The sequence below is a fragment of the Streptomyces sp. NRRL S-1813 genome (assembly GCF_000719605.1).
Lineage (GTDB): Bacteria > Actinomycetota > Actinomycetes > Streptomycetales > Streptomycetaceae > Streptomyces > Streptomyces decoyicus.
On sequence record NZ_JOHB01000009.1, the window covers coordinates 226,955 to 283,854 of the forward strand.

Below are 56,900 nucleotides of genomic sequence, written 5' to 3' on the forward strand. Positions count from 1 at the left end.
GCGGTCGAGGAGGGCATCGTCTCCGGTGGTGGCTCCGCTCTGGTCCACGCCGCCAAGGTGCTGGAAGGCTCCCTGGGCAAGGAGGGCGACGAGGCCACCGGTGTCGCCGTCGTCCGCCGCGCCGTCGTCGAGCCGCTGCGCTGGATCGCGGAGAACGCCGGCCTCGAGGGCTACGTCATCACCGCGAAGGTCGCCGAGCAGGACAAGGGCAACGGCTTCAACGCCGCCACCGGCGAGTACGGCGACCTGGTCAAGGCCGGCGTCATCGACCCGGTGAAGGTCACCCGCTCCGCCCTGGAGAACGCCGCGTCGATCGCCTCGCTGCTCCTGACGACCGAGACCCTGGTCGTCGAGAAGCCCGCGGAGGACGAGCAGGCCGAGGCCGGTCACGGCCACGGGCACTCGCACTGACCTCGCGCATCGCGCGTAGCGCATAGCGTCGGGCAGCTCGCTGCCTGATGTACGAGACCCGGTTCCCGCTGTGTGCGGGGGCCGGGTCTTGTGTTCGGGCGGGGGAGGGCGCTGTGGGTGGGTTGTGTCGGGGCGGGGGCTTCCGCGGGCCTGGGGTTCCGTTTGTGCGGAGGGGGCGGGTGTGGTGGGCAGGAACCGCAAGTGTGACGGGCCCCAATTGCGGCGGGCCCCAAGTGCGGTGGGCCCCAAGTGCGGTGGGCCTTCAAGCGCGGTGGCCCCCGGAAGTGGTGGGCCTCCCGGGGGTGCTGGGCCCCCGGAAGCGATGGACCCCCAGGTGCGTCGGGCAAGCCCAGCGGGCGTGGCCGGTGCCCTCCGGGCGGGCCCGGTCAAGCCGAGTGGGGCAGATGCTCCGGGCGTACGGGGCCGGTGAACGGGCGGCCCTGGGCGTAGCGTTCGAGTTCGTTGAGGGCGTGGTCGGCGAGGCGGTGGAGTTCGGTGCCCAGCGACCCCGCCACGTGGGGCGTCAGCAGGACGTTCGGCAGCTCGTACAACGGCGAACCGGCAGGCGGGAGCTCGGGCTCGGTGACGTCGAGGACGGCGTGCAGGCGGCCGGTGACCAGCTCGGGGAGCAGGGCCGTCTCGTCGACCAGGGAGCCGCGGGCGGTGTTGATCAGGGTCGCGCCGTCGGGCAGCAGGGCCAGTTCGCGGCGGCCGAGCAGATGGCGGGTGGCGGGCAGCTGCGGGGCGTGCACGGTGACGACGTCGCTGTCGGCACAGAGGGCGTCGAGGGGGACCTGACGCACACCGAGCCGGGCGGCGTCGGCGGCGGCCACATACGGGTCGTGCAGCAGGACGCGCAGGTCGAACGGGCGCAGCAGCTCGATGACGCGGCGGCCGATGCGGGAGGCGCCGATGACGCCGACGGTGCGGCGGTAGTTGCCGGCGTCGGCGAGTTCGTGGTGCCAGTCGTGACGCGTGCGCAGGCCGCGGTAGCGGTGGGCGGAGTGCAGCACGCGTTTGTTGGCGAAGAGGATCGCGGCGAGGGTGTATTCGGCGACCGGGAGCGCGTTGGCGTCGGCGGCCGAGCTGACCGCGATACCGCGCTCCCAGCAGGCGTCGGTGAGGTGGTGTTTGACCGATCCGGCGGCGTGGACGACGGCGCGCAGCCGGGGGGCCGCGTCCAGCACCGGGCCGGTGAGCGGCGGGGCGCCCCAGCAAGTGAGGAGCACCTCGGCGTCGGCGAGCGCGGCGGCGACCTCGGGAGAAGGGTCGGTCAGATCGTGGGCGACGAGGTGTGGGTCGGTACGGGCGAGGGCCGCGAGGCGGGTGTGGTGGCGGGCGTCGAGGAGGCGGTCGGCGATGCCGGGGCCCATCGACAGCAGCAAGGTGGGCCGGGGAGGCGGCATTTCCGCAGGTCCGGGGGCATTGTCAGTGGTGGGTTGCATAGTGAGGAACGTGCTCCTTCGCGGTCGCCCGTCGTTGTTCGTCACTTGCCGCTGCCGGCGGTGAGACCGGCTCCGATCCCATTCTCCGTCCCTTCGACTGACCTGCTGCCGGCCTCGGTTGACGGAATCCGCCGCCCGGCCGCCACCCACCGCCTCAGGGGAAGCCATGACCGAGCCCCGGCCCCAGCCCGAGACCTCACCCGAGCGTCACCGGCGCTTTCCACACCACCCGCCCCACCACTCCTTATCCCTCCCCTTCCCCCTCCCGCCCGAGGACCGCCGCCGCAGCCCGTACACCGGCTGGACCCGCGCCCACTGGGAAGCGACGGCCGACGGACTGCTGCACGCCACCGCCCGCTACGCCTCCCCGCGCCACGGCCTGATCACCTTCCCCGGCGCCCGCCCCAGCTCCTCGGGCCCCCGCTCGGACGGCCTCGAAGGCTTCGCCCGTACGTTCCTGCTCGCCGCCCTCAGAGTCGCCGGCAGCAACGGCCACGACCCGCACGACCACCTCCCCCGCTACGCCGAAGGCCTGGCCGCGGGCACCCGAAAGCCCAGCGCGGCCGGCGCGATGACGCCCGCCGACCCCGACTCCTGGCCCCGCATCGACACCATCCGCCAGGCGCGGGTCGAAGCCGCCTCGCTCGCCCTCGGCCTGCGTCTGACCCGCCCCTGGCTGTGGGACACCCTCGATGACGGCGTCCGCGCCCGCGTCGTCGACTGGCTGCTGCCCGCCCTCGGCCCGTCCCCCGTCGACAACAACTGGTGGCTCTTCGGCCTCACCGTCGGCGGCTTCTTCCGCGACGCGGGCATCGAGACCGTAGGCGCCCAGGCCGCCATCGACCGCGCGCTGACCCGAATCGAGGACTGGTACCTCGGCGACGGCTGGTACTCGGACGGCGACAACCGCGCATTCGACCACTACAACGCCTGGGCGATGCACTTCTACCCGGTCCTGCACGCCCACCTCGCCGGCGACCGGACACTCCTGGCCGACTACGGCGCACGTCTGCACGCCCAACTGGACGGCTACACCCGCCTCTTCGACGCCAACGGTGCGCCGCTGCCGTTCGGCCGCTCCCTCACCTACCGCTTCGCCGCCACCGCCGCCCCGTGGCTGGGCGCCCTCACCGGCCACACCCCGCTCACCCCCGGCGCCACCCGCCGCCTCGCCTCCGGGGCCCTGCGCCACTTCCTCGACCGCGGCGCCGTCACGGAGGGCGGCCTGCTACCGCTCGGCTGGTACGGGCCGTACGCCCCGATGCTCCAGAGTTACTCGGGCCCGGCCTCGCCGTACTGGGCGGCCAAGGGCTTCCTCGGCCTCCTGCTCCCCGCCGACGATCCGGCCTGGACCGCCCCCGAGGCACCCCTGCCCGCCGAAACCGCGGACGCCGCCCACCCCCTCGGCCCCACGGGGCTGCTGCTGCAATCCACCGCCTCCGACGGCCTGGTACGCCTCCACAACCACGGCAGCAACTCCACCCTCGCCGCCCCCGACCCCTACTACGCCCGCTTCGCCTACTCGACCCGTACGGGCCCGACAGCGCCCACCGCCGCAGACCAGTCTCTTCCCGACAACCACTTCGCCCTGCTCATCGACGGCCACCCCACCACCCGTGGCCCCGCCATCCCCCAGGCCACCGGCCCCGGCCGGGCCTCCTCCCTGCACACACCCCGTCACGCCGACGGCAGCGAACTCCCCGGCATCCGGATCCTGTCCGTCACCCTCGTCCACGGCCGCGCCGAACTCCGCGCCCATCTGGTCACCGGCGCCGCCCCCGGCACCCCCGTACGCCAGACGGGCTGGGCCACCACACCCGACGGCCCCACCGCTCAACTCCACCCCGTCCACGGCTACGACACCCTGGCCCGCCGGACCCCGACGGGGAGCACCCTCATCGGCCCCGGCACCGGCACCGAAACCGCCGTCCTGGAGGGCACCCTCACCTCCGGCCCCCGGGGCACCCTCTTCGTCGCCCTGGCTTCCCTGACAGGGGACCCGGACCCCGCCCCCGTACACACCCTGGCGACCACACACCTCACGGGCCACGACATCCATGTCACCTGGCAGGACGGGACAAGCGCCCACCTGGCCCTGCCTCACCCGCCCAGAGGAGGTGACGGGCCGGATGGGCCCGAGGGGCCGGAGGGGCCGGACGGGCCGGGGCCGTGATGCGGCAGTCCTGCTCCCGGAGGCGCCGCCCGGCCCCGGCCCCCGCCCCTCCGCCCCGTGAAGTGGGAAGCCCCCCACGTCACCGCCCCCGGCAACGCAGCAAGCAACGCCGCGTCCGCAAGCAACGCCCGCGTCCGCAAGCAACGCCGTGTCAGCGAGGCCCGTACTTACGGCCGGTACGCGACGTAAGACCCCCGAGCACCCCACGCGGTGCCAACTTCGCGGCGCCCATGAGCGCCTTGTACCGCGGGTCCGGAATGGAGAGCGACTTCCCCCGCGTCAGGTCCTTCATCGCGGCGTTCACCAGCTTGTCCGCGTCCAGCCACATCCAGCCGGGGATGTTGTCCGTCCCCATGCCCGCCCGCTGGTGGAACTCGGTCCGCACGAACCCCGGGCACAGCGCCATCAGCCGCACCCCGCTGCCCGCGAGATCCCGCGCGGCACCCTGCGTGAACTGCACGACCCACGCCTTGCTCGCGCCATAGGTGCCGCGCGGCACGAACGCCGCCACCGACGCCACATTGACCACCGCGCCCCGCCGCCGGTCCCGCATCCCGCGCACCCCGGCCGTGGTCAGCCGCAGCACCGCCTCGCAGTGCACCTTCAGCATCGTCAGCTCGTCGGCCATCGAGACCTCGAGGTACTCGCCCTTGTTGCCGAAGCCGGCGTTGTTCACCAGCAGGTCCACCGGGTGCTTGGTGTCCGAGAGCCGTGCCTCGACGGCCGCGATGCCCTCCTCGGTGGCCAGATCGGCGCTCAGCACCTCCGCCTCGATGCCGTGCCGGTCGTGCAACTCGGTGGCCTGCTCGTGCAGTCGCTTCTCGTCGCGCGCGACCAGCACCACGCTGTGGCCGTCGCTCGCGAGCCGCCGGGCGAACGCCGCCCCGATGCCCGCCGTCGCTCCCGTGATCAATGCAGTCGTCATACGGGCACGCTATCCGTCCGCGGGCGCGACGCCCGAGCCCCTCCCCCCGGCGGCGCGGCCGCCCGCGCACACCGCGCGACACACCCTCCGCCAACCGCTTCCGAGGCCCCGCCGCCCGGGCCCGCAGGGCCGCTGCCTACCTGGGCCGCCCGCCCGGCGCCCCTGCCCCTGAGCCACCCCACCCGCCCCCGCGGCTCAATCCCCCTCCTGCCCCGCATACTTCAGAGCCTTCCGCCGCGCCTCCTCCGGGAGCGCGCCGCCCGCCTCCAGCAGCCGCGGCAGCAGCTCCCGCCGGCTGGTCAGGGCCCGGAACATCAGCTCGATCGTCACCTCGTGATCCGGGCGGTGCACCACCTCGACGGCGTCCCCCGCGCGGATCTCGCCCGCCTCGATCACCCGGAGATACGCGCCGGGCACCGCGGCCTGGGTGAACCGCTTGAGCCAGCCGCGCTCGCCGAGCCACCCGTGGAAGGTGCGGCAGGGGATACGCGGTGAGGTGACCTCCAGCAGCAGCTGCGGGCCGACCCGCCAGTGTTCGCCGATGCGGGCGCCGGTGACCTCGACGCCCGACGTGGTGAGGTTCTCGCCGAAGAAGCCGTTGGCCAGCTCGCGGCCCAGCTCCCGCTGCCAGTCGTCCAGGTCCTCGCGCGCGTAGGCGTAGACGGCCTGGTCGTCGCCGCCGTGATGGCGCAGATCGACCACCGCGTCACCGGCCAGCCCGCTGCCTCCGGTGCCCTTGGGGCCGGGGGCGGTGACCGCCACGGGGCCGTCCACGGGCCGCTTGTCGATGCCCGTGCCGCCCTCGGCGTCGGTGAATTCGGACGGGATGGGCTGCCCCAGGTTCACGGTCAGCAGCTTCATACGGCGCTCCGTTACTCGATCGGCGTGATCCGCGGCAGGCCCGTCGAGGCACCCCCGACTCATGCACGCCATGGATCTCGGTCCACGCTAGCTAGTTCCCCAAAAGCACCGACCCAATTTTTCCCGATCAACCCAAGACCGGCTTATGCTCGAATCATGATCGAGGCCCGTCATCTCCGCGTGCTGCGCGCCGTCGCCAGGACGGGCTCGTTCTCCGCCGCCGCCCGTGAGCTGGGCTGCACCCAGCCGGCCGTCAGCCAGCAGATGAAGGCCCTGGAGCAGTCGGCCGGCACCCCGCTGCTGGTCCGTGCGGGCCGTGAGATGCGGCTGACCCAGGCGGGCGAGGCGCTCGTACGGCATGCCGTCGGCATCCTGGCCGGGCTCACCGCCGCCGAGGAGGAGATCGCGGCCATCGCGGGCCTGCGTGCGGGCCGGGTGCGGCTGGTGTCCTTTCCCTCCGGCAGCTCGACGCTGGTGCCGACCGCCCTGGCGAAGATGCGCGCCGCACACCCGGGGACCCGGGTCTCGCTGGTCGAGGCCGAGCCGCCGCGCTCGATCGAGATGCTGCGCAACGGCGACTGCGAGATCGCGCTGGCCTTCCGCTATCCGGAGGTGCGCGGCGCGGACCCGGCGGCCGGGGCGGAGTGGGACGACCTGGTGGCACGGCCGATCCTGGCGGACCGGCTGATCGGCCTGGTGCCGGACGGTCACCGGCTGGCGAAGGCGGGTACCGCCCGGTTCGCCGACCTGGCCGACGAGGCCTGGATCGCGGGCTGCCCCCGCTGCCGCAGGCATCTCGTCGAGGTCTGTGAGAGTGCGGGCTTCACCCCGCGCATCGACTTCGCGACGGATGACTACCCGGCCGTGATCGGCCTGGTCGGCGCGGGCCTGGGGGTCGCCGCGCTGCCGGAGCTCACCCTGGAGTCCGTACGTCCCAAGGGGGCCACGGCGATACGGATGGAGCCTGCCGTGCACCGCGAGATCGTCGCGCTCACGCTGCCGGATCTGGCACATGTCCCCGCCGTCGCGGCGACGCTCGACCGGCTGGCGGATGCCGCGGGGCGCTGAGGGGTCCGCGCCCGCCCGCGCCCGCCCGTAGCTGCCGAACGGCACCGTTCCGGCGGAAAACCCCTGGCCGTACGGTCCGCCGGACCCGTCGCACGGCCTGGTCGCACCGAACCCGTCCCTCATGGCAGCACTCTCCCGCCACAGCCCTGTCGGCGTGCAGCCATGCAGGAACGTTTCTTCAGGAGTGATGCGCTCCTGAAGTTCAGGCTCCGGGGACGCCCGTGGGACCGGTCATGGAGGACGCGGGGATCAGCCGGTGGCGGGCCCGTCCCATGAGTTCCTCGCGTTCGTCCTCCGTCAGGCCGCCCCACACCCCGTAGGGCTCACGGACGGCCAGGGCATGCGCCGCGCACTCGGCCCGTACCGGGCAGCGCATGCAGACCTCCTTCGCCGATGTCTCACGCGCGCTGCGGGCCGCTCCGCGCTCGCCCTCGGGATGGAAGAAGAGCGAGCTGTCCACACCGCGGCAGGCGGCGAGCAGCTGCCAGTCCCAGAGGTCTGCGTTCGGGCCCGGGAGGCGGGAGAAATCTGCCATTGCTTGTCCCCTCGAAGCGATGCTGATTCGGGCTCGGTGCTCACGACGGTACATCTACTGTCGAAGTAGATGTAAATATGACTCATTGCGAATCTAGTCATAGTCACCATGAAAATGGAAGAAAGAGAGCCAAATAGGGCATAGGGTGCACGCGCGGATGCCGGGCGCCCGATGAGTCGTCTGCGTATCCGGCTCCTCACGGAGCGTGTTGAACTCGGTCGCCGAACCCGTAACTCTTTCGGGTGACCGTCGTTGAGAGTGCGGAGGCGATTGGCAGAGGTAGTCGTCGGGCAGATGTCCGAGGCCGCCAATCGCACAGGTGACGATACGTACCAGCCTGGAGGCTCAAGGTGACGCGCATCAGCTGCGGAGGGCGGTCATGACATCCGTCCTCGTCTGCGACGACTCCCCGCTTGCCCGAGAGGCGCTCCGTCGGGCGGTTGCGACCGTGCCCGGCGTCGAGCGTGTGACGACCGCGGCCAACGGCGAGGAAGTCCTCCGCCGCTGGGGTGCCGATCGTTCGGATCTGATTTTGATGGACGTACGGATGCCCGGTCTCGGCGGTGTCGAGACCGTGCGCCGGCTGCTGTCCGCCGACCCCGGCGCCCGGATCATCATGCTCACGGTGGCCGAGGACCTGGACGGTGTCGCGCTCGCGGTCGCCGCCGGTGCCCGCGGCTATCTGCACAAGGACGCCTCGCGCGCCGAGCTGCGGGCGACGGTGACCCAGGCGCTCGCCGACCCGACGTGGCGGCTCGCCCCGCGCCGGCTGCGGTCCGCCGAGATGGGTGCAGCGCCGACGCTGACCGCGCGCGAGATCCAAGTACTGGAGGGCATGAGTCACGGCCGTTCGAACGCCGAGATCGGCCGTGAGCTGTTCCTGTCGGAGGACACGGTCAAGACCCACGCCCGGCGCCTTTTCAAGAAACTCGGCGCCTCCGACCGGGCGCATGCGGTGGCCCTGGGCTTCCGCTGGGGACTGGTCCGCTAAGGCGTTGTGACGTGCAGCGATGCGGGGGAGTGAAGATCCCCGCCCGCCCTGCGGCGGGCGGGGCGGCAGGGTGCCCCGCCCGCCGCCGCGTTCGCCGGCGGTCCGTTTCACCGCGCGGTGCCGCATCCTTGAGGCATGGAGTTCCTCGGGGACGGGTCGGTCGGGCACGAGGGGAGGGCGCAGGACATGACAGCCGGCGCACCTGCCGCGCATAACGCTTCAGTGCACAAGTACGGACCTGATGCCGCGGATCGAGCGGCACCAAGGCACCATGGTCCGATGCGTGATGACGGGAAGCAGGAAATCGGCGCTCTCGTCGCACGTGCCGTCGAGGGGGACCAGCGGGCCACGCACGATCTGCTGGCCCATGTGCACCCCCTCGCCCTGCGCTACTGCCGCACCCGGCTGTCGAGGCTGCCGGGTGACGCGCGGCACTTCGTCGAGGATCTGGCGCAGGAGGTGTGTGTCGCGGTGCTGTGCGCGCTGCCGCGCTACCGCGATACCGGCAAGCCCTTCGAGGCGTTCGTCTTCGCCATCGCCGGCCACAAGGTCGCCGATCTTCAGCGGGCCGCGATGCGGCATGGCAGCACGGCCGTGCCGTCCGACGAGATGCCCGAGCAGCCGGACGACTCGCTCGGCCCCGAGGAGCGGGCGCTGCTGAGCAGCGACGCCGAGTGGGCCAAGAAGCTGCTGGCGAACCTTCCGGAGAACCAGCGTGAGCTGGTCCTGCTGCGGGTCGCCGTCGGGCTGACGGCCGAGGAGACCGGGCAGATGCTGGGGATGTCGCCCGGTGCGGTGCGGGTCGCCCAGCACCGTGCGCTCAGCAGGCTGCGGGCGCTCGCGGAGCAGTAGCAGATCCGCACCATGGATGGCGGAATATCGCCGTAGAAATACACAAGTGACGAGGCCCTCATCGCTCGTGGGTTGGGACACTTCCTTAGGCCGTTAGCATGGGAGTCCGCGCTGAGGCAAGAGCATTGGGGAAGGTGTCATGAGTGACAACGTCGACGGTATGCCCGCCAAATTCGCCATGCTCGGGCTGACATACGACGACGTGCTGCTGCTGCCCGGTGCGTCGGAGGTGCTGCCCAACGCGGTGAGCACCGCGTCCCGGGTCTCGCGCAACGTCGCGGTGAACATCCCGCTGCTGTCCGCGGCGATGGACAAGGTCACCGAGGCGCGGATGGCCATCGCCATGGCGCGGCAGGGCGGCGCGGGCGTACTGCACCGCAATCTGTCCATCGAGGACCAGGCCAACCAGGTCGACCTGGTCAAGCGCTCCGAGTCCGGCATGGTCACCGACCCGATCACGGTCCGTCCCGACGCCTCGCTCGCCGACGCCGATGCGCTGTGTGCCAAGTTCCGCATCAGCGGGGTGCCGGTCACCGACGCTGCGGGCAAGCTGCTGGGCATCGTGACCAACCGCGACATGGCCTTCGAGATGGACCGCAGCCGTCAGGTCCGCGAGGTCATGACGCCGATGCCGCTGGTCACCGGCAAGGTCGGCATCTCCGGCGAGGACGCCATCGAGCTGCTGCGCCGCCACAAGATCGAGAAGCTGCCGCTGGTCGACGACGCGGGCGTGCTCAAGGGCCTGATCACCGTCAAGGACTTCGTCAAGGCGGAGAAGTACCCGAACGCCGCCAAGGACGCCGAGGGCCGGCTGGTCGTCGGTGCGGCGGTGGGTGTCGGCGACGCGGCGTACGACCGGGCGCAGGCGCTGGTCGAGGCCGGTGCCGACTTCCTCGTCATCGACAGCGCGCACGGCCACAGCCGCGGCATCCTCGACATGATCGCCAAGGTCAAGTCCAACATCAACGTCGATGTCGTCGGCGGCAATGTCGCCACCCGTGACGGCGCCCAGGCGCTGATCGACGCGGGTGCCGACGGCATCAAGGTCGGCGTGGGCCCCGGCTCCATCTGCACCACCCGCGTCGTCGCCGGTGTCGGCGTCCCGCAGGTCACCGCGATCTACGAAGCGGCGAAGGCCGCGAACGCCGCGGGTGTGCCGCTGATCGGTGACGGCGGTCTCCAGTTCTCCGGCGACATCGCCAAGGCCATCGCGGCCGGCGCGGACACAGTCATGCTGGGCTCGCTGCTGGCCGGCTGCGAGGAGACGCCCGGCGAGATGGTCTTCATCAACGGCAAGCAGTTCAAGTCGTACCGCGGCATGGGCTCGCTCGGCGCGATGCAGTCCCGTGGCCAGGGCCGGTCCTTCTCCAAGGACCGCTACTTCCAGGACAACGTCCTCTCCGAGGACAAGCTGGTCCCCGAGGGCATCGAGGGCCAGGTGCCCTACCGCGGCCCGCTCTCCTCGGTCGCGCACCAGCTCGTCGGCGGTCTGCGCGCCTCCATGGGTTACGTCGGCTCCGCCGACATCCCCGAGCTCAAGGAGAAGGGCCACTTCGTCCGCATCACCTCCGCGGGCCTCAAGGAGAGCCACCCGCACGACATCCAGATGACGACCGAGGCGCCGAACTACTCGCGTCGCTGAGTGGGGCGCGGCTCCGGCCGGGGGGCCGGGGGTTGTCCCCCGGGGCATGGGGCCAGATGACGACCGAGGCGCCGAACTACAGCCGGCGCTGAACCTGCGCGTACGGTCGTGCCGTACGCCACGCGGAAGCCCGCGGCCGCACCCCGGCCGCGGGCTTCGCCGTGTCGGGGATACTGGGACAGCAGACGTAGAGGGAAAGGCCACACACGTGACTGAGATCGAGATCGGGCGCGGCAAGCGCGGCCGCCGGGCATACGCATTCGACGACATCGCCGTCGTACCCAGTCGCCGCACCCGCGACCCGAAGGAGGTCTCGATCGCCTGGCAGATCGACGCCTACCGCTTCGAGCTGCCGTTCCTGGCCGCTCCCATGGACTCGGTGGTCTCGCCGCAGACCGCGATCCGCATCGGTGAGCTGGGCGGCCTGGGCGTCCTCAACCTGGAAGGCCTGTGGACCCGGTACGAGGACCCGGAGCCGCTGCTCGCCGAGATCGCGGAGCTGGACGGCGCCGCCGCCACCAAGCGGCTCCAGGAGATCTACGCCGCGCCGATCAAGGAAGAGCTGATCGGGCAGCGGATCAAGGAGGTGCGGGACGCCGGTGTGGTGACCGCCGCCGCGCTGTCGCCGCAGCGTACGGCGCAGTTCTCCAAGGCCGTCGTGGACGCCGGCGTGGACATCTTCGTGATCCGCGGGACGACGGTCTCCGCCGAGCACGTCTCCTCCGCGGCCGAGCCGCTGAACCTCAAGCAGTTCATCTACGAGCTGGACGTCCCGGTCATCGTCGGCGGCTGCGCCACGTACACCGCGGCGCTGCACCTGATGCGTACGGGCGCGGCCGGTGTGCTGGTCGGCTTCGGCGGCGGCGCCGCGCACACCACGCGTAACGTCCTCGGCATCCAGGTCCCGATGGCGACCGCGGTCGCCGATGTCGCGGCCGCGCGCCGCGATTACATGGACGAGTCCGGCGGCCGCTACGTCCACGTCATCGCCGACGGCGGTGTGGGCTGGTCCGGTGACCTCCCGAAGGCGATCGCCTGCGGCGCCGACGCCGTGATGATGGGCTCCCCGCTGGCCCGCGCCACGGACGCGCCGGGCCGCGGCCACCACTGGGGCATGGAAGCGGTGCACGAGGACGTGCCGCGCGGCAAGCGGATGGACCTCGGTGCGGTCGGCACGACGGAGGAGGTGCTGCTGGGTCCGTCCACGGTCCCCGACGGCTCCATGAACTTCTTCGGTGCGCTGCGCCGGGCGATGGCGACGACCGGGTACTCGGAGCTGAAGGAGTTCCAGCGGGTCGAGGTGACGGTGTCGCCGTCGCAGCACGACAACGGCTGACGCACCACGCACGACGAAGGGCCCTGACCATGCCCCATGGTCAGGGCCCTTGCGCGTAGAGGATTTTGGTCCGCTCCGGCTGGGCGTCGATGTCGTGGTCGACGAGCTGCGGTTCGAGACGAACGACGAGATCGACGATCTGGTGCTGGTGGGTCCTGCGCTGCGGGTCTTCGTGCAGGCGAAGCATGCGCTGAGTGTTTCGAGTTCCGCCGGATCGGAGTTCTCGTCGGTGCTCCGGCCGTTCGTCCACCAGTACCTTGGCGACAATGCGCCCGAGGATGTCTATCTGCTGGCCACATCCCCCGTCGCGTCGTCGCGGGTGACCCGTGAGCTGCGCAAGCTGACGGAGGCGGCGCGCCTCAACGAGGCGAATGCTGGCGAGCCGCTGCACCGTCGCGCCGCATCTCGTGTGGGGCGATCTCGTCTCGATGGGTGTCTCGCTCGCGAAGGACCGGGCGTCGATCGACCGGGCCGGACTGTCCGCGCGCATGGGCCGGTATTTCGGGCGGAGTGCGCGGGAGCCGGCGGGCGAGGCGGGGGACGGCGGCATCCTCTCGCAGGTCGAGTTCAGGTCCGCGATGGCCGCCGGGCGCGAGGTGGTGCTCGCCGAGCTGCCGGACGAAGGCGCCGACTATGTGATCGCGGATTTCCGGCGGTTCGACGAACGCGGTGACAAGCGGCTGACCTTCCGCGACGACCGTGTCGAGATGCCCAACGGGATCAGCTGGCGGGTCGTCGGACGCTGGTCGACGTGGTCCGGGCTCGAGCGTTACATGGAGCTGCACGCGGAGCGGTTCGCGGGGCGCGAGGTGGTGCTGATCCCGATGGACTCCGACGTGGACTGCGAATCCCTGCCCCATGCCCAGGCCTACGGCGAACATTGCCGGCAGGCGCTGGCGGCAGTGCCGGACGTCCTGTGCTGCCGGCACTGCGGCGAGACGATCTCGGAAGACCGTGCGCCGTTGGTCGAGGTGGACGAGGAGGGCCGGGAGCAGGACCTGGGTCTGGTCCACGAGAGCTGCCGCCGGGCTCCGGACCGCGTGCTGGGGTTCATGGACTGTCAGCTGTTCCAGGGCAATCCGCAGCTCAGGAATTTCGACTACCGCGGCTGGGCCGGAAGCCTCCCCAGCGGCCAGTGGCTCTTCGGCGGACTGCGCAACTCCGGCCCCAAGGCGGCGCCGGTCGCCTGGAAGTCGCAGTACGACGACTTCTCGAAGGGCACCTGGTGCGTCCGGGCCGATCTGGAGGACGGAAGCGCCCGGTACATCACGGACCGCGGCCGGGTGGCACGCCGTTCACAGCAGCGTGCCCTCCAGGACGCCCAGGAGATGAACCGGTCCATGGAGGAGGCACGGAAGAAGGGCGACCCGTGGTGCTATTCGCCGGACGGCGATGCCTTTGGCCCCTATTCGGTGCTGCTGGCGGGCGGTGTGGACCCGGTGGAGTGCGAGAAGGCGGTCGCGTGCCGTTATACCCGGCCCATCGGTGAGGCCTATTCGCAGTGTGAGAACTACTATGCGCCGCTCGCCTACCTCACCGACGCGGCGTCCGGCGACCCCGTGGTCGTCGACGGGGTGATCACGATGCTGACCGACCCGCTTCAGCTGCCCTCCTACCTGGCGAACTGGCGGAAATGCGGGATCGAGCTGCCGGATTTCACGGTGTCCACGGTGCTGTCCGATGAACGGTTCGACCGCTTCGTGGGGCTCGCCATGGCGCAGGGGATCCGCGTCATCGTCGACCCGAAGCTGAAGATCAATGGAGATCTGGCCAGCGGGTACGTCATCGAGCACTACGAGTCGTTGGTGGCCGGCCCGGCATGACGGCCGCGTCACAACCGGTGTGCCGCGCCGGTGGGTGTCGCCCCGCGGGTGTCCAGGAGCAGCTGCGCCTTCACCGACAGGCCCTGTAGGTCGTACGTCCGGTGCGCCTGGAGCAGCACTGTCAGATCCGCCGCGGCGGCGGCCTCGTAGAGCGAGTCGGCCCGTGGGACCGGCCGGTCCAGAACGTTCCACTGGGGCACATAGGGGTCGTGGTAGGTGAGGTGGGCCCCCAGCTCCATCAGGCGGGAGGCGATCTCGCGGGACGGTGAGCCCGCCTGGTCGCCGATGTCCGGCTTGTAGGTGACGCCGAGCAGCAGGATGCGGGCGCCGCGGGCGGACTTGCCGTGTTCGTTGAGGAGGGTGGCGCAGCGCTGGATGACGTAGCGCGGCATACGGCCGTTCACCTCCTGGGCGAGTTCCACCATGCGCAGCGGGTGGCCGAGTGAGCGGCCTTTGTAGGAGAGGTAGTTGGGGTCGATGGGGGCGGCGTGACCTCCCACTCCGGGGCCGGGGCGGAAGGACTGGAAGCCGAACGGTTTGGTTTCGGCGCAGCGGATGACGTCCCACAGGTCGACGCCGATGTCATGGCAGAAGACCGCCATCTCGTTCATCAGGGCGATGTTGATGTGGCGGTAGTTGGTCTCCAGGAGCTTGGCGGTCTCGGCCTCGCGGGGGCCCCGGGCGCGTACGACCTTGTCGGTGAGGCGGCTGTAGAAGGCGGCGGCGGCCTCCGTGCAGGCGGGGGTGAGGCCGCCGATGACCTTGGGGGTGTTGGCGTAGCGGTGGGTGCGGTTGCCGGGGTCGTGGCGGCCGGGGGAGCAGGCGAGGTGGAAGTCGCGGCCGGCGGTGAGGCCCGAGCCCTCCTCCAGGAGGGGGCGCAGGAATTCCTCGGTGGTGCCCGGGTAGGCGGTGGATTCGAGGATCACCGTGGTGTGCGGGCGCAGCTGTGCGGCCAGTGTGCGGGCGGCGTCGGCGAGCGCGGTGAGGTCCAGCGCGCGGTCCTCGCCGAGTGGTGTGGGCGGGCAGAGGACGGCGGTACGGACCCGGCCGAGGATGGTGGGGTCGGTGGTGGTGCGGAAGCCGGCGGAGAGCAGGCGGCGGAGTTCGGTGGCGGTCAGTGGCCCGTCGGCGCCGGAGAGGGCGGCGGTGTGCGGGTCGGGGTCGTAGCCGATGGTGCCGATACCGGCGGTGGTGGCGGCCTGGGCGAGGGGGAGGCCGAGGTGACCGAGTCCGATGACGGCGAGGTCTGCGGGCATGCTGCGGCCGTCCTTCCCGAGCGACTGCGAATGACGTGTGCGCACGACGTATGCGGATGGCGCATAAATACACTAAGCGGATATTTGACACAGAATAGGGATTGATGGATCAAGGCGGCGGGGTGTTGCCGTCGTGAGCGAAGGGTGGATACCGGCACGCAGCGCGGACAGAATCGACGGACGGCGGGTGTGGCGCCGATCACAGCGGGAGGCAGCGGTGAAGACAGCGATACTGGGACCGGCGCAGCGGGCCGAGGCGCTCGCCCGAATGGCGGAGCGGGAGCTGGACATTCTCGTGGTCGGCGGCGGAGTCGTCGGCGCGGGGACAGCCCTGGACGCGGCGACCCGCGGTCTGGCCACCGGGCTGGTCGAGGCGCGCGACTGGGCCTCGGGCACGTCCAGCCGGTCGAGCAAGCTCATCCACGGCGGTCTGCGGTATCTGGAGATGCTGGACTTCACGCTGGTCAGAGAGGCGCTGAAGGAGCGCGGGCTGCTGCTGGAGCGGCTGGCGCCGCATCTGGTCAAGCCGGTGCCCTTTCTGTATCCGTTGCAGCACAAGGGCTGGGAGCGCTGGTACGCGGGCTCGGGTGTGGCGCTGTACGACGCGATGTCCGTCTCGTCGGGGCACGGGCGCGGGCTGCCCCTGCACCGGCATCTGTCGCACAAGCGGGCCCTGCGGGTGGCGCCCTGTCTGAAGAAGGACGCGCTGGTCGGCGCGCTTCAGTACTACGACGCGCAGATGGACGACGCGCGCTATGTGGCGACGATGGTGCGGACCGCGGCCGCCTATGACGCGCATGTCGCCAACGGCGCGCGGGTGGTGGGTTTTCTGCGCGAGGGCGAGCGGGTGGTCGGCGCGCGGGTGCAGGACGTCGAGGGCGGCGGCGAGTACGAGATCCGGGCGCAGCAGATCGTCAATGCCACCGGGGTGTGGACGGATGACACCCAGGCGCTGATCGGCGAGCGCGGGCAGTTCCATGTCCGTGCGTCGAAGGGGATTCACCTGGTGGTCCCCAAGGACCGGATCCATTCGACGACCGGGCTGATCCTGCGGACGGAGAAGAGCGTTCTGTTCGTCATCCCGTGGGGGCGGCACTGGGTAGTGGGGACGACGGATACGGAATGGGATCTGGACAAGGCGCATCCGGCGGCCTCCAGCGCGGATATCGACTATCTGCTGGAGCATGTGAATGAGGTGCTGGCGACTCCGCTGACCAGGGACGATGTGGAGGGCGTGTACGCGGGGCTGCGTCCGCTGCTGGCCGGGGAGTCGGATGCCACCAGCAAGCTGTCCCGGGAGCACACCGTCGCGCACCCGGTGCCGGGGCTGGTCGTGGTCGCGGGCGGCAAGTACACGACGTACCGGGTGATGGCGAAGGACGCGGTGGACGAGGCGGTGCACGCCCTCGACCAGCGGGTCGCGGAGTGCGTCACCGAGGACATTCCGCTGGTCGGGGCCGAGGGCTACAAGGCGCTGTGGAACGCGCGGGCCCGGATCGCGGCGCGCACCGGACTCCATGTGGCGCGCATCGAGCATCTGTTGAACCGGTACGGCTCGCTGGCCGAGGAGCTGCTGGAGCTGGTGGTGGCCGATCCTTCACTGGGCGAACCGCTGGCGGCCGCGGACGACTATCTGCGGGCCGAGGCGGTCTACGCCTGCACGCACGAGGGCGCCCGCCATCTCGACGATGTACTGACCCGGCGCACCCGCATCTCCATCGAGACCTTCGACCGGGGCACCCGCAGCGCCCGGGAGGTGGCCGAGCTGATCGCACCCGCGCTGGGCTGGGACAGCGACCAGATCGAGAAGGAGATCACGCACTACCGGAAGCGGGTCGAGGCGGAGCGCGAATCCCAGCGGCAGCCGGACGATCTGACGGCGGATGCGGCGCGGCTGGGGGCTCCGGACATCGTGCCGCTGTAGGCCTGTAGGCCTGTAGGCCTGTAGGCCTGTAGGCCTGTAGGCCTGTGGGCTGCACGCGCCGGGGCGCGTCCTCCGGACCAGCGCGACCGCGTGGATGATCGGAGGCACGCCCTACGGACGCCGTGACGTGCAGAACTCCGCGGTCAGCACAGCCGTGCCGTGCGCCGGGTCGGGCAGGGTGTCGGTGTTGGCGCGGTAACTGACGATGTGGCGGCCGTCGGCGGTGCCCGCGGTGCGGGCGTAGGAGCCGTTGATGTCGCCGTTGTGGCCCCAGACCGTGACCCCGCAGGGCAGCCTGGTCGCGTAGAGGCCGAGTCCGTACGAGCCGTCGGTGCCCTTCTCGTTGCGTATCTGGGCCATCTGGCGCGGCGCCAGGAACCGTCCGCCGAGCAGCGCCGCGAAGAAGCGGTTGAGGTCGCCGAGGGTGGTGACCATCTCGCCGGCCGCGCCCGCCCGGCTGGGGTCCAGGGATGTGGCGTCCACCCGCCGGGCACCGGCCCGGGAGTACGCGCGGCCGTGCGGCTCGGGCAGTACCGGGTCGGTGCCGGGGAAGGAGGTGTGGTCGAGCCGGGCGGGGGCGAGGATGCGGCGGCGGATCTCCGTGGCGTACGGGTTGCCGGTGACCGCCTCGATGACCAGGCCCAGGGCGAGGTAGTTGGTGTTGGAGTAGGCGTACCGGGTGCCCGGTGCGGACACCGGAGGGTGGCTGAGGGCGATCCGCAGCAGCTCGGCCGGGGTGTGGCTGTCGTAGCGGTGGGCGCCGAAGCCCTTGCCGTAGAGCTGCTTCGAGAGCCGGGGGTCCTGGGTGTAGTTGAACAATCCACTCGTATGGTCCAGCAGCTGGCGGATCGTCACCCTCCGCAGCTCGCTGCGGTCGCCGTCGCCGGTGGCCGGTACGCCGGGCGGGAGGTGGGCGGTGGCGTGGTCGTGCAGGGCCAGCCGGCCCTCGGCGACGAGCTGCAGGACGACCGTGGCGACCAGGGTCTTGGTGAGGCTGCCGGCCCGGAAGTGGTCCTGCGGGGCCATCCTGCGGCCGCTGCGCAGATCGGCCACGCCGGCCGTGGAGTAGCGTGCGGCGGCGAACCCTTCGCGGGTGATGAGGGAGGCCGCACCCGGCGCCCCGTCCTCCACCAGGCGGTGCAGCGCATGTGCCGTCGTCGCGGGCGGCCGTTCGGGTGTCCCGTGCGCGAGGGGGACCGAGCGGATCTGGCCGGCACAGGCCGCCAGGGCCAGAGCGGCCAGCGTGGCCAGGCCACCCGAACGGAGCAGGGCGCCCGAATGCGCCACGGCACGGTGGCGGGCGGCCGGCGGCGGCGGGCCGGGCGCGGCGGTTGTGGCCGGGCGAGGCGAGCGCTTCGGCATCGGGACTCCCGTTCGTCGGGGCCATCATGACGGGTACGCGGTGTCGTCCGGCACCGACCCGGGCCTTCCGCATCGCTGCGGATGAGGGAGAATGAAGGCTCTGCCAGGGTGGGTTGTCCGAGTTGGGCCAGTTTGGTGATCGATGGGACGTCGAAGCTGCCAACTCGGCTGGATTGCAGAGGGGATTCAGTGGGCGACGAGGTCGAGATGGACGGCAAGGGGGGCAGGCTGCTCGCCGGGCGGTACCGGCTCGCCGATGTTCTCGGCCGGGGCGGCATGGGCACCGTGTGGCGGGCACGCGACGAGGTCCTGGGCCGCACGGTCGCGGTCAAGGAACTGCGCTTTCCGGGCGGGGTCGAGGAGGACGAGAAGCGTCGTCTGATCACCCGCACGCTGCGTGAGGCCAAGGCGATCGCCCGGATCCGGAACAACGGCGCGGTGACGGTCTACGACGTGGTCGACGAGGACGACCGCCCGTGGATCGTGATGGAGCTGGTCGAGGGCCGTTCGCTGGCCGAGGTCGTACGCGACGACGGCCCGCTCACCCCGCGCCGGGCCGCCGAGGTCGGCCTGGTGGTGCTCGATGTGCTGCGCGCCGCGCACGCCGAGGGCATCCTGCACCGCGATGTGAAGCCGTCCAACGTCCTGATGTCCGACGACGGCCGGGTCGTGCTGACCGACTTCGGTATCGCCCAGGTCGAGGGCGACCCCTCCGTGACCTCCACCGGCATGCTCGTCGGCGCCCCGTCCTACATCTCCCCGGAGCGCGCCCGCGGCCACAAGCCGGGCCCGCCGGCCGACATGTGGTCGCTGGGCGGTCTGCTGTACGCCTGTGTCGAGGGCGTGCCGCCGTACGACAAGGGCTCGGCGATCGCCACACTGACGGCGGTGATGACCGAGCCGGTCGAGCCGCCGAAGAGCGCCGGTGAACTGGAAGAGGTCATCTACGGCCTGCTGGTGAAGGACCCGGCGGCCCGGCTGGACGACGCCGGTGCGCGGGTGCTGCTGGAGGACGTGGTCCACGCCCCCGAGGCGCAGACGCCGGAGCCCCCGATGGACGCGACCCGGGCGATGGCGCTGCCGACGGTGCCCCGGGAGCGGGCGGAGCCGAAGTCCAGGGCCACGCCGAAGCCCAAGGCCGCCCCGAAGCCGAAGCCGAAGCCCGCCGCGAAGTCGCGGGTGACGCGCGGGGCGAAGCCGGCGGCCGCCCCGGCGGCGGAGCCTGCCGCAGGGAACGCGCACACGTCCGACGGCGGCACGGCGGAGGCAGGCAAATCCGCGGGCGTCGCCCCGGGCAAGAGCAAGGCCGGTGCCGCCCGGGCCGCCGCGGCGAGCACGCCGGTGCGCACCGAGCGCCCGCAGAAGAAGGCCGCCGACACGGCGGCGGAGAAGACCACCGGGCCGGACCGGGCGGATGCGGACCGTACGGGTGCGGCCGGTTCGGGCGCGGACCGTCCGGCGGGGGCCCGCCCCGGATTCGACGCCGAGGCCGCCAGGGCGCGGCTGCGCGCCGTCCTCCAGTCCGTACGCAGCGCCGCCGCCGCGGTGACGGCCCGTATGGACTCCGGATCCGGTGACGGGAACCGTTCGCCCGCGCGCGCGTCGGTGACCGATGTCGTCCCGCGCCGCACCCTGATCATCGTGGCCGTGGTCGTCGTCCTGGCGGTGCTGGGCACGGTGCTGGCCGTCACGCTGGGCGGCGACGACTCGGCGAAGAAGAGCGGCAAGGCGTCCGGCAAGCAGGACGCGTCATCGTCCGCGAGCCGGGCGAAGCCCTCGACGGACGCGGCCGACACGAGCGGGGACAAGGCGAAGGGCCAGGCCCCGTCGAGCCCGCAGCCGCCGTCGAACGTCACCCCGGCCGAGGACAACGGCGGCAAGGAAGACGGGGGCGGCAAGGGCGGCAAGGCCCTGCCGGACGGCTTCTCCGAGCTCACCAACGGCAAGTTCCACTTCCGTATGGCGATGCCCAAGGGCTTCCACCAGACCGACACCGCGGGGGCGGGGTCCGGCGCCATATACAGCGCCTCGGGCGGCTTCCCGCGCATCCAGATCGACTACAACGCCAAGCCCGGCACGGATGCGGCGGCGTCCTGGCGCAGCCTGGAGCCGGCTGTGCGCTCCTCCAGCGAGGACTACCACCTCATCGGCATCAAGTCCGTGAAGTGGCGGGGCTATCCGACTGTCGCCGACTGGTCGTTCACCCGTCGGCAGAGCGGCGAGAAGGTACGGGTGCTCAACCGTGGCTTCAAGGCCGATGACGACCACGGCTACGCCATCATGATCACCTGCAAGGCGGACGCCTGGTCGGACAAGGCCTGCCAGCAGATGATCACGACCGCGTTCAAGACCTTCGCGCTGAAGGACTGAGCGGAGCGCGGGGCGCGGCGAAGGACGGAGAGGTCGCGCGTCGTTGCGCCGAGCGGGCCGCACGCGTCGATGCGGGCACGTATCGTGAGACGTCGAAGACCGTACGCATCCGCATTCGGCGGGAAGACGACCGGAAGTGACCGGAGGCGCCAGCGCCGACGGGCGGCTCCGGCGCGACGGTAGACACAGCGCGCGCTGCGGGGAGGCGTCGTGGACGAGTACGCGGGAAGGGTGCTCGCCGAGCGATACCGCCTGCCGTTGCGGCCCCTCGGCGACGACGAATTCAGCGAGACCCGGGCGTTCGACACCTTCAGCGGGCAGGAGGTCCTGGTCCGTCAGGTGCCGCTGCCGGAGGTCGTCGAGGCGGAGGTCGTGGGGGCGGAGGCGGCCGGGCCCGACGGGCGGAGTTCCGGCGGCGGCCGTCCCGGCGCCGCGCGGGTGACGGCGGGGGCGGCCGACCGCAGCCTCCGCGACCCCGCCGTACGGCGCGCGCTGGAGGCCGCGACGACGGCGGCCCAGCTGGCCGACCACCCCCGGCTGGAGCAGGTCTTCGATGTCTTCGCGCAGGACGGCAGCCTGTGGATCGTCGCCGAACTCCTCACCGCCCGCCCGCTGTCCGCGCTGCTCGCCGGGCGGCCGCTGTCCCCGCACCGCGCGGCGGAGATCGCCGCGGATCTGCTCACCGCGCTGCGGGTGCTGCATGCGAACGGCTGGCTGCACCGCAATATCACCGCCCGTACGGTCCTGGTCTGTGAGGACGGCCGGGCCATCCTGACCGGGCTGGCGGCGGGCGCCGCCCAGGAGGCGCTGTGCGGAGACGAGACGCTCGGCGGGGCCGGGTCTCCGCAAGCTGACGGCCCCGCACCTGAGGGGACCGCACCTGGCGGGCCCGCGCCGGAAGAGACCTCCTCCGCCAAGACCTCGCTGACCAAGCCCGCACCGGACGGCGGTGCCCCGGAGACCACCGCGTACGGCCGGCCCACCGCCGGGCTCGCCGCCGAGCGGGCGCGGCAGGCGCGGCTGACCGTCATCGGCCCGGTCACCGAGCGCTGGGCGCCGGAGCAGGCCGGACCGGTGCACGAGAACTGGCAGTTGGCGCCGCCGGTCGGCCCGGCCACCGATCTGTGGGCGCTCGGTGCCCTGCTGTACCGGAGCGTGCAGGGGCAGCCGCCGTTCCCGGAGGAGAGCGCCGTCGAGCTGGCACAGCTGGTCTGTTCGCAGCCGCCCGCGGTCGCCGAGGAGTGCGGGGCGCTGCGACCCGTCATCGAGTCCCTGCTGCGTCAGGACCCCGCCGACCGCCCGGATGTCGAGGAGCTGGCCGGCTGGCTGCGGTCGTTGATCCGTACGGCACCGGAGCCGGAGGCCGGCAGCCGGCTGGTGACGATGCCGGCGGCCGGGGACGGCGATCCGCGGCGGCTGCCGATCGTGCGGCGCCGCGGTGAACTCGTCCGGAAGGGGCGGCACAAGAAGACCCGGACGCCCCGGCGCGCCCGGACCCGGCCGGCACCGGCCGCCGTGGGCGCATCCGCCGCCGCGGCCGCACCTCCCGTCCCGCCGGCGCCGGAACCGGAGCGGTCCGCCGCGCCCGCGCCCCGTCCGCCCCGGCCCCCGAAGCAGCCCAAGCCGCTCCGGCAGCCCAGGACGGCCCGGACGGACCGGCCCGCCGAGCCCGCCACGCCTGCGGGGCGGAGCGGGTCCGCGGACCGGGATCCGTACGAGCAGCAGGTGTCGGACCAGGCGGGCCGGGAGGGTGCGCCGCGCCCGGCGGGTGCGCCGCGCCGGTTCGGCCGGCTGCTGCTCACGGCGATCCTGCTGCTCCTGGTCGGTGCGGTCATCTACGCGATGGCGTTCCTGCCCGAGTCCGGCCAGGACTCCAAGGCCGGCGGGCGCGGCGCGGACCGTACGGGCACCTCGGGCGAGGCGCCCGGCCCCGGCCCCACGCCGTCCGGGGACCAGGGAAGCGAGGGGGACGGCGGCTCCGCCGGCACCGGCGCGCCGCAGACCACCAGGCCGACGGAGCTCGCCAAGGGCTATGAGGTGCGCTCCGACCCCGAGGGCTTCCAGGTCGCGGTCCGCAAGGGCTGGCAGCGGCGCGGGGCGAACGACCGGGGCCAGGTGCGCTATGTCGGCGGGGACTTCGAGCTGGTGGTGGTGCCCGGCCGCGACGCGACGGCGCACTCCGGCACCGACCCCATGGCGTACATGCAGAACAAGGAACCCGAGCTGGCCCCGTACCGCTCCTCCGGCTGGGCCTCGGCCTCCGGTCTCCAGCGGATCGACGTCGGGAAGACGGCGATGGCCGAGGGCACCTTCTCCTGGCGCGACGGCAGCGGCCGCGAGGTGTATGTGCGCAACCTCGCGATGATCCACAACGGCCGTTACCACCTCGTCCTCCTCATCGGACCGGACAGCGGCCGGCACGAGGTGGACGAGCTCTACGAGCAGGCGACGAGCTCCTACCGCCCGGGCTGAGCGGGTGACGGCCGGGCGGTGGTCCGGCCGCCGGCGGTCACCTGCTCAACTCCCGCTCCAGCGGGCTCCGGAAGCGCGGGGTGACACGGACGTCCCCGATCCAGGCCGCCAGCCGGGCCGCCTCGGCCGTCACCGCCGCGGCGGCCTCGCTGCCTCCCCCAGGCCCTCGGCTTCGCTCGGGCAGGGAGATGCCCCCACCGTCCGTCAGCAGCCGCCAGACGATCTCGCCGTCCGCGCGCTGGGCCCAGCCGCCGATGATCCGGCCGCACCACCACACCGTCGGTCCGATGTTGCCGGTGCGGTCGAAGAGCTGCGGTACGTGCTCCGGGTCGAGGTACCAGTCGCGGGCCTTCCAGCCCATCGCGGTGGGGTCCAGCGCGGGCAGCAGGGCGGCCCAGGGTTCGGGCGCGGCGACCGGTTCGAGGTCGTCGGGCAGCGCGACGCCGCAGGTGCCGTCGTCCAGGTCCACCTCGACGGCGCCGGTCGCGGCCAGCGCCTGCCGGGCCGCGGTGAGGGTCCAGCCCGTCCACCACTTGAGGTCCTCGACGGTCGCCGGGCCGTACGAGGCGAGCCAGCGGCGGGCGAGGTCGGCGCGCGCCTCGGGGGCCGGCGGCGCGGCCAGGTCGGCGAACGCGGTGCCCGGCCGCCAGCGGAAGGTGCTGCTGGTCCAGCCGCCGCGCGGCCGCCCGCGGCGGATGCGGCCCTCGGCGGCCAGGGTCCGCAGGATCCGGCTGGAGACGGCGACCGTGGCCTGGTACGGCTTGCCGGGGGAGTTCACGATGGTGTCGCGCAGGTCGGGGACCTCGGCGGCGAGCTCGGCCGCGGTCGCCTCGCCGTGTGCGCGCAGCGCGGCCAGCGTCCTCGCCTCGACATCGGCCAGCCGTCGCTCGTCCCACCCCGGGGCGCCCTCGGTGATCCACTTGACCGTCCCCGCCCGTTCCTTGGCGGCGATGGCCTGTGCGGTGGAGGAGGCGACGACCGGTGCCAGCGCGGCGCCGACCGCGAAGAGCGTGCGGCGCATGCACAGCATCCGGACCAGTGACCCCTCGTCGTACAGCGCGCGCTCCACCTCGGCCGGGTCCGGGGCGGCCAGCCGGGCGCAGGCCGCCAGATGGACGGTCGCCGGATCGCTGGCGTGCAGCCCCACGAGTGCGTCGGCGACCTCCTCGGTACGAGCTGCCCGGTATGCGGGCGCCAGCAACTGCCGCCGCCCGAGGCGGGCACGGCGCCCGGCGGTGTCGATACGGGGTCGGGAGTGACTCATGGGGCGACGGTACGGGGCGGGTAGGACAGGAGGTGTCCTACCCGGGCAGGTCCCCGCCGGGTGCCCCGCCCCTCCCCGGCGCGCCCCGCCCGCCCCCGTGCCGCGCCCGCAGCTCCTGCTTGAGGACCTTGCGCAGGGTCGCGCCGCGCGGCAGGGCGGCCGGCAGTTCCAGTTGTTCGGGGAGCTTGTGCGGGGCGAGGCGCTGGGCGAGGAGGTGCGCGCAGACGTCGAGCAGTGTCAACTTCTGTGCTCCCGGGGGCTGTTCGATGACGGCGCAGACCCTTTCTCCGCGCTCGGCGTCCGGCAGTCCGATGAACCGCGGCGTCGGCCACGCCCGGATGCCCGTGGAGGAGCTGTTCGATCTCCTGGGCGGAGATGTTCTCGCCTTTGCGGATGATGATGTCCTTGAGGCGACCGGTGATGACGAGGTGGCCGGTGGGGGTGAGGTGACCGAGGTCGCCGGTGGGCAGGAAGCCGTCGGGGGAGAGGGGGCACCTCCCGTGTCGTCGAGGTACGGGCGGCGCGCCAGGTCACCAGCTCCCAGAGGGTGGTGCCGGTCATCCGCCCCTGCCGCGACTGACGACTCGTCAGGTTTTGGGCCGAGAGCAGAGGCCGGCGCCTTGTCGGTCCAGAGGGCCCGGGGCTAGCCTCTTTCTGACGGGTCATCAGAAAACGGGGCGAGGGGACAACGATGGGGAACCCGATGGAGCTGCCGCGCATCGTCAGCGTCGACGACCATGTGATCGAGCCCGCGCACCTCTTCGAGACCTGGCTGCCGAGGAAATACCAGGACCGGGGGCCCAAACCGCTGACCACGGGCATCGGCGAGCTGGCGTACATCGGGGGCAAGTACCGGATCACCATGGACCCGGACGGGCCGCCGGCCGACTGGTGGATCTACGAGGACCTGAAGTTCCCGTACAAGCGCAATATCGCCGCCGTCGGGTTCGACCGCGACGACATGACGCTGGAGGGCATCACCCGCGAGGAGATGCGGCCGGGCTGCTGGGACCCGGCCGAGCGGCTCAAGGACATGGACCTCAACCATGTCGAGGCCTCCCTGTGCTTCCCCACCTTCCCGCGCTTCTGCGGCCAGACCTTCGCCGAGGCGCAGGACAAGGACGTGGCGCTGGCCTGCGTCCGCGCCTACAACGACTGGATGGTGGAGGAGTGGTGCGGCGGCAGCGGCGGCCGGCTGATCCCGCTGTGCATCATCCCGCTGTGGGACATCGGCCTCGCGGTCGCCGAGATCCGGCGCAACGCGGCCCGCGGGGTGCGGGCCGTGACCTTCTCCGAGATTCCCACGTATCTCGGCCTGCCGTCGATCCACTCCGGCTACTGGGACCCGTTCTTCGCGGTCTGCCAGGAGACCGGCACGGTCGTCAACATGCACATCGGCTCGTCCTCGCAGATGCCCGCCGCCTCGCCCGACGCCCCGCCCGCCGTCCAGGCCGCGCTCTCCTTCAACAATGCGATGGCCTCGATGATGGACTTCCTCTTCTCCGGGGTCCTGGTGAAGTTCCCACGCCTCAAACTCGCCTACAGCGAGGGCCAGATGGGCTGGATCCCGTACGCCCTGGAGCGCGCCGACGACGTCTGGGAGGAGCACCGTGCCTGGGGCGGGGTGCGCGATCTGATCCCCGAACCGCCCTCCACCTACTACTACCGGCAGATCTTCTGCTGCTTCTTCCGCGACAAGCACGGGGTGGCGTCCCTGGACAAGGTCGGCCGCGACAACGCCACCTTCGAGACCGACTACCCGCACGTCGACTCGACCTTCCCGCACACCAAGGAGGTCGCCCTCGACCATGTGCAGGGCCTGGACGACGAGACGGTCCACAAGCTGATGCGCGGCAACGCGATCCGCATGCTCGGCCTGGACCTCGACAAGTAGCCGCCATGGACCTCACGTACACACAGGAAGAGGAAGACTTCCGGGCGCGGCTGCGCGGCTGGCTCGGCACGGTGCTGCCGGGCCTCCCCGCGAAGCCCGCCGCGACCGACTGGCCGGGCCGGCGGGCGTACGACACGGCCTGGCAGCGGATGCTGTACGACGCCGGATACGCGGGCCTGCACTGGCCGCGGGACGCCGGCGGGCAGGGCGCCACCCCCACCCAGCACCTGATCTTCCTGGAGGAGACCGAGCGCGCCGGGGCGCCCTACGTCGGCGCGAACTTCGTCGGGCTGCTGCACGCGGGGCCGACCCTCGCCGCCGAGGGCACCGCCGGACAGCGCGCCCGCTGGCTGCCGCCGATCCTGCGCGGCGACGAGATCTGGTGCCAGGGTTTCAGCGAACCGGACGCCGGCTCCGACCTCGCCGCGCTGCGCACCCGGGCCGTGCGCGACGGGGACACCTACGTCGTCAGCGGCGCCAAGATCTGGACCTCGCACGCCGAGGTCGCGGACTGGTGCGAACTCCTCGTCCGTACCGACCCGGCCGCGCCCAAGCACCGCGGCATCAGCTGGCTGGCGATGCCCATGGACGCCCCGGGGGTCACGGTCCGGCCGCTGCGCACCCTCGCCGGTTCGGCGGAGTTCGCCGAGGTGTTCCTCGACGAGGTGCGGATACCGGTCGCCCACCGCGTCGGCGCGGAGAACGACGGGTGGCGGGTGACGATGGTGACGCTGTCCTTCGAGCGCGGCACCGCCTTCGTCGGCGAGGTGGTGGCCTGCCGCCGGGTGCTCGGCGCGCTGGCCCGGGCGGCGCGCGCCAACGGCCGCTGGGACGATGCCGTGCTGCGCCGCAGACTGGGCCGGCTGAACGCACAGTTCGCGGCGCTGTGGCGGCTGACCCAGTGGAACGTGAGCGAGGCACAACAAGGCGGCGGTGTGCCGGGGATCGGCGGCTCGGTCTTCAAGCTGCGCTATTCGCACGCTCGCCAGGAGCTGTACGACACGGCGGCCGAGGTGCTCGGCGCCGGGGCGCTGGACGCGGACCACGAGTGGGTCGCGGACCGGCTGTCGTCGCTCTCGTACACCATCGCGGCCGGCACCTCGCAGATCCAGCAGAACATCGTGGCCGAGCGGATTCTCGGCCTGCCGAAGGGACGGTGACCGGGCCGTGCACTTCCAACTCACCCAGGACCAGCGGGCGTTGCGGGACGGTACCCGTGAGCTGCTGGCCGGGCGGTTCGGCCGGGACCGGCTGCGGGCCGCGGTCGGTGACCCGGCGCTGGACCGTGCGCTGTGGCGGGAGCTGGGCGCGGCCGGGTTCTTCGCGCTGCGGCTGCCGGAGGAGGCCGGCGGGGTGGGGCTCGGGCTGCCCGAAGCGGTACTGGTCCTCGAGGAGGCCGGGCGGGCGCTGCTGCCGGGGCCGCTGGTGGCGTGCCAGCTGCTGGCCGGGGCGGTGGACGGTGTCGCGTCCGGCGAGAAGATCGTCGGGCTGTGCGAGGGGCAGCGGGAGCCGGTGCTGTGGGAACACCCGGCCGACTGCGATGAGTTGATCCTGGTGGAGGGTGGTGCGGGCCGGCCCGCTCACGGGGCCGGGGTCGAGACCGGGGGCGCACAGGGGCGCACAGGCAGCGCCTACCGGAGTGCGCCGGACCGGGTGGCCTGCGCCCCGTTCGCCTCCGTCGATCCCCTCACCCCGCTCGCCCGCCTCACGGACCTGCCGCGTACCACGCCCCTGGCCCTGGAGGTCCCCCGGCTCCGGCGCGAGGCCACGCTGCTCACCGCGGCGCAGCAGCTGGGCAGTGCGGCCCGTACGGTCGAGATGGCCGTGCGCCACGCCCGCGAACGCGAGCAGTTCGGTGCCCCCGTCGGCTCGTTCCAGGCGGTCAAGCATCTGTGTGCGCAGATGCTTGTACGGGCGGAAATGGCCCGAAGTGCGGTGTATGCGGCGGCGATCACGGAGAGTGCTCCGGATGTCACTGCCGCGAAGCTGCTCGCCGACGAGGCCGCGGTGGACAACGCGCGGGATTGTTTGCAGGTCCACGGCGGAATGGGCTTCACCTGGGAGGCCGATGTCCATCTGCATCTCAAGCGGGCCTGGTTGCGGGCCGCGCGCTGGGAAGTGGCGCGCGAGGCGGAGGAACTGCTGGCGGCGGGCTTGATCGCCTGACGGCGGCGGCGCGGAGGCCGGCACGGCGGCGCCCGGCGCCCGGCGATGTCAGACTCTGGCAGCCCGTATGCGAAATGTCGGACTCCGCACACAGAAGTGGTCACGGAGTGTCGATATCGGGTTGTGTCCTGGGCGTGACTCGTCACAGGGGGGAGTCGGCGTTCCGCTCGGGTACGCTCCGTTGGGTGCGAGTGGTTCTGTGGCGCAACGAACCCGGTGTCGTCGGAAAGACGGCTCCGGGGTACGGACTGCGCGCCGCTCGCCCTTGGGCAGGGCGTGGTCGCCCCCCTTGTTCGACTCCCCGCAAAGTGCGTCGCACAGTATGCAGGACGCATACTCCCTTGCGCTGGAATATGCCTGAAGCGCTTGTTGGGGTGACTCAACGTCAACCATGCTGTGCATCGCCGGGGTCACGCACCGTGACTCCGTGGAGGCGCGAGGCGATGTTTCCGCCGGTTCGGATGGTGTGAGCGGTGCAGGTGCTTCAGGTGCAGTTGGACGTACGGCCCGACCCCGCGGAGGTGGGGCGGGCCCGGCGGTGGGCCCGGTCGCGGCTCGTGGGTTCCGGTATAGGGGTCGACGAGCCGCTTGCGGAGACGCTGATCCTGTTGATCTCCGAGCTCGTCACCAACGCCGTGGTGCACACCGGCGCGGCGGCGGAGCTGCGGATGTGCTTCTCCGGATCGGGAGCCGTGGTGGGCACGGTCCGGGTCGAAGTGGTGGACGCCAGTGGCCGCCCGCCACGCCAGCGGCACGCGGAAGGCGACGACACCAACGGCCGCGGCCTGGAGCTGATCGACGGTCTGGCCGACCGCTGGGGATGGCAGCAGGAGGGCGGCGGCAAGCGGATCTGGTGCGAGGTGGACCGCTGTCAGCCGCTGCTGCTGGCGGCAGGGTCCGACCTGGGCGCCTATGAGTCCCATCGCGCAACGCCGCATGCCGTGACGCACCGGGCGTGATCCACGCCGTTCGGTACGGAGCCGGTGCGGGCCGTCGGGTGCGGCGCATCGGGTGTATCGAATTTAGTCCAGACCAGGTGTTGACGTACCGTGTTCAGTTGATCACTCTTGGGTGGAGCGATTCGCCGTGAGGGGACGCCGAGGTCGTGGGGGAGCCGGGATTCCGGTCCGGCCTCGACGAGTGCGGATCGCGGCCTGGTCGGGCCCCGGCGGAAGCCGGGGACGGGTGGCGGTCCGCAGTGCCGTGCTCGGGGCGCGCATGAGCGCACCGCCACCTGGCCGTCCGGGCGCCGTCGTGCCGCCGGCCGTGGGGGCCGGCGGCACGACGCGGCCCGGTCAGAGGATCGCCACGGGCGCGACCGGTGTGCCGGATCCGCCGACGAACGGTTCGGCCATCGCGGACAGCAGGAACGCCCAGCGGGCCGCCTCCGCGCAGGCCGTCGACAGCTCCTCCAGATTCCAGTTCTGGCCCTGGAGCATGCCCATCTCGACGAGATCGAGCGCATGCACCGGCATCCACAGGTTCTCGATCTCCGGCGGGAAGATCTCGAAGGTCAGGGTGTCGTTGGCGACCGCCGCGACATCGCGTGCGTGGAACCACTCCGGGGTGCGCAGCGACAGACCGGGTGACGGGAACGCGTAGGCCTGCCGGTCGCCGGCGAGGTAGTGCCGCAGCTGCCCGGTCCGTACGAGGACGATGTCACCGGCCCGTACCTTCGTCCCGGCCAGCTCCTCGGCGGCGTCCAGGTCTGCCGGGGTGACGGCGTGCCCGCCGGGCAGCCGGTCGGTGCCGTGCGCACGGGCCACGTCCAGCAGGACCCCGCGGGAGACGATCGGGGTGGCCTTTTCGATGCCGAGGACGGTGGCGCCGTGGTGCGCGGTGACCGAGTCGGCAGGGCGGTTGTTGTAGAGCCGCCCGGAGTGCGAGACATGGGTGAGGCCGTCCCAGTGGGTGGCGGCCTGGAGGCCCATCGTGACCGCGTCGTCCGAGGTCGCGACCGTGCCGGGGCCGAAGATCTCCTGGTTGATGGCGGTCATGGTGTGCAGCGGGTTCACCCGGCCGGGGATCATGCCGGTCTGTACGCCGTCCTGCCGGAGCGGGAGCGCGAGCGGGATGCGGCGGCCGCTGCGGATGCAGCCGGCGGCCTCCCGTACGACCTGATCGGTGATCAGGTTGAGGGTCCCGATCTCGTCGTCCGCCCCCCAGCGTCCCCAGTTGTTCACGCGTTTGGCGATGTCGTGGAACTCCTGCGGCAGGGGCATGGGCACTCCTCGGGATGGCTGGGTTCGGTTCGGCCCCGGGTCTTGTGTTCGTCCCGTGTCTGCTCAAAAATCTAACGGTCCGTCAGAAACTGCGGGAAGGGTCACGGCATGGGGAACTTCTTGGCCGGCAAAGTGATCGCCGTAACGGGGGCGGGCCGCGGTATCGGCCGGGCGGTGGCTCTCGCCTGCGCGGACCAGGGCGCCAAGGTGGTCGTCAACGACTACGGGGTCTCCATCGAGGGCGGCGCACCCAGCAGCGAGGTCGCCGAATCCGTGGTGAAGGAGATCGAGGCGGCCGGGGGCGTGGCGGCCGCGGTGGCCGACGACGTGTCCACCATGGCCGGCGGGCAGCGGATCGTGGACACCGCGCTCGCGCAGTTCGGGCGGATCGACGGCGTGGTGTGCGTGGCCGGGATTCTGCGGGAGCGGATGCTCTTCAACATGTCCGAGGAGGAGTGGGACCCGGTGGTCGCCACTCATCTGAAGGGGACGTTCACGGTCTTCCGGGCCGCGTCGGCCGTTATGCGCCGGCAGGGGTCGGGGACCCTGGTGGGCTTCACCAGCGGGAACCACCAGGGGTCGGTGTCCCAGGCCAACTACGCGTCCGCGAAGGGCGGGATCATCTCGCTGGTGCGGAGCGCCGCGCTGGGGCTGCACAAGTACGGGGTGACGGCCAATGCGGTGGCGCCCGTCGCGCGGACCCGGATGTCGGCGAACGTGCCGATGGAGCTGACGGAGATCGGCGAGCCGGAGGACGTGGCGGCGCTGGTCGTCTATCTGCTCAGTGAGCAGGCCCGGGAGATCACCGGGCAGGTGTACACGGTGGCCGGGCCGAAGATCGCCGTATGGGCCCAGCCGAGGGAGCTTCGCTCCGTGTATGCCGACGGGGGCGGCTGGACGCCGGAGCGGGTGGCGGAGGTGCTGCCGGGGTCGGTGGGGACCGATCCGATGCCGATGCTGGCGCAGGTGGCGGCGATGGCCGCTGCCGCGGCGGGTGGGGCGCGGCCCAACCAGTAGGCGGCTTGCGGGCGTTGCCGGTGCGGCTTCTTGGTCTGCCCCGCGGTGTCGGCTTTCCCGCCGTGGCGGATTGTCGCCGGTGCGCCTGCGGCGGGCGGGTGATTGTCGGGTGCGGTGCCGCTCCTCCGGACTTCGTCCTGCGGCGCGGCCCCTCCCGTGGGTGGGTGGGGAAAGGCTTCGTGGGGGCGGGCGTGGGAGGTCTTCGTGGACTTTGGGTTCGGGAGTGGGGATGAGGGGTTCCGGGCGGAGGCTCGTGACTGGCTTTCGGGGCATCTCGTAGGCGCCTATGCCGAGTTGGCGGGGCGCGGCGGGCCGGGGAGCGAGCATGAGGGGGCGGGGGCGCGGCGGGCGTGGGAGCGGGAGCTCGGGGCCGGTGGGTGGATCGGGCTCGGGTGGGAGTGTGCGGAAGGGGCGTACGGGAACCGTTCGGCGGGTCTGACCCGGCAGGTCGTGTGGGCCGAGGAGTATGCGCGGGCCAGAGCGCCGGGGCGGGTGGGGCACATCGGGGAGAACCTGCTGGCGCCGACGCTGATCGCGTACGGGGACGAGGCACAGCGGCGGCGGTTTCTGCCGGCCATCGCCCGGGGCGAGGAGCTGTGGTGCCAGGGTTACAGCGAGCCGGATGCGGGGTCGGATCTGGCGGGGCTGCGGACGGTGGCGGTCCGGGACGGCGCCGGCTATCGCGTCAGCGGGCAGAAGGTCTGGACGTCGCTGGCCGGGGAGGCCGACTGGTGCTTTGTGCTGGCGCGGACGGATCCGGCCGGGCGGCGGCACCGGGGGCTCTCGTTCCTGCTGGTGCCGATGGATCAGCCGGGGCGCATCGAGGTGCGGCCGATCCGGCAGATGTCGGGGACGGCGGAGTTCAACGAGGTGTTCTTCGACGGTGCGGTGGCCGGGCATGCGGTGGGCGGGGAGGGTGCGGGCTGGCGGGTGGCCATGGGGCTGCTCGCGCGGGAGCGCGGGGTGTCCACACTCGTCCAGCAGATCGGGTTCGCGGCGGAGCTGGACGAGGTGGTCGGTGCGGCGGCGCGCTGCGGTGCGCTGCGGGATCCGGTGCTGCGTGAGCAACTTGTAGGCCAATGGGCGGAGTTGAGGGTCATGCGGTGGAATGCGCTGCGGACCTTGGGTGCGGCCGGGGATGCCGGCGCACCGAGTGTGGCAAAGCTGCTGTGGGGCGGCTGGCATCAGCGGCTCGGGGAGCTGGCGATGCGGGTGCGGGGGGCCGCCGCGGCGCTGGGGCCCGCCGACTGGACCGCGCAGGCGCCGTACGAACTGGACGCGCTGCAACGGCTGTTCCTGTTCACCCGGGCCGACACCCTCTACGGCGGCTCGGACGAGATCCAGCGCAACATCATCGCCGAGCGGGTGCTCGGCCTGCCCAGAGTGGAGCGGACATGAGGGGCGTCATATTCGACGGCGAGCAGCCCCGGGTCGTGGACGATCTGGAGGTGCGGGATCCGGGACCGGGCGAGGTGCTGGTCGGCATCCGGGCCGCCGGGTTGTGCCACAGCGATCTGTCGGTGGTCGACGGGACCATTCCGTTTCCGGTCCCGGTGGTGCTGGGGCATGAGGGGGCGGGGGTGGTCGAGGCCGTGGGCGCGGGCGTCGGGCATGTGGCGCCCGGCGATCATGTCGCGCTGTCGACGCTGGCCAACTGCGGGGCGTGCGCGGAATGCGACCGGGGGCGGCCGACGATGTGCCGGAAGGCGATCGGGATGCCGCAGAAGCCGTTCCGGCGGGGCGATGCCGAGCTGTTCAGCTTCGCCTCGAACTCGGCGTTCGCGGAGCGCACGGTCGTCAAGGCGGTGCAGGCGGTGAAGATCGCCGACGATATTCCGCTGACCTCGGCCGCGCTGATCGGGTGCGGGGTGCTGACCGGGGTCGGGGCGGTGCTCAACCGGGCGCGGGTGGACCGTGGGGACTCGGTCGTGGTGATCGGGGCCGGCGGTATCGGCCTCAACGTGCTCCAGGGGGCGCGGATCGCCGGGGCGTCGGTGATCGTGGCGGTGGACGCCAACCCCGCGAAGGAGGCGGCGGCGCGGCAGTTCGGGGCGACACACTTCATCGACGCGTCGGCGGTCACGGACGGCGTCAAGGCGGTGAAGGAGATCCTGCCGACCGGCGCCGACCATGCCTTCGAGTGCGTGGGCAGCACCCGGCTGATCCGGCAGGCCATCGATCTGCTGGACCGGCACGGCCAGGCGGTGCTGCTCGGTGTGCCGCCGGCCACCGCGGAGGCGTCGTTCCGGGTGTCGTCGATGTATCTCGACAAGTCGATTCTGGGCTGCCGCTACGGCTCGTCCCGTCCGCAGCGGGACATCGCGCTCTACGCCCGCCTGTATCGCGAAGGGCGGCTGCTGCTCGACGAGTTGGTGACGAAGACGTATCCGGTGCAGGACTTCGCGAAGGCGGCGGACGATGCGCATCATGGGCGGGTGGCGCGGGCGGTGCTGACGTTCGGGTAGGGCGTGTGTGTGGATCGGCCAGGCCCGGGGTGACCCCGAAGGCACGACCCAGGGGCCATGGCCCGATCCTGTGGAAGCCTGGCCTTCCGGCCACTCGTTCCGTCCGGGGGTGCCGGACGAAGCTGCTGCGGTGACCCAGACACCCGAACTGCCCCTGCGTACGGCGGACGCCGCCGCTGCCCCCGTACCCCGTCGGCGGCGCCCGCACCGGGCCTGGTCCGTCGCCGCCGTCACCTTCCTCACGATCATCGGCGCGGCGGGCTTCGCCTCCCTTCCCGGCCTGCTCGTCGACCCGCTGCACAGCGAGTTCCACTGGTCGCGCGGCACCATCGGCTTCGCGGTATCGGTGAACCTCGCGCTCTACGGGCTGACGGCGCCGTTCGCCGCCGCGCTGATGGACCGGTTCGGCATCCGGCGGGTGGTCGCCACGGCCCTGACGGTGATCGCGGCAGGTGCCGGGCTGACCGTCTTCATGACCACCGCCTGGCAACTCGTCCTGTACTGGGGCGTCCTGGTCGGTCTGGGCAGCGGATCGATGGCGCTCGCCTTTGCGGCGACGGTCACCGGCCGCTGGTTCACCGCGCGGCGCGGTCTGGTCACCGGCATCCTCACCGCGGCCGGCGCCTCCGGGCAGCTGGTCTTCCTTCCGGTGCTCTCCTGGATCGTCGACCGGCACGACTGGCGGCCGGCCGCGGTGACCGTCGCGCTGGCCGCGCTCGCCGTCGTCCCCCTGGTGTGGCTGCTGCTGCGCGACCACCCGGCGGATGTGGGCCTCGCGCCGTACGGGGCGCAGGAGTTCGTCGCCAAGCCGCCGCCGCAGCGGGGCGCGGCCCGGCGCGCGGTGCGGGCGCTCGTCTCGGCGGCCCGCACGGGTCCCTTCTGGCTGCTGGCGGGTACCTTCGCGATCTGCGGTGCCACGACGAACGGCCTGGTCAAGACGCACTTCGTACCCGCGGCGCACGACCATGGCATGCCGATGACGGCGGCCGCCTCGCTGCTCGCGGTGATCGGCATCTTCGATATCGCCGGAACCATCGCCTCCGGCTGGTTCACCGACCGCTTCGACACCCGCCGGCTGCTCGCCGTCTACTACGGCCTGCGCGGACTGTCGCTGATGTTCCTGCCGCTGCTGCTGTCCGACACCGTCCACCCGCCGATGGTCTTCTTCATCGTCTTCTACGGCCTCGACTGGGTGGCGACCGTCCCGCCGACCATCGCCCTGTGCCGCGAGCACTACGGCGACGACAGTGCGATCGTCTTCGGCTGGGTGCTGGCCGCACACCAGGTGGGCGCCGCCCTGATCGCCTTCCTGGGCGGCCTGGCGCGCGACACCTTCGGCACCTACAACCCGGTCTGGTACGCCTCGGGCGCGCTGTGCGCCGTCGCGGCGCTGATGGCCCTGGTCATCCGGCAGCGGCGCGCGGGCACGGCGACGGCACGGCCGGCCACCGCATAGGCCGCCGGCGGCGCCTTGGGCACGTCACCGCGCGAGGGCACTGTCCGTACTCACGCACTGAAGTGCCCGAAGGCGCCCCGGTGGAAGAGGAGCGGGCCGCTTCCGGCGGCGGCCGGGTCCGTGCCGAGGGCGTCGACCCGGCCGACCACGATGAGATGGTCGCCGCCGGTGTGCACGGCGTGGACCGTGCAGTCGATCCAGGCGGGGACGTCCGCCAGCCGCGGCGAACCGGTAGCGGGCGCGGCTTCGTGGCGGACACCGGCGAACTTGTCGCCGCCGCTGACCGCGAAGGCGCGGCAGAGTGCGCCCTGTCCGGCGCCGAGGATGTTGACGCAGAACACCCCGGCACGGGCGATCCGGGGCCAGGTGGTCGACGTACGCGCCACCATGAACGTCACCAGCGGCGGGTCGAGGGAGAGTGAGGCGAAGGACTGGCAGGCGAACCCGGCCGGTCCGCGCTCCCCGGGGGACGTGATCACCGTGACGCCGCTGGCGAAGTGCCCCAGGACGGAGCGGAATTCGGCCGGGTCCAACGGGGCGCGCTCGTCGTCGCGCACCGCCCGCAGTGTGGGCCGCACACGTGGCCCGGCGGGCGCGGTGGCCGGTGCGGCGGCCGTGGTGGGCGCGCCGACGGAGCGCAGATACCGCACGGCCGTGGCCGCCATTCCCGCATGTCCCATCATGCCTTTATTGAATCTGATGAGGCGTCAGATGTGAAGGGCGGGGAGTGCCGGCCACCCACACGTGTGGTTTGCCGGGCGATCGGGGCTGATCTCGGTGGATTCGCGGGAGATTGGTGAGTGGATTCCTGATTGCGTGTCGTCCGCACGGGTAGCGTCCACCGCGGCCGCGTCCGTAGCCGAGCACGGGGGAGAGTTCCGGTTCATGGCCGATGCGACATCGTCGTCAGCTTCGTCTGCCGCGTCACCCACCTTCGACGAGGTCTTCTGCGGGCTGTTGCCCCGGCTCTACCGGAGGGCGGTGATGCTGGCCGGATCCAGACAGTCCGCGGAGGACGTGGTGCATGAGGCGTATCTCAGACTCGCGGCCCGTCCGCAGCGCTTCCTCGCCCATCCGGAGCCGTACGCCTACGCCTTCACCGCCGTGCTCAACGTCGCCCGCGACGCCTACCGCAAGGACCGCCGTCAGGTGCTGGTCGACGGTATGGACGGTGTCGAGGACGCCGGGGCGGGCGGCGGCGCGGGGCCCGGTGTGGCGGGTGGTGGCTGGGACGGCGGGGTGGAGCGGCGGCAGGCCGAGATCGAAGCGGTGCGCCTGCTGGGGAAGTTGTCGCACCGGCAGGCCGGCATCGTCATCCTCGTCGACCTCGACGGATACACCATCGACCAGGCCGCAAAGATCATGAAAGTGCATCGTGGCACCGCCGCCCGCCATCGCGCCCGTGCGTTGGACAGGCTGCGCGCCTACCTCGTTGAATCGGAGCACGGGCAGGCCGGGAGGTGAGCGGCACGGTGGGTGTGGGGCCACGGTACGACGGCGGTGCGGGCGGAACGGGCGGCGACGGCCGGGACTTCGGCGGTGGCCGCGGCGACGGCGCCGGGGACGATGCCGAGGCGCTGCTGCGCGCACGGCTGCGCCTCGCGGACGAACAGATCGAGACACCGCCCGGCCTGTGGGACCGCATCAGGGAGTCCGGCCCCGCACCGGCGCCCTCCGTGGTCGCACTGCCCCGGAGACGGCCGTACACGGTCGCGCTCGTGGTGGCGGCGGCGGTGGCCGCGGTGGCGCTGGGGGTGTGGTGGCTGGTGCGCCCCGGGCCCGTCTCCGTACAGCCGGCCGGCCCGCACCGCACGGTGAAGATCACGGTCTACAACAGCGAACAGGCCTGCCGCACCGGCCGCTCCCTGGAGTGCGCCCTGCGGCTGGCCAAGGACCCGCGCGCCCAGTACGCCGCGCGCGGCAACGCCGCCGGCCGGGTCTGGCACGGCGATGGCCTGGCCGCGCGCTGTGTGGTGACCGACGGCCGGATGGTCCGCGACGAAGCGGGCATCACCTCCACCCGCTGGTATCTGGTCACCAGCGGGCTGGGGGTGCAGGGGTGGCTGCCGGGGGTGCGGACGCGGAACACCCGGGAGGTGCCGGAGTGTGCTGAGGGGTGATGCCGGGGGTGGGACGGGCGGGGCCCGGTGTGCCCAGCTCGCGGTCGTCGTCCCCGGTGTGCCCAGCTCGTGGTCGTCGTCCCCGGTGCGTCCGGCTCGGGTCATCGTCCCCGGTACGTCGGGGTTCGGCGTTCCACGAAGGAGGAGACCCCCTCCTGCGCGTCCGCCGTCGTCATATTGATCTCCTGGGCGGTGGCCTCGGCGGTGAAGGCCGTGCCGCGGTCGGTGTCGAGCGAGGCGTTGACCAGCTGTTTGGTCAGGGCCAGTGCGCGGGTCGGGCCGGCCGCCAGCCGCTCCGCCCACTCCCGGGCCGTCTTCACCAGCTCGCCGTCCGGGACGACCCGGTTGACCAGACCCAGCCGCGCCGCCTCGGTGGCCGGTACCGCGTCGCCGAAGAACATCAGTTCCTTGGCGCGCTGCGGGCCGATCAGCCGCGGCAGGAGGTAGGCACCGCCGCCGTCCGGGACCAGCCCGCGGCGTACGAACACCTCCAGGAAACGGGCCGATTCGGCTGCCAGCACCAGGTCGCAGGCCAGCGCGAGATGGGCGCCGAGGCCGGCCGCGGTGCCGTTGACGGCGGCGATGACCGGCTTCTCGCAGTCCAGCACCGCCGTGATCAGCCGCTGGGCGCCGCCTCGGATCATCCGGGCGACATCACCGGCGACCCGTTCCCCCGCAGACGGCGATCCGCGCAGATCGGCGCCCGCACAGAAGCCCCTGCCGGTCGCGGTGATGACGACAGCCCGCACGTCCGGGCCGGCCGAGGCGTCGGCGAGCAGGCCGATGAGGCGCTCGCGCTGCTCCCAGGTGACGGCGTTCATCGCCTCCGGCCGGTTGAGGGTGATCCACGAGACGCCGTTGTCAGTGGCGTGCAGTACCAATGAAGGGTCGGAGTCCGCGGGGTCGGGGGAATCGGGACGCGGACGCGCGGTGCCGTCGACGGGCTTGTCGGCCTTGCCGGGCCTGCCGGGCTTGCTGAGCTCGCCGGGGCGGGCGGGCGTGCCAGGCCCGACGGGGGTCGCAGGGCTGTCCGGTCCGGCGGGCGGGGGATCGGAACGGGGGGACGGTGAGGGTGACATGGGGGTGCGGCTCCCAAGGGTCTCAAGGGCAGATGGCGAGCGCGTCGAGGGCCACGGCGCCCTCCCCGCGGGGAAGAACCACCAGCGGATTGATGTCCAACTCGGCCAGTTCGCCGTCGAGTTCGAGCGCCATCCGCTGCACCCTGAGCACGACCTCGACCAGCGCATCCACATCCGCGGGCGGTGCGCCGCGTACGCCGTCCAGCAGGGCGCGGCCGCGGAGCTCGTCGAGCATCGCGCGGGCCCGGTCCTCGCCGAAGGGCGGGATGCCCACCGCGACGTCCTGGAGGACCTCCACGAGCACCCCGCCGAGGCCGACGGTCACGGTCGGGCCGAAGAGGCTGTCGTGGGTGATGCCGACGACCATTTCGACACCCCGCTCGATCATCTGGCAGACCAGTACGCCGTCCAGCGGGACGTCCTCGTAACGGGCGATGTCGGTGAGTTCCCGGTAGGCGTCCCTGACCTGGCTGGCCGAGGTGAGCTGGACCTTGACCAGGCCGAGTTCGGTCTTGTGTGCCAGCTGGGGGCCCGAGGCCTTCATGACCACGGGGTAGCCGACCAGGCTCGCCGCCCGTACGGCCGCCGCCGCGCTGGTCACCAGCTGTTCGCGCGGGACCCGGATGCCGTAGGCGCGCAGCAGCTGCTTGGCCGCGTGTTCGCTGAGCGGCTGGCCCGGACGCATCAGGGCCTTGGCCTTGCGCGCGGACGGGGACGGTATGCGGGGAGCGTCCTCGAAGGGCGAGCGGTAGCCGGCGGCGAAGCGGTGGTGGTCGAGATAGGCGCGTACGGCCGTGATGCAGTTGGCGAAGGTGCGGAAGGTCGCCACCCGAGAAGAGCCGAGGAGGGTGCCGCGATAGGCGTCCTCCGTACCGACCGGCGAGCCCCACACCACACACACCGGCTTGTCCGTCTGCTCCGCCGCGTCCACCAGGTCCTGGGCGAGTTTGTCGCTCATCGGCGGGAAGGGCCCGGTGATCGGGCAGATCAGTACGCCGATGGACGGGTCGGCCAGGATCGCGTCGATGATCTTGCGGCCGCGCCAGTCACCGACCGGGTGCCCGCCGTTGTCGATCGGATTGGCGACGTCGAGGTAGTCCGGTATCCACTCGTGCAGTTCGGCCTGCTTGGCGGCGCCGAGGGTGGGCAGCCGCAGGCCCGCCGCGGTCGCCAGGTCGGAGAAGTGGGCGCCGGTGCCACCGGAGATCGAATAGACGGCGATGCCCTCGGCGGTGGGCTCCTTGGCGCGGGCCAGCAGTGCCGCGGTGTCCTGGAGCTCGTCGAGCCCGTCCACCCGGATCACGCCGAACTGCCGCATCGCCGCGTCCACGACGCCGTCCGCGCCGGTGAGCTTGCCGGTGTGCGAGGCGGCCGTCCGGGCGCCGGTCTCGGTGCGGCCGACCTTGACGGCGACGACGGGCACCTTGTTGCGGGCGGCCCGGTCGGCGGCGAGCAGAAAACTGCGGCCGTCCTTGAGGCCTTCCACATACGCGGCGATGGCGCCGACCTCGGGACGGGTGGCGAAGTAGGAGAGAAAGTCAGCGGTCTCCAGATCGGCTTCGTTGCCGGTGGGGGCCCAGTGCGAGAGGCGGACGCCCAGTTCCTGAAGGCTGAAGACGGGGCGGCCCTGGTGGCCCGACTGGGTGATCAGGGCGATGGCCGGGCCTTCCAGGTCCTCGCGGAACTTCTCGAAGGCGTTGAGGTTGGTGTTCGGGCCGAGCAGCCGCAGCCCGGAGCGTTCGACGGCCTCGGCCAGCCGGGCCTGGGCGGCCGCGCCGCGCTCGCCGGTCTCGGCGAAACCGGAGGCGAAGGCCACGGCGAACTTCACCTTGGCCTCGGCGAGTTGCTCGATGACCGGCAGCGGATCGCCGACGAGCAGGACGGCGAGATCCACGGTCTCCGGCAGATCGGCGACGGTGGCATGGCAGGGCCGCCCGAAGACCTCGGTGCGCCCCGGGTTGACGGGGTGGAGCCGGGCGCCGACGCGCTCCGCCCAGGCGATCAGCTGGCGGGTGATCCCGGTGTTGGGCCGGCCCTCGCTGTCCGAGGCGCCGATCACGGCCACGGACCCGGGCCGGAAGAACCGGTCCAGGTCGGGCACCGGAGCGTGCAGTGGGCGCCCGCTGACATCGCGGTCGACCGCGCCGGCGCCCTGTCCGCCGTCGCCGGAGTGCGGTTCACTCATGCCGTGGACGGTGTGTGGTGGTTGCTCCCCACAGGCCACGACGCGGGCCGGCCGGGAGTGAGTGGTGAGGGTGCCGTGAGTCGATCCAAGCATCGCAGACGCCCGCTCCTGTGTGAGGCCTCTCATTCTCAGTACCTGACGCATAGTCAGATTACTGAACTGACGGCATGTCAGGAATGGGCGTGCACGGTAAAGCTTGCGGGGGTCGGCGCTTGCAGGGTCCCGGATTTCCGCCTGAGACGCAGGGTCGGCGCGCAACTCGGCCCCCGGGCTGCGCGGCCCTGGCCGGCCCGAGTGGTGCGACATGAGGCCGGGTCGCAGGTCACGGCGTCGTCTCGCTGTTCGACTCCAGGGGGTCCTCGGCGAGGCGGGCCGGGTCTGCGAGTGCGGCCTCGTAGGCGGCGCGGTCGAAGGTGTACGGACCCATGGGGAGCTCGCCCCATTCCTTGCGGAAGGGCTGTCGGAAGGAGGACCAGGTGACGGTGTCCGGGGTCGTGGTGATGATCGTCAGCAGGGGCCAGCAGCCCCAGATGCCGCAGGAGCAGCCCAGGACCGGGGTGGTGCCGGTGGAGGGGTCGGCGAACTCCGGTGCGGGGTCGCCGAGGAAGTGGCGTACGGGCTCGCCGGCCTCCCGGAGCGAGAGGCCGCCGTGCTGGTGGAGCAGGAAGAGTTCATTCTCGGCCGGGCTCTCCTCCTCGTGCTCCTGTCGCCAGAGGTCACGGGTGGCGTCGGCGGTGTACGTGCGCAGATCTGTGCCGTCGATGCGAATGCCCCACAGGAGGCCCGGCAGTTGGCCGCTCGCGGGGTAGGTCAGGAACTCGATGCGCTGCATGGTCATCATTCTGAGGAGCAGCCCCCTGCCCACGCGACCGCAATTGGCCGCCACTGACTGGCGGATGCACTGTGGCGGGGCGACGGGGCGACGGGGCGACGGGGCGACGGGGCGGGGGTGGGGTGTTGGGGCGGGGCGTGGGTGGATCGTGCAGGGCCCCTTGCGCGTAGGTTCTGCTTCGGCTGAACTGACGTACCGTCAGAATCGGTGGGAAGGTGTGTGCCGGTGGGCACGGTGTGCGCGGTGGGACGCGCCGATGCCGGGCACCCGGTGCGGCAGCGAGAGGGTGTGCGGGATGCAGACGATCTGGCTCGGTGGGGCAGAGTGGCTGGCCGTGCTCCGCATCGGCCTCGGCCTGTGGTGGCTGGAGAGCTGGCGGCACAAGGACAAAAAGGGCTGGTTCGAGCGCGGTACGGGCATCGCGTGGGCCGGGGACGTGGCCGGCAAACACCGCTGGCGCGTGGTGCGCAGCGGCTTCGATGCGGTCGTCCGGCCCCGGCCCAAGGTGATGGCGTACCTCGTGGTCTACGCCGAGCTGGCCCTCGGGCTCGGCCTCGTCCTCGGGTTCCTCACCCCGGTCGCGCTGGTTGCCGGCCTGGTGCTCAACCTTCTCTATCTGGTGCTGATGATCCACGACTGGGCGGAGCAGGGGCAGAACGCCATGATGGCGCTGATCTCCCTGGTCGCCCTGTTCGCGATGAGCTGGCAGACGTGGTCGCTCGATGCCGTGGTGGGGGTGTTCTCGTGAGGGCCGGGAGGGTGGGGGCAGCAGGGACAGCGGGGGCGCAGGAGGCTGGGCCGCGTGCGGCGCAGGGTGCTGTGCCGGCTGCGGCGCGGGGTGCGTCACGGAGTGCGCCGCGAAGTGGGGCCCGGAGCGCGGCGCGTGTTGATCTGCCCGAGGTGGACGCCTTCACCAGGCCGTACTGGGACGCGGCGGCCGAGGGGCGGCTGCTGCTCCGTCGCTGCCGGGGCGAGGGGTGCGGTGCGGCCCATCACTACCCGCGTGAGTTCTGCCCGTACTGCTGGAGCGAGGACGTCGTCTGGGAGCCGGCCACCGGCCGCGCCACCCTCTACACCTGGTCCGTCGTGCACCGTAACGATCTCCCGCCCTTCGGTGAGCGGGTCCCGTACGTCGCGGCCGTGGCCGATCTCGTCGAAGGCCCCCGGATGATGACCGAGATCACCGACTGCCCGGAGCCGGAACTGCGGATCGGGATGCCGCTCGCGGTGCACTTCCGTCGTGAGGGTGACGACGACGGCGAAGGTGAGGGCGCGGGCGGGAGGGTTGCCATCCCTGTCTTCCGGCCCGCGTGACGCCGGCGCGTCCGTGAGTTCCCGCTCCTGAGCCCCCGTCCCTGAGTTCGCCGCCCCTGGGCTCTCGCGTCGCCGTCTCTCCCCCCGGCATCGTTCCTGGGCTCACGCCTCCCCGCGTTGCCGTGCAGGGCCGCGGCGAATTCCGGTGGCGGCCCCGGCGGGTCCGCGGGATGCTGTGGCCGTGCTGATTCGTGAGGCGACCGCGGGCGACTGGCCCGCCATCTGGCCCTTCCTCCGCGCCATCGTGGTGGCCGGGGAGACCTACACCTATCCGCGGGACATCGACGAGGCGACGGCCCGCGAGATGTGGATGCTGACGGCGCCCGGCCGTACGGTCGTCGCCGTCGACGACTCCGGCACGGTGCTCGGTACGGCCAAGATGAACCCCAACCACATGGGCGGCGCCGCGCATATCGCCAGCGCCAGCTTCATGGTCGACCCGCAGTACGGCGGGCGCGGCGTCGGGCGGGCGCTGGGCGAACACGTACTGGCGTGGGCCCGCGCGGAGGGCTATCGCGCGATGCAGTTCAACGCCGTCGTGGAGACCAACACCGGCGCTGTCGCCCTCTGGGAGTCCTTGGGCTTCCAGATCATGACGACACTGCCCGAGGGCTTCCGGCACCCCACCAAGGGTTATGTGGGGCTGCACATCATGTATCAGCAGCTGTGAGGGCGAGCGGAGCGGTTCCCGCGCCGGACGTCCCTCACGGCCAGAGCAGTTCCTGGACCCAACGACCGCCCTCGTAACGGTAGTTGAGGCGGATATGGCGGCGCCGCGCATCGCCCTGGAAGAACTCGACCTCCTCGGCGCACAGCACGTACAGCGTCCAGCTCGGCACCGGCGCCTCCGGCTCGCGCCGGGCGCGCTCCCATGCGGCGTCCGAGGCGCGTGCCAGCTCCTTGGCAGAGCCGAGCACCTCGCTCTGCCGGCCGACCAGCCCAGCGGCCAGCGCACCCGTGGAGCGGCGGTGCAGATCTGCCGCACTCTCCTCGGGCCCTGCCGCGGTCACCGACCCCCGGACCCGCACTTGGCGGCCGACCCCCGCCCAGTAGAAGCCGAGCGCCGCCCGCGGCCGCACGGCCAGCTCGCGGCCCTTACGGCTGCCGCGGTGCGAGGCGAAGTGCCAGCCCTGCTCGTCGGCGTCGTGCAGCATCAGGGTCCGTACGGAGGGGTCGCCGGACGCGTCCGCCGTGGCCAGCGTCATGGTGTGCGGCTCGGGGACACCTGCCTCGGCGGCCTCCCGCAGCCACTGCCGGAACAGTGGCAGCGGCTCGTCCGGGGCCGTTGCCGGGTCGAACGACGGCAGCTCGACGTCCCATACGCGCAGCCCGCGCAGCAGCTCGCGGAACGCGCGGGCGTCCGCGGCGTCGGCGTCATGCGCGGCGAAATCGTGCGCGGTGGCACCTGCGGCACCTGCGGCACCGGTGGAAGCGGTGGAAGCGGCGTCCGGCGGGTCCTGGTGCCCGGGATGATCAGTCATGTCAGGCAGCGTACGTGGGGCGTGCGGCGGCCGGCGCGGGGCCGGCGGCGCGGTTCGGCACCTCTGGCGCCTCCGGCACCGGATAGTCCTTGAGTGTGATCGCTCGGGCACCTCGCTGGACGTCCTCCGCGATCTTCTTCGCAATCAGGTTCTTCCACGGCATGCAGGGCAGGATCCGCATCATCAGATGCCGGAACCGGATCTGTCGCCAGGTGTCCGCCGTCATCTCCCGGGCGAACTTCCTCGCCAGCGCGTGATTGACCGCGACGTAGCCGCGCATCTCCGTCTCGTAGCGCCCAAAGGCCTCCTCCGGGGCGCGGCCGGCCGCCGCCAGCTCACCGGCCAGGACGTACGCGCCGACCAGAGCCATCCCCGTGCCCTGCCCCGACGCAGGTGAGGGGCAGTACGCGGCATCGCCGAGCAGTACCACCCGGCCGTGCGACCAGCGGTCCATCTCGATCAGCTGCATCCCGTCGAAGTAGAAGTCGCCCGCCGCACGGGCCGCTTCGAGCATCCGCGGGACCTGACCCCAGCCTCGGGCCGGTGAGGCCTCCACCCCCACGCCCTCGAACGCCGCGTCCAACAGGGCCAGTTGCTGCTGCGGATCCCGGTGGTCGTAGCTCAGCCGTGGCGATCGGAAGACGAGCAGGCCCTTTGCGGCCGGGTCCCCTGCCGAGCTGTAGGCGCAGCTCAGCCTGCCGGGCAGGGCGTGGTACAACTCCTCGCGGTCCAGGCCCAGTTCATTGGGCATGGAGAAGGCGCTGATATACGCCCCGAGGTGCCGTACGAATTGCTCTTCCGGGCCGAAGGCCAGCCGTCGGACGGTGGAGTGCAGACCGTCCGCGCCGACGACGAGGTCGAAGCGGCGGGGAGCGGCATGCCCGAAGGTGACGTCGACGCCGTCGACGCCGTCGAGGCCTGTGAGGCCGTCGGCCTCGTGGCGGCCGTCCGCTCGCTCGCCGGTCGATGTGACCGACGTGATCGAGTCGCCGAAGAGGTATTCGACGTCCGCCCGGGTGCGCTCGTAGAGGATGCGCGCCAGATCGCCCCGCATGATCTCGTCGTCACGGCCGACCCGGGCGCCGAAGACATCGGCGGGCAGGGTGGCGATCCGCTTGCCGTCGTCGTTCACATACGCGCCGGTCCGCATGTCCGTACTGGCGCGCTGGATGTCCTCCAGGATGCCCATCCGTTCGGCGACCTCGATCGCGGCACCCCGGATGTCGACCTTGTAGCCGCCGGTCCGCAGCGCGGGGGCGCGCTCGACGACGGTCACCGCGAAGCCGTAGCGGTGCAGCCAGTAGGCGAGCGCCGGACCGGCGATGCTCGCGCCGGAGATCAGTACGGTCCGGGGCGTCGTGCTGCGGGGGGAGGGGCCGGTGTCGGACATGGCGGGGTTCCCTTCGGGGCCGTGGTGCTCCTGAACGGACTGCGCCGGGTGATCGCGGCGCTCGGTCGTGGTGCACGCGCTGACCGGTGATGCTGACTATACGAGCGTCTTAAACGCTTGTCTATGACGCTTGTTTAAGATGGCGGCCGGTGACGCTTGTCCACGACGCTTGTCCACGGTGTTCGGCCATGGTGCTTGTGGGTGAGGTCGCGCCGAGGCGTCCCATGTAGGACACGTCCTGACCTTGATCCTCACTAGCGTCGGCCTTGGCAGCGTCACCGCGAAGGAGCAGAAGTTGAGCAAGGTCAGCACCAACCAGCCGCTCGGAACGCCGACGTGGATCGACCTCGGGGCCCCCGACCTCGACCGTGCGAAGGCGTTCTACCGCGCGTTGTTCGGCTGGGAGTACGAGGAGCGGTCGGCGGCAACCGGCCCCTTCACCCTGTGTCTGCTGCGCGGACAGCGGGTGGCGGCGCTGCGGCCCGTCTCCGCCGCCGATGCCGAAGGTGAGTCCTGGTGGCATGTCCACCTCGCCACGGACGACTGCGACCGCACGGCCAAGCAGATCGTCGTCAGCGGCGGGACGGTGCTCGTGCCGCCGGCGGATGTGGCGGACCTGGGCCGTACGGCCGTCGTCGCGGACCCCACCGGCGCCCGCTTCAGCCTCTGGCAGGGACGTACGCTGGCGGGCTGTGAGCTGGTCAACGAGCCCTGCGCACTGGTCCGCAACGACCTCGCCTGCCCGGACCCCGGCCCCGCCCGCCACTTCTACGCCACCGTCTTCGACTTCACGCTCGACGGCAACGACGACCTCCCCGGCTTCGACTTCACCTTCCTGCGCCGCCCCGACGGCCATGAGATCGGCGGTATCTTCGGCGACCCGGCGGCCCCCGCGTCCCGTTGGCAGACCGTGTTCGAGGTCGCGGACACCGACGACCTGGCAGCCCGCGCCGTCGCCGCGGGCGGTACCGCGGGCACCCCGGAGGACGCCCCCTACGGCCGGATGGCCGCGATCACCGACCCCTTCGGCACGTCCTTCAGCGTCATCACCCGCCCGTCGCCCACCAGTTAGGCGCGGGCCGGCAGAGGCAACCCCGGCCCGCCCTTCCCGCCCTGCTCTGCCAACGTCCCGCCCCGCCCCGTCCCGCCGGGCCGGGCCGGGGCGGGACGGGACCCCACCGCCACGGAATAATTCGTTCGCCCCGTCCCGGGGGCTCCGCCTACGCTGCCGCCATGAACTTCCTCCAGATCTACGGCTGACACGGCCGAGGGCGTTCCGCCGCCCCGCCCGCACCCAGGCGTGCCCGCAGCGCGACCGGCTTCGTTGCCGGTGTCGCGCGGTGCCGCCTGGGCCGTCGGGCTTCCGTGTCCCCGTTCCGTAGCTCTGTACCGAAGGAAGTCCTGGACCTATGCGTCCCTCTGAACTTGCCGCTGCCCCTGCGCGCGCCCATATCGCCATGATCGGCTCGCCCATGGTCAGCCATGTGCTGCCCGGCCTGGAGATCATCCGTGAGCTCGTCGCCCGCGGCCATCGTGTGACGTACGCCAACGCCGGCCATGCGGCCGAGCTGATCGCCCCCACCGGCGCCGAGTTCGTCCGCTACTCCACCACCCTGCCGGTCGCGGACAACGACTGGCCGCAGGATCCCGTTGCCGCCTCCTCGCTCTTCCTCGACGAGGCGATCGTGGTGCTGCCGCAGCTGCGCACCGCGTACGACGACGACCCCGCCGACCTCTACCTCTACGACATCGCCTCCTACTCCGCCCGCGCGCTGGCCGAGGCGCAGGGCCGTGAGCTCGTCCAGCTGTCACCGACCTTTGTGGGCTGGGAGGGGGCCCAGGAGGAGATTGCCGCGATGTTCGCCGGGCTGCCGGGGGCGGTTGCGTACCATTCGCGGTTCGCCGAGTGGCTGGCCCGGTGTGGTGCGGTCACCACGGAGGTGGACGCGTACGCCGGCCGGCCGCGCCGGGCGGTGGCGATGATCCCGCGTGCCATGCAGCCGCATGCGGACCGGGTCGACACCGATGCGGTGGCCTTCGTCGGGCCGTGCCTCGGCAGCCGTGCGGAGCAGGGCGGCTGGACGCGGCCGGCCGGTGCGGAGAAGGTGCTGCTGGTGTCGCTGGGCTCGGCGTACACGCGGCAGCCGGAGTTCTACCGGCAGTGCGTGGCGGCGTTCGGGGAGCTGCCGGGGTGGCATGTGGTGCTACAGATCGGCAAGTACACCGATCCGGCGGAGCTGGGCGACCGGATTCCCGCGAACATCGAAGTGCGCTCGTGGGTACCGCAGTTGGCGGTTCTGGACCAGGCGGACGCGTTTGTGACGCATGCAGGGATGGGCGGCAGCAGTGAAGGGCTGTACACGGGTGTGCCGATGATCGCCGTCCCGCAGGGCGCCGAGCAGTTCCTCAACGCCGACCGGCTGGCCGAGCTGGGTGTCGCCCGCCGTATCGACACCGCGGATGCCACGGCCGAGGCGCTGCGCCGCGCGCTGCTGGAGCTCACCACTGATCCGCAGGTCGCCGCGCGTTCGGCCGAGCTACGGGCCGAGGCCCGCGCGGCGGGGGGTGCCCGACGGGCCGCGGACCTGATCGAGGAGCGGTTGAGCTGACGCCCAGGGGGCCGGGCCGGGCGCCATCGTGCCGGCCCGGCCCCCGTCGGCCGCCCCCTCATCGCTGACCCCTCCACTCACCCCTGCCCCCTCGCCTCACCCCCGCCCCAGCACCACCGTCCCCGAGGAGCAGAACCAGCCGCCCGTGCCCGAGGCGACCGCGAGCTGGGGGAGTGCGCCGCCGGGTTTGCGTACCTGGCGGTCCGGGCCGGCCTCGCCGCGGAGTTGGCGTACGGCCTCGACCAGCAGGAACAGGCCGCGCATACCGGGATGGCAGGCGGCCAGCCCGCCCCCGTCGGTGTTGACCGGCAACTCCCCGTCCCGCAGCAGCCGCCCCTTCTCGACGAATGCCCCGCCCTCGCCCTTGGCACAGAAGCCGAGGTCCTCCAGCGTCACCAGGGTCATATAGGTGAAGGCGTCGTAGAGCTCGGCGAGGTCGATCTCGTCGGGGCGCACACCGGCACGTTCGAAGGCCAGCCGGCCGGAGACCGCGGCGGGCGAGACGGTGAAGTCGTCCCACTCCGACATGGTGGTGTGCGAGACCGCGGTGCCGGAACCGAGTACCCATACCGGGGGCTTGGCGAGGTCAGGGACGTAGTCCTCGGCGACGAGCAGGACCGCGCAGCCGCCGTCGGAGCGGATGCAGCAGTGCAGTTTGGTGAACGGGTCAGCGATCACCGGGCCGGAGAGGACCTCGTCGACGGTGATCGGGTCGCGGTACATGGCGTCCGGATTGGCCGCCGCGTTGGCCCGCGCCTGGACGGCTATCTGGGCCAACTGCTCCAGCGTGGTCCCGTATTGATGCATATGACGACGGGCGGCCATGGCGTATTTGGCGATCAGGGTGTGCCCGTAGGGGACCTCGAACTGGAGCGGGCCGCGGGCACCGAAGGAGAGGTTCGCGGTACGGCGTCCGGCCTTGAGGTCGGCGCGGGCGGTGGAACCGTAGACGAGAAGTACGGCGTTGGCATGGCCGGCGGCGATCGCGTCGGCGGCGTGTGCGGCCAGTACCTCCCAGGTGGAGCCGCCCACCGAGGTCGAGTCGACCCAGGTGGGGTGCAGTCCCAGATATTCGGCGACTTCGACGGGCGCGAGAGTGCCCAGACCGGCCGAGGCGAAGCCGTCGATCACCGACCGGTCCAGACCGCTGTCGGCCAGCGCCCGGCGGGCGGCCTGGGCGTGCAGGGCGTACGGGGTGGCCTCGTCCACGCGGCCGCAGTCGGACAGGGCCACTCCGGCGACGGCGACCCTGCGATTCCCGTAAGGGGTCCCTGAAGTCATGAATCTGACGGTACATCAGATGCGGGGGCGTGGGCAGGGCGCGGAGAGCCGCCCGGTAACCGGCCCGGAGTCCGCCCGGTGTTGACCCGGGCCCGCCAGGGGCCTTGTCCGCCCGGCCTGGGCGAGGAAGCGGAAGTAAAGCGATTATCAGAGAATCGGAGATATGGAAGCAGGCTTCAAATGCTTTCCCGGGAAGGGTATTCTCCATCCGCTGTGTGTAATTCACCGGCCCCACTTCGGCCGGTTCGCTGCTCGCTGTTGCCCATACGGTGAAGCAGGCATTTCCGTGTGCGGGACAAGGCCGTCCCGCCTGCCTCAGGGAGTGTCATGTTCGCCTATAAGCCACAATTTCCGGCGTCCGGCCAGGTGCCCGGTCCCGGATTAAGTGCCGCATTCTTAGCGGGGGCCGTGATTCCCGTGGGCGCCATGCCCGACGGAATTACCCTCGCCCCTGGTGCGGCCCGCACGGCGACCTCGCCGACCGTCACCACTCCTGCCGGATCGGGCGTCGTCCCCGTGACGGTCACCACCCCGGGCGGCGTCCCCGTCACCGTGTTCACCGCCGGCGGGAGCGCCGACGGACTGACCTACACCTACGTCAGTCCGTCCACCGTCACCGGTGTCAGCCCCGACACCGGACCGACCTCCGGCGGCACCGTGGTGACCGTCACCGGCACCGGCCTGTCCACCACCGACCAGGTCACCTTCAACGGCGTCCCGGCCCCCTTCGAGATCGTCTCCGACACCACGGTGACCACCACGTCCCCGCCCAGCGGCACCCCCGGCACCTTCGCCGTCACCGTCACCGGCCCCGGAGGCACGCCTTCCGGATCGTTCACCTACGTCTCCGGCCCCGATATCTGATCCCCTCCGGGCGCCACGACCGGCCGGCCGCGCGGCGGACCCGGCCTGCCCGAGCGGCGCCCCCGGAACACCGAGCCCCCGGCCGGCCAGGGGCGGGATTCGCGGCGCCGCGGCGTGACTGCGCAAGTGCGTCCTGGCGGCCCTGCGATATCGGCCGGGAATTACTGCGCCATTACCGCATTTCATGGCCATAGCCAATGCATTTCCCTTCCAGTCCCAGAGGAGAAAACCGTGCGTCACTTCAAGCATGTCGCTCTGAGTGCGGCCGCCGGATTGGCGGCCCTCCTTTTCTGTGCGCCCTCGGCATCGGCTGCCACCGGAACCGGTCCCGGGCCCAATCCTCCGAGAGAAGAGGTCTTCCAGCTGGTCGCGAAGCAGACGCAGGGCGGTCTCGTCGATGTGGACGGGTCGGGCGGCCCCAGTCTGGGGGACGAATTCGTCCTGAGCGGGAATCTCTTCCGCGGCAGCCTCGCGGTCGGCACCTACAGCGAGATCTGTACGCTGACCCGGTTCGCGCCCGCGGATGAGTTCGACCTCCAGTGCGCGGCCGATCTGGCCCTTTCCCAGGGGCAGCTCACCGTGCAGGGCCGGTTCACCGTCACCACTGCCGGCCCCGGCAACATCGACCTGGCGATCACCGGAGGCACCGGGCGCTACCGCACGGCCCACGGCTTCCTCCACGTCGTCAACGTCAGTGACACGGAATCGCAGCTCACGGTCCATCTCACCCTCTGACGCGGCGGGAAGGCTCCCAGGGCGGCGAGCGGCCCGGACATCCCGGCCCGCTCGCCGGGCCCCGGCCCCCCTACCCCGACTTCGATGGCGAAGTCGGGGCAGGGGCATGGCTGTTGGGGCCTGCAACCCCGCCGGGTTGTCTTCCTCCCCTCCCGGGACTTTGTGGACTCGCCCTAGGAAAGTGCACCCCCCGTCCCTACTATGACGGCCCGTCAGATCGGAAGCGGGGGCCCGTCGTACCGGACGGGCGTTGTCGCACGGCCGGGAGGAGCCCGCCGATGGATGCCGCGTTCACCGAGGAGCAGCACGAAATCCGCCGTACGCTGCGCGAGCTGCTGCTCAAGCGCTGTGGTCCGGACGAGGTCAAGGCGGCGGTACGCACCCCACCCGGGTACGACGAGCACCTGTGGCGGCAGCTCGCCACCCAGCTCGGCCTGCCCGGCCTGGCGCTGCCCACCGCATACGGCGGGGTGGGCTGCGGGCCCACCGAACTGGCCCTGGCCTGCGAGGAGACCGGCCGCGCCGTACTCCCCTCGCCGCTGATCGCCACCGCCGCGCTGGCCGCGCCGCTGATTCTCGCGCTCGGCAGTGAGCGCCAGCGCACCGCACTGCTGCCGGCCCTGGCCACCGGAGAGCTGACCGGAACGCTCGCCGTACCGGGCGGGCAGCTCGCCACCGCACTCGCCCTGACCGGGCCGAACGACGCCGACTGGGCGGGTGGCGGCCGGGCCGGCGGCATCCAGGCGCGGGTGCAGGACGGAACGTGGCGGCTGTACGGGGAAGCCGGGCAGGTGCTGAACGGGCACACCGCGGACGTGCTGGTGGTGGCCGCGCATACCGGTGGGTTCGCGCGCAGCCGTACCCTGCTCTTTCTCGTACGGGCGGGGGCGCTCGGCCCGGCGGACGGAGCCGACGGAGCGGACGCCGGGCGCGGTGCGGGGCCCGGCGTGCCCGGTCTGCTGCGGACCCGGCAGACCGCGCTGGACGAGACCCGTCCGCAGGCGCGCCTCGAACTGCGTGAGGCGCCGGCGGAGTTGCTGGGCGAGGCGGACGGTGACGAGGCGGCGGTCGCCGGTGCGCTGGCCGCGACCGGGGTGGCGGCGGCCGCGGCGCTGGCTGCCGAGGCGGTCGGCACGGCCGATACGGCGCTGGCCCGGACCGTCGCCTACGTTCAGGAGCGCGAGCAGTTCGGCCGGCCCATCGGCTCCTTCCAGGCGGTCCAGCACCGGCTCGCCGATCTGTATGTGACGCTCCAGGCGGCGCGCTCGGCGGCGTACTACGCGGCCTGGTCGGCGGGCCGTGACCGGTCCGGGACCGAGGGAGCGGCGGGACGGTACGGTGCGGCCGAGCCCGGCGTGGGGGCGCTGGCGCTCGCGCAGGCGCTGGAGACGTTGCGTGCCGTGGCGGCCGAGGCGGTGCAGTTGCACGGCGGTATCGGCTTCACCTGGGAGCACGAGGCACATCTGTACTTCAAGCGCGCCGCCTGCGACGAACTGCTGCTGGGGCCCGTGCACCGGCTGCGGGCACGGGCCGCCGAGGAGGCGGGGCTGTTCGCGGGCGGGGCGGGGGAGGCGGCCGGAAGCGCTCCGAGGGACGGAAGCGGGCCGAGGGGCCGAAGCGGGCCGACGGACGGAAGCAGGGAGGCGGGTGGAGGCGGGGCGAGACCTGCGAGCGCCCGTGTGGCCGATGGGTCCGATGCCGCCGATGCGTCCGGTGCCGCCGATGGGCCCGGTGCGTCCGGTGCGTCCGGTGCGTCCGGTGCGGCCGCGGGGGCCCGTGCGCCCGAAGCGGTGGAGGCCTGATGCCGCCGGGCGAGCGATTGCTCCAGAGAGTCTCCGCGACCCGTACGTTCGCCCGGATCGCGCCGCACTTCATCCCCGCGCTGGACCGCGCGGTGCACCGGCTGACCCGCGGAAAAGTGCTGCTCAGCGCCCGGATGCTGCCCGGGGTGATCCTGACGGCGACCGGGGCGCGGAGCGGGCAGCCGCGGCGTACGCCGCTGGCGTGCCTCCCGGAGGAGGGCGGCGGCTGGCTGCTGATCGGCAGCAACTTCGGACGGCCGGGTCATCCGGCCTGGACCGGCAATCTGCTCAAGAACCCGGATGCCGAGGTGAGTTGGCGGGGCCGGGACATTCCGGTGCGGGCCCGGCTGCTCACCGGGGAGGAGCGGGCGCAGGCCTGGCGGGCGGCGCTGGCGTTCTGGCCGCCGTACGCCGCGTACCAGGCGCGGGTGGCGCGGGAGATCCGGCTGTTCCGGCTGGAGCGGCGGTGATCCGTCCGGTGCGTCACGGGGCTTGGCCCCTGCCCGGTCGGTTCGCCATGCAGACAGCGGGCGCCGCGGCGAACTCCCTAGGGGTCGCGCGGCGCCCGCTGCGTGTGCGGTACAGCTATGGCAGGACGGATAAAGGACCGGTGACGAACGAGCCCGGCAGCAACGGGGCTTCGAGGCGCGGCTGCCTCTCGGGCCGCTTCGGCTGCTTTCTCGGCGGTGTGGTTATTTGGTCGGCTTCTTGCCGGTGACGCCGAGGTGCACCAGCAGCGCCAGGTTCGGCTTGAGCTCGGCCTGCTTGACGCCCCAGCTCTGGAAGCCCTTCTGGTGCCCGGCAACCGCGGCCAGCATCGCGACGAGCGAGCCGGCCATCGCGGGCGGGCTCACGTCCTTGTCGACCTTGCCCTTGCTCTGAAGTTCCTTGATCGAATCTGTAAGGGAGTTGGTGACGGCATTAAGGATCTTCATGCGGATCTTGTAGAACCGCTTGTCGCCCTCGGCCGCACCCAGGTCGATGACGCGCAGAATCGCGTCATGCCTCCGCCAGAAGGAGAGGAAGCCCTCGACCAGATCCTCCGCCGCCTGCCACGCGGATTTGCCCACCCAGGAGCGTCCGGCGACAAGATCGGTCAGAGTGGCGCCTTCTTTGGCCATCTCCTCGGCGATTTCGAGGACGGCACCCTCGACGTCCGGGAAGTACTGATAGAACGTTGCGGGTGAAGTCCCCGCTTTTCGGGCTACATCGATGACTTTGACGTCCCGGTAGGGGGACGAACTGAGCATTTCGCTGAGGCAGTCGAGAAGCTTTTGCCGCGTCGCCTGTCCGCGGCGGCCGGCAACTCTGCCGTCGACGGTTCGAACTTGTCCTGTCATGCCGTCAGCTTACCGAGGGGTGATCGGAGCGCGATTTGGCTGCCTGCAAATGGGGATGGGGGAGTTCGCGGTGCGCGGCCCCTTAACGGGCGGCGGTAGCGGGCCCGCCCGCGGCCGCGATTCGTGCGGAGCCGCTTGGTCCGATCCGGTGAAGAGTGTTATCAACAGGCTGTGGACAACTTTGGTGGATAAGTGGTCACTGTCCGTGCGGCAAGTGCACGGCGATGGCCGCCAGTTGAATATCGGCACGTTCGTCCGTCCGTCATCACCACGCCCGATGGGTCCTTCAGGAATCGACCGCGTGTGCGAATCCTCGGCGGGCGAACCGCACGAACCGGCGCTAGCTTGGACATCTGACCGCCGCTTCGGCAGGCGTTCCGGCCTGCCCGGATTCCTGGTCGGGCGCCACGCCAGGTGTCATGACGCCGAAATGACCTTCGAACGCGCAGAATTGGGCCGTGGGGCCGTGGGGCCGAGGGCGACGACGGGGATGGCATGACCGGTGGGGGATGGGTGTGCACAGTCGGTGGAACGGTCGGTGGAACAGCATGGATTCGGCCGCCGCGGCCACCGGATGTCCGGGGGTGTGAACCGCTCCCTCGGTGCGCCCGTCAAACAAAGTGGTGAGCGTCCGTATTTCGAGCGGTGCCGCGCACGGGGGATTTGCAACCCGCCGGTAACCCGCTCGGCAAACGCCCGTCAGGGGACGTATCGCAGCACGTCAGGCGCGGTTGGGTTACGTCGGGTAACGGGCCCGGTGCGGGCTACGGGGGGTATGCCGTGACACGGCGGACAGGCCCCGGGTTCGCAACCGTCGGCCCGGCCAGGAACAATCAGCACGCGTACGGCCGTTTCGACAGTCCTCGCCGCAGGCGGGGAGACGCTGCACGGGGCAGTGGCTCTCGGCGGCTCGTGGCTATGGAGAGTCTCTTTTTTACGCCCCACGGGGAGGTGGCAGGCAAGTGGTGGAGCAGCTGAAGCAGCTGACGCAGCACGATCCCCGGCGGATCGGCCCGTTCGAGGTGCTCGGCCGTCTCGGGGCCGGCGGCATGGGCCTGGTCTATCTGGCGCGTTCGGCGTCCGGCCGGCGCGTGGCGATCAAGACGGTGCGTACCGAGCTCGCCGAGGACCAGCTGTTCCGGGTCCGCTTCACACGCGAGGTGGAGGCGGCCCGCGCGGTCAGCGGCTTCTACACGGCCGCGGTGGTGGACGCCGACCCGCGCGCGGCAGTGCCCTGGCTCGCGACGGCCTATGTCCCCGCGCCCTCCCTCGAGGAAATAGTCAATGAGTGCGGGCCGCTCCCGGCCCAGGCGGTGCGCTGGCTGGCGGCAGGGATCGCCGAGGCGCTTCAGTCCATCCACGGCGCGGGACTGGTGCACCGTGACCTGAAACCGTCGAACGTGCTGGTCGTCGAGGACGGCCCCCGGGTGATCGACTTCGGTATCGCCTCCGGGGTGTCCAACACCCGCCTGACGATGACCAACGTCGCCGTCGGCACGCCCGCTTATATGTCGCCCGAGCAGGCCCGTGACTCGCGCAGCGTGACGGGCGCGAGCGATGTCTTCTCCCTCGGCTCGACGCTCGTCTTCGCCGCCACCGGGCATGCGCCGTTCCATGGCGCCAACCCCGTAGAGACCGTCTTCATGCTGCTGCGTGAGGGGCCCGACCTGGCCGGGCTGCCGGACGAACTGCGTCCGCTCATGGAGTCCTGTATGCAGATGGAGGCCGGCCAGCGGCCGTCACCCGCCGATCTTCAGTCCCAGCTCGCGCCGCATCTCTTCGGCTCCGGCAGCGATGACAGCGGTACCGCCTCGGCCTGGCTGCCGGCCGGCGCGGTGGCACTCATCGAGGGCCGCCGCGGTGGCCGCACCACCGTGGCGAACAACGGCCAGCGGGCCGGCTCCGGGCGCGCCGCCGGCCGTTCGGCGCCCGCCGCGC

At 71.9% G+C, this 56,900-nt stretch carries 48 protein-coding genes and 1 pseudogene (2 of these 49 running past the window's edge); 31 read left to right on the forward strand and 18 right to left on the reverse strand.

What is annotated here, in order from left to right:
- On the forward strand, positions 1–411 hold the end of the coding sequence (groL, locus tag IF67_RS0116140; protein WP_030986207.1) for a chaperonin GroEL. Its footprint begins 1,215 nt before the window's first position; 411 of the gene's 1,626 nt are visible here — the last part of the coding sequence; the start codon falls outside the window, past its left edge; the stop codon is at positions 409–411.
- A gap of 386 nt (positions 412–797) precedes the next feature.
- Here the strand turns inward: groL and IF67_RS0116145 are convergent, their stop codons facing one another.
- Positions 798–1,856, reverse strand: coding sequence for a hydroxyacid dehydrogenase (locus IF67_RS0116145; protein ID WP_030986209.1), 1,059 nt, complete (start codon positions 1,854–1,856; stop codon positions 798–800).
- A gap of 166 nt (positions 1,857–2,022) precedes the next feature.
- On the opposite strand from IF67_RS0116145, the gene IF67_RS0116150 reads away from it, so the two are divergent.
- Positions 2,023–4,029, forward strand: a complete 2,007-nt coding sequence (locus IF67_RS0116150) for a DUF2264 domain-containing protein (RefSeq protein WP_051818108.1) — start codon at positions 2,023–2,025, stop codon at positions 4,027–4,029.
- Positions 4,030–4,180: 151 nt separating this feature from the next.
- Here the strand turns inward: IF67_RS0116150 and IF67_RS0116155 are convergent, their stop codons facing one another.
- A complete protein-coding gene (locus IF67_RS0116155; RefSeq protein WP_030986213.1) occupies positions 4,181–4,954 on the reverse strand; it encodes an SDR family NAD(P)-dependent oxidoreductase in 774 nt (257 codons plus the stop codon).
- A gap of 195 nt (positions 4,955–5,149) precedes the next feature.
- On the reverse strand, positions 5,150–5,815 hold the full coding sequence (locus tag IF67_RS0116160; protein WP_030986214.1) for an MOSC domain-containing protein: 666 nt from the start codon (positions 5,813–5,815) through the stop codon (positions 5,150–5,152).
- Between the two features lie 156 nt (positions 5,816–5,971).
- Between IF67_RS0116160 and IF67_RS0116165 the strand changes: the two genes are divergently transcribed.
- Positions 5,972–6,883, forward strand: coding sequence for a LysR family transcriptional regulator (locus IF67_RS0116165; protein WP_030986215.1), 912 nt, complete (start codon positions 5,972–5,974; stop codon positions 6,881–6,883).
- Between the two features lie 202 nt (positions 6,884–7,085).
- Here the strand turns inward: IF67_RS0116165 and IF67_RS0116170 are convergent, their stop codons facing one another.
- Positions 7,086–7,418, reverse strand: coding sequence for a WhiB family transcriptional regulator (locus IF67_RS0116170; RefSeq protein ID WP_030086059.1), 333 nt, complete (start codon positions 7,416–7,418; stop codon positions 7,086–7,088).
- A gap of 379 nt (positions 7,419–7,797) precedes the next feature.
- On the opposite strand from IF67_RS0116170, the gene IF67_RS0116175 reads away from it, so the two are divergent.
- The 4 genes from IF67_RS0116175 to IF67_RS0116190 all read left to right on the forward strand — a co-directional run bounded on the left by IF67_RS0116175 (position 7,798) and on the right by IF67_RS0116190 (position 12,239).
- Entirely contained in the window at positions 7,798–8,409 is a 612-nt protein-coding gene (locus IF67_RS0116175; protein WP_003948568.1) for a response regulator transcription factor, read from the forward strand.
- Between the two features lie 279 nt (positions 8,410–8,688).
- A complete protein-coding gene (locus tag IF67_RS0116180; protein ID WP_030086060.1) occupies positions 8,689–9,261 on the forward strand; it encodes a sigma-70 family RNA polymerase sigma factor in 573 nt (190 codons plus the stop codon).
- A 139-nt stretch (positions 9,262–9,400) separates the two neighbouring features.
- The gene (gene guaB / locus IF67_RS0116185; RefSeq protein WP_030986218.1) at positions 9,401–10,903 is read left to right on the forward strand and encodes an IMP dehydrogenase; all 1,503 of its coding nucleotides are present in this window, start codon (positions 9,401–9,403) and stop codon (positions 10,901–10,903) included.
- A gap of 208 nt (positions 10,904–11,111) precedes the next feature.
- Positions 11,112–12,239, forward strand: a complete 1,128-nt coding sequence (locus IF67_RS0116190) for a GuaB3 family IMP dehydrogenase-related protein (RefSeq protein WP_030986219.1) — start codon at positions 11,112–11,114, stop codon at positions 12,237–12,239.
- A gap of 40 nt (positions 12,240–12,279) precedes the next feature.
- Here IF67_RS0116190 and IF67_RS43755 read toward each other — a convergent pair whose 3' ends face one another.
- Positions 12,280–12,426 carry a hypothetical protein gene (locus tag IF67_RS43755; RefSeq protein WP_158713105.1) on the reverse strand — a complete coding sequence of 49 codons (147 nt, stop codon included), beginning with the start codon at positions 12,424–12,426 and terminating at the stop codon, positions 12,280–12,282.
- A 184-nt stretch (positions 12,427–12,610) separates the two neighbouring features.
- Between IF67_RS43755 and IF67_RS0116200 the strand changes: the two genes are divergently transcribed.
- Positions 12,611–14,062, forward strand: coding sequence for a hypothetical protein (locus IF67_RS0116200; RefSeq protein WP_030986221.1), 1,452 nt, complete (start codon positions 12,611–12,613; stop codon positions 14,060–14,062).
- Positions 14,063–14,070: 8 nt separating this feature from the next.
- On the opposite strand, the gene IF67_RS0116205 is transcribed toward IF67_RS0116200, so the two are convergent.
- Positions 14,071–15,318, reverse strand: a complete 1,248-nt coding sequence (locus IF67_RS0116205; RefSeq protein WP_030986223.1) for a nucleotide sugar dehydrogenase — start codon at positions 15,316–15,318, stop codon at positions 14,071–14,073.
- A 217-nt stretch (positions 15,319–15,535) separates the two neighbouring features.
- On the opposite strand from IF67_RS0116205, the gene IF67_RS0116210 reads away from it, so the two are divergent.
- Positions 15,536–17,242, forward strand: coding sequence for a glycerol-3-phosphate dehydrogenase/oxidase (locus IF67_RS0116210; RefSeq protein ID WP_030986225.1), 1,707 nt, complete (start codon positions 15,536–15,538; stop codon positions 17,240–17,242).
- A 111-nt stretch (positions 17,243–17,353) separates the two neighbouring features.
- Here IF67_RS0116210 and IF67_RS0116215 read toward each other — a convergent pair whose 3' ends face one another.
- Positions 17,354–18,604 carry a serine hydrolase domain-containing protein gene (locus tag IF67_RS0116215; RefSeq protein ID WP_037839429.1) on the reverse strand — a complete coding sequence of 417 codons (1,251 nt, stop codon included), beginning with the start codon at positions 18,602–18,604 and terminating at the stop codon, positions 17,354–17,356.
- Between the two features lie 189 nt (positions 18,605–18,793).
- On the opposite strand from IF67_RS0116215, the gene IF67_RS0116220 reads away from it, so the two are divergent.
- Both IF67_RS0116220 and IF67_RS0116225 read left to right on the forward strand, forming a co-directional pair.
- Positions 18,794–20,974: a serine/threonine-protein kinase gene (locus IF67_RS0116220; RefSeq protein WP_234341115.1), complete on the forward strand. Its 2,181-nt coding sequence runs from the start codon at positions 18,794–18,796 to the stop codon at positions 20,972–20,974.
- 210 nt (positions 20,975–21,184) lie between these two features.
- Complete coding sequence (locus tag IF67_RS0116225) at positions 21,185–23,446, forward strand: serine/threonine-protein kinase (RefSeq protein ID WP_030986236.1); 2,262 nt, start codon at positions 21,185–21,187, stop codon at positions 23,444–23,446.
- A gap of 37 nt (positions 23,447–23,483) precedes the next feature.
- Here the strand turns inward: IF67_RS0116225 and IF67_RS0116230 are convergent, their stop codons facing one another.
- Together IF67_RS0116230 and IF67_RS41535 are read right to left on the reverse strand one after the other, a co-directional pair.
- Positions 23,484–24,710, reverse strand: a complete 1,227-nt coding sequence (locus IF67_RS0116230) for a winged helix DNA-binding domain-containing protein (RefSeq protein ID WP_030986238.1) — start codon at positions 24,708–24,710, stop codon at positions 23,484–23,486.
- Positions 24,711–24,747: 37 nt separating this feature from the next.
- A pseudogene (locus IF67_RS41535) lies at positions 24,748–25,189 on the reverse strand (AMP-binding enzyme); the annotation flags it as partial.
- A gap of 212 nt (positions 25,190–25,401) precedes the next feature.
- On the opposite strand from IF67_RS41535, the gene IF67_RS0116240 reads away from it, so the two are divergent.
- The 4 genes from IF67_RS0116240 to IF67_RS0116255 all read left to right on the forward strand — a co-directional run bounded on the left by IF67_RS0116240 (position 25,402) and on the right by IF67_RS0116255 (position 29,729).
- The gene (locus IF67_RS0116240; protein WP_030986240.1) at positions 25,402–26,604 is read left to right on the forward strand and encodes an amidohydrolase family protein; all 1,203 of its coding nucleotides are present in this window, start codon (positions 25,402–25,404) and stop codon (positions 26,602–26,604) included.
- A 5-nt stretch (positions 26,605–26,609) separates the two neighbouring features.
- Positions 26,610–27,764: an acyl-CoA dehydrogenase family protein gene (locus tag IF67_RS0116245; RefSeq protein ID WP_030986241.1), complete on the forward strand. Its 1,155-nt coding sequence runs from the start codon at positions 26,610–26,612 to the stop codon at positions 27,762–27,764.
- 7 nt (positions 27,765–27,771) lie between these two features.
- Positions 27,772–28,770: an acyl-CoA dehydrogenase family protein gene (locus IF67_RS0116250; protein WP_030986242.1), complete on the forward strand. Its 999-nt coding sequence runs from the start codon at positions 27,772–27,774 to the stop codon at positions 28,768–28,770.
- A gap of 473 nt (positions 28,771–29,243) precedes the next feature.
- A complete protein-coding gene (locus tag IF67_RS0116255) occupies positions 29,244–29,729 on the forward strand; it encodes an ATP-binding protein (RefSeq protein ID WP_030986243.1) in 486 nt (161 codons plus the stop codon).
- A 336-nt stretch (positions 29,730–30,065) separates the two neighbouring features.
- Here the strand turns inward: IF67_RS0116255 and IF67_RS0116260 are convergent, their stop codons facing one another.
- Positions 30,066–30,992: a cyclase family protein gene (locus IF67_RS0116260; protein ID WP_030986244.1), complete on the reverse strand. Its 927-nt coding sequence runs from the start codon at positions 30,990–30,992 to the stop codon at positions 30,066–30,068.
- A gap of 108 nt (positions 30,993–31,100) precedes the next feature.
- On the opposite strand from IF67_RS0116260, the gene IF67_RS0116265 reads away from it, so the two are divergent.
- The 4 genes from IF67_RS0116265 (at position 31,101) to IF67_RS0116285 (ending at position 35,930) form a co-directional block, all read left to right on the forward strand.
- On the forward strand, positions 31,101–32,009 hold the full coding sequence (locus IF67_RS0116265) for an SDR family oxidoreductase (RefSeq protein ID WP_030986246.1): 909 nt from the start codon (positions 31,101–31,103) through the stop codon (positions 32,007–32,009).
- A 204-nt stretch (positions 32,010–32,213) separates the two neighbouring features.
- A complete protein-coding gene (locus IF67_RS0116275) occupies positions 32,214–33,407 on the forward strand; it encodes an acyl-CoA dehydrogenase family protein (RefSeq protein ID WP_030986247.1) in 1,194 nt (397 codons plus the stop codon).
- Complete coding sequence (locus IF67_RS0116280) at positions 33,404–34,474, forward strand: Zn-dependent alcohol dehydrogenase (RefSeq protein WP_030986248.1); 1,071 nt, start codon at positions 33,404–33,406, stop codon at positions 34,472–34,474. The genes IF67_RS0116275 and IF67_RS0116280 overlap by 4 nt, the downstream gene beginning before the upstream one ends.
- A gap of 130 nt (positions 34,475–34,604) precedes the next feature.
- Complete coding sequence (locus tag IF67_RS0116285) at positions 34,605–35,930, forward strand: MFS transporter (protein WP_030986250.1); 1,326 nt, start codon at positions 34,605–34,607, stop codon at positions 35,928–35,930.
- Positions 35,931–35,980: 50 nt separating this feature from the next.
- Here IF67_RS0116285 and IF67_RS0116290 read toward each other — a convergent pair whose 3' ends face one another.
- Positions 35,981–36,595: a flavin reductase family protein gene (locus IF67_RS0116290; protein ID WP_037839433.1), complete on the reverse strand. Its 615-nt coding sequence runs from the start codon at positions 36,593–36,595 to the stop codon at positions 35,981–35,983.
- A gap of 220 nt (positions 36,596–36,815) precedes the next feature.
- Here IF67_RS0116290 and IF67_RS0116295 point away from each other — a divergent pair, with 220 nt between their 5' ends.
- Both IF67_RS0116295 and IF67_RS0116300 read left to right on the forward strand, forming a co-directional pair.
- The gene (locus IF67_RS0116295; RefSeq protein WP_078889463.1) at positions 36,816–37,394 is read left to right on the forward strand and encodes an RNA polymerase sigma factor; all 579 of its coding nucleotides are present in this window, start codon (positions 36,816–36,818) and stop codon (positions 37,392–37,394) included.
- Between the two features lie 8 nt (positions 37,395–37,402).
- On the forward strand, positions 37,403–38,050 hold the full coding sequence (locus tag IF67_RS0116300) for a hypothetical protein (protein ID WP_234341116.1): 648 nt from the start codon (positions 37,403–37,405) through the stop codon (positions 38,048–38,050).
- A 101-nt stretch (positions 38,051–38,151) separates the two neighbouring features.
- Here the strand turns inward: IF67_RS0116300 and IF67_RS0116305 are convergent, their stop codons facing one another.
- The 3 genes from IF67_RS0116305 to IF67_RS39220 all read right to left on the reverse strand — a co-directional run bounded on the left by IF67_RS0116305 (position 38,152) and on the right by IF67_RS39220 (position 42,146).
- On the reverse strand, positions 38,152–39,129 hold the full coding sequence (locus IF67_RS0116305) for an enoyl-CoA hydratase/isomerase family protein (RefSeq protein ID WP_030986255.1): 978 nt from the start codon (positions 39,127–39,129) through the stop codon (positions 38,152–38,154).
- 22 nt (positions 39,130–39,151) lie between these two features.
- Positions 39,152–41,407, reverse strand: coding sequence for an acetate--CoA ligase family protein (locus IF67_RS0116310; RefSeq protein ID WP_030986256.1), 2,256 nt, complete (start codon positions 41,405–41,407; stop codon positions 39,152–39,154).
- A 229-nt stretch (positions 41,408–41,636) separates the two neighbouring features.
- Entirely contained in the window at positions 41,637–42,146 is a 510-nt protein-coding gene (locus IF67_RS39220; RefSeq protein WP_234341117.1) for a hypothetical protein, read from the reverse strand.
- 295 nt (positions 42,147–42,441) lie between these two features.
- Between IF67_RS39220 and IF67_RS0116320 the strand changes: the two genes are divergently transcribed.
- The 3 genes from IF67_RS0116320 (at position 42,442) to IF67_RS0116330 (ending at position 44,130) form a co-directional block, all read left to right on the forward strand.
- Positions 42,442–42,894, forward strand: coding sequence for a DoxX family membrane protein (locus IF67_RS0116320; RefSeq protein ID WP_030986258.1), 453 nt, complete (start codon positions 42,442–42,444; stop codon positions 42,892–42,894).
- 152 nt (positions 42,895–43,046) lie between these two features.
- Entirely contained in the window at positions 43,047–43,460 is a 414-nt protein-coding gene (locus IF67_RS0116325) for an OB-fold domain-containing protein (RefSeq protein ID WP_234341119.1), read from the forward strand.
- A gap of 181 nt (positions 43,461–43,641) precedes the next feature.
- Positions 43,642–44,130 carry a GNAT family N-acetyltransferase gene (locus tag IF67_RS0116330; RefSeq protein ID WP_030986260.1) on the forward strand — a complete coding sequence of 163 codons (489 nt, stop codon included), beginning with the start codon at positions 43,642–43,644 and terminating at the stop codon, positions 44,128–44,130.
- Between the two features lie 34 nt (positions 44,131–44,164).
- Here IF67_RS0116330 and IF67_RS0116335 read toward each other — a convergent pair whose 3' ends face one another.
- Both IF67_RS0116335 and IF67_RS0116340 read right to left on the reverse strand, forming a co-directional pair.
- Positions 44,165–44,941 carry a pyridoxine/pyridoxamine 5'-phosphate oxidase gene (locus IF67_RS0116335; RefSeq protein ID WP_030986261.1) on the reverse strand — a complete coding sequence of 259 codons (777 nt, stop codon included), beginning with the start codon at positions 44,939–44,941 and terminating at the stop codon, positions 44,165–44,167.
- Between the two features lies 1 nt (position 44,942).
- Positions 44,943–46,331 (reverse strand): FAD-dependent monooxygenase, encoded by a 1,389-nt coding sequence (locus IF67_RS0116340; RefSeq protein WP_030986263.1) that lies wholly within the window; start codon positions 46,329–46,331, stop codon positions 44,943–44,945.
- A 295-nt stretch (positions 46,332–46,626) separates the two neighbouring features.
- Here IF67_RS0116340 and IF67_RS0116345 point away from each other — a divergent pair, with 295 nt between their 5' ends.
- Both IF67_RS0116345 and IF67_RS0116350 read left to right on the forward strand, forming a co-directional pair.
- Positions 46,627–47,403 carry a VOC family protein gene (locus IF67_RS0116345; RefSeq protein ID WP_030986264.1) on the forward strand — a complete coding sequence of 259 codons (777 nt, stop codon included), beginning with the start codon at positions 46,627–46,629 and terminating at the stop codon, positions 47,401–47,403.
- Positions 47,404–47,740: 337 nt separating this feature from the next.
- A complete protein-coding gene (locus IF67_RS0116350; RefSeq protein WP_063754355.1) occupies positions 47,741–48,940 on the forward strand; it encodes a macrolide family glycosyltransferase in 1,200 nt (399 codons plus the stop codon).
- Positions 48,941–49,036: 96 nt separating this feature from the next.
- On the opposite strand, the gene IF67_RS0116355 is transcribed toward IF67_RS0116350, so the two are convergent.
- A complete protein-coding gene (locus IF67_RS0116355; RefSeq protein WP_030986268.1) occupies positions 49,037–50,221 on the reverse strand; it encodes a thiolase C-terminal domain-containing protein in 1,185 nt (394 codons plus the stop codon).
- A gap of 426 nt (positions 50,222–50,647) precedes the next feature.
- Between IF67_RS0116355 and IF67_RS41540 the strand changes: the two genes are divergently transcribed.
- From IF67_RS41540 to IF67_RS0116375, 4 genes are all read left to right on the forward strand, one after another.
- Positions 50,648–51,085 (forward strand): IPT/TIG domain-containing protein, encoded by a 438-nt coding sequence (locus IF67_RS41540; RefSeq protein WP_234341120.1) that lies wholly within the window; start codon positions 50,648–50,650, stop codon positions 51,083–51,085.
- Positions 51,086–51,316: 231 nt separating this feature from the next.
- On the forward strand, positions 51,317–51,820 hold the full coding sequence (locus IF67_RS0116365; RefSeq protein ID WP_030986272.1) for an allene oxide cyclase barrel-like domain-containing protein: 504 nt from the start codon (positions 51,317–51,319) through the stop codon (positions 51,818–51,820).
- Between the two features lie 278 nt (positions 51,821–52,098).
- A complete protein-coding gene (locus IF67_RS0116370; RefSeq protein ID WP_234341121.1) occupies positions 52,099–53,622 on the forward strand; it encodes an acyl-CoA dehydrogenase family protein in 1,524 nt (507 codons plus the stop codon).
- Positions 53,622–54,092, forward strand: coding sequence for a nitroreductase family deazaflavin-dependent oxidoreductase (locus IF67_RS0116375; protein ID WP_030986275.1), 471 nt, complete (start codon positions 53,622–53,624; stop codon positions 54,090–54,092). Before IF67_RS0116370 ends, IF67_RS0116375 begins: the two co-directional genes overlap by 1 nt.
- A gap of 222 nt (positions 54,093–54,314) precedes the next feature.
- Here the strand turns inward: IF67_RS0116375 and IF67_RS0116380 are convergent, their stop codons facing one another.
- Entirely contained in the window at positions 54,315–54,962 is a 648-nt protein-coding gene (locus IF67_RS0116380) for a TetR family transcriptional regulator (protein WP_030080541.1), read from the reverse strand.
- 962 nt (positions 54,963–55,924) lie between these two features.
- Between IF67_RS0116380 and IF67_RS0116385 the strand changes: the two genes are divergently transcribed.
- Positions 55,925–56,900, forward strand: partial view of a PQQ-binding-like beta-propeller repeat protein gene (locus tag IF67_RS0116385; protein WP_063754356.1) — the 5' portion only. Its footprint extends 1,655 nt past the window's final position; only the first 976 of its 2,631 coding nucleotides appear in the window; it begins with the start codon at positions 55,925–55,927; its stop codon lies off the right edge, out of view.

Coding starts and splice junctions, on each gene's coding strand:
- IF67_RS0116265 (WP_030986246.1), top strand. CDS start 31,101: ATGGGGAACTTCTTGGCCGGCAAAGTGATCGCCGTAACGGGGGCGGGC.
- IF67_RS0116350 (WP_063754355.1), top strand. CDS start 47,741: ATGCGTCCCTCTGAACTTGCCGCTGCCCCTGCGCGCGCCCATATCGCC.
- IF67_RS0116230 (WP_030986238.1), bottom strand. CDS start 24,710: ATGAGTCACTCCCGACCCCGTATCGACACCGCCGGGCGCCGTGCCCGC.
- IF67_RS0116335 (WP_030986261.1), bottom strand. CDS start 44,941: ATGACTGATCATCCCGGGCACCAGGACCCGCCGGACGCCGCTTCCACC.
- IF67_RS0116175 (WP_003948568.1), top strand. CDS start 7,798: ATGACATCCGTCCTCGTCTGCGACGACTCCCCGCTTGCCCGAGAGGCG.
- IF67_RS41540 (WP_234341120.1), top strand. CDS start 50,648: ATGCCCGACGGAATTACCCTCGCCCCTGGTGCGGCCCGCACGGCGACC.
- IF67_RS0116375 (WP_030986275.1), top strand. CDS start 53,622: ATGCCGCCGGGCGAGCGATTGCTCCAGAGAGTCTCCGCGACCCGTACG.
- IF67_RS0116165 (WP_030986215.1), top strand. CDS start 5,972: ATGATCGAGGCCCGTCATCTCCGCGTGCTGCGCGCCGTCGCCAGGACG.
- IF67_RS0116145 (WP_030986209.1), bottom strand. CDS start 1,856: ATGCAACCCACCACTGACAATGCCCCCGGACCTGCGGAAATGCCGCCT.
- IF67_RS0116150 (WP_051818108.1), top strand. CDS start 2,023: ATGACCGAGCCCCGGCCCCAGCCCGAGACCTCACCCGAGCGTCACCGG.
- IF67_RS0116260 (WP_030986244.1), bottom strand. CDS start 30,992: ATGCCCCTGCCGCAGGAGTTCCACGACATCGCCAAACGCGTGAACAAC.
- IF67_RS39220 (WP_234341117.1), bottom strand. CDS start 42,146: ATGCAGCGCATCGAGTTCCTGACCTACCCCGCGAGCGGCCAACTGCCG.
- IF67_RS0116205 (WP_030986223.1), bottom strand. CDS start 15,318: ATGCCCGCAGACCTCGCCGTCATCGGACTCGGTCACCTCGGCCTCCCC.
- IF67_RS0116370 (WP_234341121.1), top strand. CDS start 52,099: ATGGATGCCGCGTTCACCGAGGAGCAGCACGAAATCCGCCGTACGCTG.
- IF67_RS0116380 (WP_030080541.1), bottom strand. CDS start 54,962: ATGACAGGACAAGTTCGAACCGTCGACGGCAGAGTTGCCGGCCGCCGC.
- IF67_RS0116170 (WP_030086059.1), bottom strand. CDS start 7,418: ATGGCAGATTTCTCCCGCCTCCCGGGCCCGAACGCAGACCTCTGGGAC.
- IF67_RS0116155 (WP_030986213.1), bottom strand. CDS start 4,954: ATGACGACTGCATTGATCACGGGAGCGACGGCGGGCATCGGGGCGGCG.
- IF67_RS0116340 (WP_030986263.1), bottom strand. CDS start 46,331: ATGTCCGACACCGGCCCCTCCCCCCGCAGCACGACGCCCCGGACCGTA.
- IF67_RS0116280 (WP_030986248.1), top strand. CDS start 33,404: ATGAGGGGCGTCATATTCGACGGCGAGCAGCCCCGGGTCGTGGACGAT.
- IF67_RS0116200 (WP_030986221.1), top strand. CDS start 12,611: ATGCTGGCGAGCCGCTGCACCGTCGCGCCGCATCTCGTGTGGGGCGAT.
- IF67_RS0116295 (WP_078889463.1), top strand. CDS start 36,816: ATGGCCGATGCGACATCGTCGTCAGCTTCGTCTGCCGCGTCACCCACC.
- IF67_RS0116245 (WP_030986241.1), top strand. CDS start 26,610: ATGGACCTCACGTACACACAGGAAGAGGAAGACTTCCGGGCGCGGCTG.
- IF67_RS0116310 (WP_030986256.1), bottom strand. CDS start 41,407: ATGCTTGGATCGACTCACGGCACCCTCACCACTCACTCCCGGCCGGCC.
- IF67_RS0116240 (WP_030986240.1), top strand. CDS start 25,402: ATGGGGAACCCGATGGAGCTGCCGCGCATCGTCAGCGTCGACGACCAT.
- IF67_RS43755 (WP_158713105.1), bottom strand. CDS start 12,426: ATGCTTCGCCTGCACGAAGACCCGCAGCGCAGGACCCACCAGCACCAG.
- IF67_RS0116320 (WP_030986258.1), top strand. CDS start 42,442: ATGCAGACGATCTGGCTCGGTGGGGCAGAGTGGCTGGCCGTGCTCCGC.
- guaB (WP_030986218.1), top strand. CDS start 9,401: ATGAGTGACAACGTCGACGGTATGCCCGCCAAATTCGCCATGCTCGGG.
- IF67_RS0116305 (WP_030986255.1), bottom strand. CDS start 39,129: ATGTCACCCTCACCGTCCCCCCGTTCCGATCCCCCGCCCGCCGGACCG.
- IF67_RS0116215 (WP_037839429.1), bottom strand. CDS start 18,604: ATGCCGAAGCGCTCGCCTCGCCCGGCCACAACCGCCGCGCCCGGCCCG.
- IF67_RS0116160 (WP_030986214.1), bottom strand. CDS start 5,815: ATGAAGCTGCTGACCGTGAACCTGGGGCAGCCCATCCCGTCCGAATTC.
- IF67_RS0116355 (WP_030986268.1), bottom strand. CDS start 50,221: ATGACTTCAGGGACCCCTTACGGGAATCGCAGGGTCGCCGTCGCCGGA.
- IF67_RS0116180 (WP_030086060.1), top strand. CDS start 8,689: ATGCGTGATGACGGGAAGCAGGAAATCGGCGCTCTCGTCGCACGTGCC.
- IF67_RS0116290 (WP_037839433.1), bottom strand. CDS start 36,595: ATGGCGGCCACGGCCGTGCGGTATCTGCGCTCCGTCGGCGCGCCCACC.